Origin of the sequence: Yoonia sp. (genome assembly GCF_030731595.1) — a bacterium.
Classification (GTDB): domain Bacteria; phylum Pseudomonadota; class Alphaproteobacteria; order Rhodobacterales; family Rhodobacteraceae; genus Yoonia.
Genome location: NZ_JANQTS010000085.1, coordinates 1 through 41,214, shown reverse-complemented (window position 1 = coordinate 41,214; position 41,214 = coordinate 1). Strand labels below are relative to the sequence as shown.

Below are 41,214 nucleotides of genomic sequence, written 5' to 3'. Positions count from 1 at the left end.
TGGATCAAGCTGACCGGCCATCTGGGCAACTTTATCGGCCAGATGACGGACGAGCCGATCAAGGCGATCAACATCCTGTTCGACGGCGAAGCCAGCGAGATGAACCTCAAGGCACTGACGGCAGCCACAATCGCAGGCATCATGACCAAGGCGAACCCTGACACCAATATGGTCAGCGCGCCGGTGATCGCCAAGGAACGCGGAATCCAGATCTCCACCACCAAGCAGGACCAGTCCGGTGCTTTCGAGGGTTATGTGAAAGTCACCGTTGTGACCGACAAGCGCGAGCGTTCGGTGGCAGGCACGGTCTTTAGTGATGGCAAGCCGCGCTTTATCCAGATCAAAGGGATCAATGTCGATGCCGAAATCGGCGCGCATATGCTCTATACCACGAACCAAGACGTGCCCGGCATCATCGGTAAACTGGGGACCATTCTGGGACAGAATGACGTGAACATCGCGAACTTTACCCTTGGCCGCTCCGAAGCCAAAGGCGAGGCGATTGCGCTGTTGTACGTCGACGAACCGGTCCCAGCAAAAGCGATTGAAGCCCTGCAGTCCAGCGGCGTGTTCCAGCAGGTCAAACCGCTGGCCTTTGCGGTCTGATCGGCGCGGCTCATGACACCCGTCTACGCCATCGGCGACATTCACGGCCAAAAAGAGATGCTGGATCGCGCGCTTGCGCTGATTGCAGCGGACGGCGGCCCTGATGCGCAGATCGTGTTCTTGGGCGACTACACAGATCGCGGCCCCGACAGTCGGGCCGTGATCGACACGCTGATTGCGGGGCGGGATGCAGGGCGCAATTGGACCTTTATCAAAGGCAATCATGATCGGCTGTTCACCCGTTTTGTCCGCAACGGCACAGAGCATGACGCGCGGGTGAAATCCGGCATCAGTTGGCTCAACCCGCGTCTTGGGGGTGCTGCGACCCTGTCCTCTTACGGAGTAGCCGGTGCCATGCATTTCGCACCCGAACGGATCAATGGGCGGGAATGTCTGGCACAGTTTGACGGACCAGACGGGCCAGTCGACAAGAACGCGCTGCAAGGTTTGGCGCAGGAAGCCGTCCCCAAAGGGCATCTGGATTTTCTCGATGCGCTGCCACTCTGGCATGAAACGGACGCGCTTTTGTTTGTGCACGCAGGCCTGCGTCCGGGTTTGGCGGTTGACCAACAAGACCCCGAAGACCTGATCTGGATCAGGGAGGGTTTCTTGGACAACGGCCACGACTTTGGAAAACTGGTCGTGCACGGGCATACAGCACTCGATTACCCGCAACACTTTGGCAATCGGGTCGATCTGGACGGCGGGGCCGGATATTTTCGCCCGCTGGTGCCGGCTGTCTTTGAAGGGCGCCAGTGCTGGGTCTTGACCGGCAGGGGGCGGGTGCCGCTGACCCCGTGACCATGCCACGCAAACCATGATCCCCCTTTTGCCCGCTGATCAACTGGCGTAGAGGGCAAGGATGGCCCAGAACTTCACCAGCCTTCACGCCATCCTTAACCACGGTTTTGATACCGTGATCGACGTCCGCTCGCCTGCGGAGTTCGCAGAGGACCACATTCCGGGGGCCATCAACCTTCCCGCGTTGGACAATGCGCAACGGGCCGAAATCGGAACGATTTACAAGCAGGTCAGCGCCTTTGACGCGCGCAAGAAAGGCGCTGGCATGGTGGTGCGCAATGTGGCGGACCATGTTGACGGTCCCCTGCGCGACAAGGATGGAAGCTGGCGGCCCTTGGTCTATTGCTGGCGTGGCGGGCAACGCTCTGGCGTGTTTACAACGCTACTGTCCGAAATCGGCTGGCGCGCCGAAAAGGTACAGGGCGGCTATACCTCCTTTCGGCGTCTGGTGAAGACTGCACTTTATGATGATCCTTTGCCCCACCGCTTTGTCCTGCTGGATGGCTACACCGGGACTGCAAAGACCGAGATTCTACCCCGTCTGGCCGCCCGTGGCGTACAAGTGATCGACCTTGAAGGGCTCGCGCAGCATCGTGGGTCATTGCTGGGAGAAATGCCCGGCGGCCAACCTGCGCAAAAGGCGTTCGAGACGGCATTGGCTGCGGTCTTGCACGGGCTTGACCCCTCTCGTCCCGTGATCGTGGAAGCTGAAAGCAGCAAGATCGGGCGGATTATCCTGCCCTCCGGGGTTTGGGCAAATATGCTGGCTGCGCCGCGCATCATGCTACAGGCGCCGCTGCAAGCCCGCGCCCGGTATCTGGCCCGAGCATACCGCGATGTGATCATCGACCCTGCTGTTGTTGCGGCCAAACTGGACCCATTGCGCAGGGTCCGAGGCCATGCTGTGGTCGATCGCTGGATTGACCTGTCGCGCCAAGGTGCTTTGGTAGATCTGTCGCATGCGCTGATGGTCGATCACTATGACCCGTCCTATTCCAAATCACGGCGCATTGATGCGCGTGACGTCTTGGCGGACATCAGCGTTCAGACGCTGGATGATAGCGGGCAAGAGTATGCAGCTGATGCAATCGCGGCCGCGCTTAGTCGGTTGTGATCGCAAGCTCTTGGGTGATTTCGCCGATGATGGCTGCCTGATAGCCAGCCTTTTGTAGCGCTTTCAACACCCCTGCCGCCGACCGAGATGCGACAGCAGCCAAAAGACCGCCTGCGGTCTGCGGATCAAACAGCAGATCAAAAGATGCCCCTTTGATCGGACCGGCACCCAGCCGGTTATCTTCATATAGTGTGGACCGAATGCCCTTTTCAGACAGCCGCGCTGCCCCTTGCATCACAGGGATATCGGCAAGCCGCAAGGCCGCCCCGACACCCGACGCATCACAGATCCCGCGCAAATGTCCCGCCAACCCAAAGCCTGTGACATCGGTCATCGCATGGGCTTCGCCAAGAATTTGCGACGCTTTCGCCTGATCCTGCACCATCAACTCCAGACAGGCGATCACATCGGCCCCTTTGGCCTTTCCCGCCATTTCCGCGGCCATGATCGTGCCACTGCCGATGGGTTTGGTCAGGATGATCTTGTCACCCGGCTTGGCCCCCGCCAGCGTGATGGGAGATTTCGTCAGGCCAGTGACGGTGAACCCGATGGTCAGTTCAGCCCCCAAGGACGAATGGCCACCGATGATTTTGCCGCCCGCTTGCGCAAAGACCGCCGCCGCCGTTGTCATGATTTCAGACATTGTGCGCTCTTGCAGTGCCGCCGACATGCGCGGAAGGATCAGGCTGGCGGTTGCAGCCTGCGGGGCGGCCCCCATCGCCCAGATATCGCCCAGCGCGTGGATCGCGGCAATGCGGGTCATAAACACGGGATCAAGCGTCAAGGCGCGCAAATGGTCGGTGCTCATCACCTGACCGGGCTGCACGGTGGCTGCATCATCGCCGAATTGATCAACCAGCACATGCTGCAATGCCGCGCGGCCCACCTTGGCTCCGCAACCGCCGCACATCGGCTTGTCACCCAGTGCCTCTTTGAGGCCAAGGGCAGTGGTGCGGGGCAGTTTCGGGGGCTCCATGACGGGCAGGCTGTCGAACTGGGTCATGAACTTGCGGTCGATATAGTCTTTGAGCTTCCACAAGAGCGGGCCTTGCCGCGCGGTGCCGAATTTCTCTGCCAAGGCGGATTTGCCGCCCAAGGACACCAGTTTAAGATAATCGCGCTGCGGCTTATAAGGGCGGAGTGCGCCGCCCGACAGGACCGCCCGCAGATTGTCAAACAGCACAGGGGCCTCGCGTACGGCATAGACACCGGCCTTGGGCCGTGGATCATGGCTCAGGTGCGCGCAGTCACCCACCGCAAAGACATCCGACGTGCTGGATTGCAGGTTTGCATCCACGGTGATGAAACCTTCATGCAAGGCAAGCCCGGTTTCGGCGATCCAGTCGTGCGGCTTGGCCCCTGCGGCACCGGTCGTGAAATCGCTGCGGATGGTGCGACCGTCGCGCAAAACCACACCTTGGGCGAAAATCTCGGTGACTTCGGCGTTTTCGACGATCTCGACCTCGGCAGATGTCAAAGCGGCCAACATCATCTGGCGGGCCTTGTAACCCAAAGCCATCAACACGCGGCTGCGGTCGATCAGTTTCACGGTCGGCTTTTTGAAGCGCAAGGCATGGGCCATGGCCATCGCCAGTTCAGCCCCCGCCACACCTCCGCCGATGATCGCTATCTGTGGCTCTTCCGCACTGTTCCGGAATGCATCCCAGCGAGAGGCGAAGGCCCCCAAAGGCTTGGCCGGGACCCCATGCGCGGTAAAGCCGGGAAGCTGCGGCATCGCCGAAGTGATCCCCACGTCTACCGCTGCCACATCATAAGCGATGGGTGGTCTACCTGCGACTGTGATCGTCTTTGCCGCGATATCAATGCCTGTCGCATAACCATTGATCATGCGCGCCCCTGCAAAACGGGCCAGTTTCACCAGATCAATGTCCAGCTCGTCGCGCGTATAATGCCCGGCGACAAACCCCGGCAGCATGCCCGAATAGGGCGCCGTTGGTCCGGGATTGATTACGGTCACCCGCACGCCCGGCAGCGGGTTCATCCCCCAACTCCGCAGGACCAGCGCATGGGTATGACCGCCCCCGATAAGGACAAGATCACGGGTGAGAGGCAAACTGTTCATAGATGCCTTGTAGCGGGCGTCAGCCTAAGGGGAAAGCCACTGCCCGTGCCAATGACCCAGACGTGAGAAACGGATACGCCGATGGTCTGTCCCGAGGTGGACCGCGTCAATATGGGTCACGCGACACTCAAGAATGGCGAATGTCTCTGGATCAGGGTCTTTTTTGTAGGCAAGTGCTGCGTCAATCGGTGTGCCCGGCGGTGGCGTGACGCCATAGGACTGTTGCGCGTGATCGGGGATTTTGTCCCACAGGGCGCGGGTTTGCGGACCTGACAGAATCGCGACCTCGGCCTGCAACCTGATTTGCAGGTCTTGCTTGGCGTCCCAGATATGCAATGCCGCGCGCGGGGTCGCGCGCAGGCTTTCGATCTTGTCGGAAAAGAGATCTGTGTGGACTGTCACCTGTGCGCTGTCAGGGTCAGCACTGCGCAAGACAACTGTGCGCGCTTCGGGCCATCCGTCGGGTGATACAGTGGCAAAGGTCGGTCTGCGTGCGGGGTGCTTGGCGTCGGCGACACCACGACCCAGCGTGCTCCAGACCTTGGTCCATATGCCTTGGGATGTTTCGAACCAGTTATTCATAGCCTGTCATCTCCAGATACCCGATGCCCGCATGGCTGCCCGTCACGGTCACGGGCCCTTCCCAATAGGGTACGCTTGTCGTCATCCATGCGTTATCGTTGATCGCGGCGACGGTCACATCAAGGCCACGCGCGGGCAATTCAACCCGCCAGCGCACAGGAACATCATCTGCATTTGTCGCCAAGGGCGTCGCGGTCAAAGCCCCGTCTGCGTAGGCCGTGGTGGTACCGTCAGGCATGATCCAAGTGGCCGAGGTGAAGTTTTCCCCATCGGTCTGCTGCAAACGAAACCCCATCAGTTTGGCCCCGTCATCAAAGGACAATGAGAACCAGTCCCAGCCCGTTTGATTATCCGCCAGAGGTTGCGACGACCATTCCCGGTCAAGCCATGCGTTTCCGGTGACGGCAATATCCCCTTCGGGTAGTTGCAGCGTGCCTGTGATGGCGAAGAACGGTTGGGAATAGTAATAAGACGCTTGCCCGGCCGCAGATTTGACCGAATACCCCCCTTCTCCATGAAACACGAGCGGCCCTTTGGCGGTCAAAGCCATGTCATAGGCGAAATCGGGGGCGCTGGCGGTCATCTGCATGGTTTGCCAGTCGCCTTGCAGCACCCAGTCGTCGATCCAGGCCTCAAAGGGTTCAGCGGTCACGCCAGCCTGACCGATCCCACCCCGTGCCAGCCGTTCGCTGACATAGTGGTTGTCCGGCGTTGTCACTGCCGCGTGGCCCATCCAAAGCTGTGGCGCGCTCCAGCCTGCGCCTGTCTCTGGTGCAAGGGCCGACCGGAACAAGGTCCATTGTAGCCCGTAAGGCGTGCCATCTGCGGCCGTCAGGTTGGCTGTGAGATACCACCATTCGATCCGGTATTCAGGATGCGCACCATGATCTGAAGGGAAATGAAAGGTTGGATTTGGCTGCGGGACCGAAAACCCGTCAACCTCGGTGCCAAGGCCAGCAAAGCCTTGGGCGGTTGCAACACACGGCATCCAGCAAAGAAGCAGCAAGGCTTTAACGTTCATTGGAAAACACCTTCAGCAAATCAGCAGGCGGTGTGCGCGCAAGCCGCAGCGCGGGCCACAATGCGGCCAAAGCCGCAGCTAGCAAAGCGAACACCCCAAGCCGGGCATAGTCTGCGGGGAAAAGATACATCGGCAATTGCCACCCGAATGCGGCCACATTGACCACTGCAAGCAAGGCCCATGCCAGCGCCAGCCCCAAGGGCAAAGCCACAAGCGCCGTCAGCAAGGCCAGCATCACGGCGCGCAGCAGTTCCAGCCAGCCAATCTGGCGGCGTGTCATCCCCATCGCCCAAGCGGGCGCCAATTGCGGGACGCGCATGCTGGCAAGGGTCAGCAGACTCATGAGGATCGCAAAGCCTGCCACAGCCAGCGTCAGGATGTTCAGGGCGGTTGTGACTGTAAAGGTCCGCTCGAAGATCGCGAGCGAGATCGATTTGATCCCTGCCTGATTGATTGTCTGTGTCGCGGGAATACCTGTCGCGGCTTCAAGCCCTGCAACGAAATCGGGCACGTCTTCTGGCGGCATGCGCAGCCCGTAATTTCGCGGCGCAACGTCGGGGTAGAGCATGCCAAAGATTGCCTCACCCAGCACCGCCTGTCCGATGGGGTTGCCATAGTCACCATAGACGCCCGCGATCTGAAAGTCCCTGTCCTGCAGGGTCATCGTATCGCCCACATCCAGCCCCGCGCGGCGCGAAAGCTGTTCGTTGATCAAAACGGTCCGGCCCGCAAAGGTCGTGCCCCAGGCATCATCTGTACTTTGCAGAAACACCCAGAAATCGCGGTAGGTGGCGTGGTCGCGCGCGCCGAAAACTTCGGTGGGTTGGCCTGCCACAGTGGTCTGTGTGCTTTGGATGGGCAGGATCGCATCGACCCGATCCTTGGCAAACCCGATCAGCCCAGCTGCCTGTGCCGCATCATCGGTGCGCACGTAAAGCTCTGAGGCGAGGCGTTGATCGAGAAAGTCCGTAAATGTCAGCCGGAAGCTTGAGACCATCGTCGACACGCCCACATTTGCAGCCATCGCCAACAAGAGCGCCATCAGTGCCAAGGACAGACCGGGAAGTTGCTGGCGCGTATCCGCCCAGAACCATTGGGCTGTCACCGATTTGGCAGCCTTGCTCATCAGGTTAAGGCATGCGTCGAGCAAGAGCGGCAGCGCCAGTGCGGCACCGATCAGCAAGCCCGCGAGCAACCCAAAACCACCGATCAGCCCTTCGGCGGTGACCATAAGGATCGCCGAGAGGACAAGCAGAACGAGCGCAGCATACCCCTGCAGTCTGGCCCGTCGTCCTGCGGCCATGGCCAGTGCACGGGGCTGCGCTGCGGCCAACAGCGGCATCCGGGCCAGTTGAGAAAGCGCGCCACTCGCGGCCAATGCGGTCCCACCCAGCGCGATGGCCAAGCCCGACAGCCACCAAGACGGACGCAATTGCAATGTGCCAGACACATCCGCCCCGTAAAGGCCCCGCAATGTTGCCGCGACATCCGGCAGCAAAAGGGCCGCAATCACATAGCCCAAAGCCACCCCGATGATCCCGGCGATCAGTGCAAAGATCATCAGCTCTGCCCCCATCAAAAGGATCAAGCGGCGCAAGGGCAGCCCCAAGGCACGCATCGTCCGCACGACAGGGCGGCGCTGTTCGAAGGCCAGACCGATGGCACCGTTGACGATAAAGATGCCGACCGCAAAAGACAGCAACCCAAAAGCAGTCAGGTTCAGGTGAAAACTGTCTGTCAGCCGCCCGATATCACTGCCGCCCTGTGCTGGCTGGCGCGTCAGGTCGGCGGCAATCTCGGCAAGCGGGACGCGGGTTCTGGGTTGTGCTGGCAAGACGATCAGGCTGTCAATCAGATCGGCTTTACCCAAGAGGCGTTGCGCGACTCCGATATCCGTGACAGCCGTGCCCGGCGCGATATCGGGGCTGATGATCACATCAAGATCCGGCAGACGCGCTGCGGTTTCAGCATTGGCAAACAACTGGCCTTCGCCCGTCAGGAAACTGCCGAAATCAGCACCCTCTTGCGGAGCGACGGGACCGATCCCGCCCGGTGCAGTCAGCGGTTCAATACCGACGATCCGCACGCCCTCCAAACGACCCTGCACCACAGGGCTGACCAGCCATCCCGCCCTGCGCAACGCAACATAGGTCGCTTGAGCCATCGGCTGCCCGTCAGGACGCACGAGCCGCTCATACTGCGCCTCGCCCAAGGTGGCGGCGGCTGCGTCATAGCTTGCCCGGGCCTCTGCATTCACGGCCTGCACACCAGACCAAAGCGCCGTGGCCAGCGCCAGACCCGCCAGCAGCGTGAACAATTGCAGCGGATTGCGCCACCAATGCGACAGAAGTGCCAAGAGAGTCGCCTGCGTCATGCCACCTGACCTGCCCGCAGATGCAGCCTGCGCGACAACCGCGCCGCCAACGCCTCGGAGTGGGTGACCATCAAGAGCCCCGCACCGGTTTCGGCCACCAGTTGCAGCATCAGGTCCATCACGACGCCTGCAGTGGCTTCATCAAGATTGCCTGTGGGTTCATCGGCCAGCACAAGCTTTGGCTTTGCCGCCAATGTGCGGGCAATGGCGACCCGCTGTTGCTGGCCGCCTGATAACTGCTCTGGGTATTTGTTCAGATGCGGGGTCAGGCCCATCTTTTCGGCCAAAGTCGCAGCCCAGGCCGGATCATGCTTTCCGGCGAGCCGCGCCTGAAAGGCGATGTTGTCGCCAACCTTCAGGCTGGGGATCAGGTTGAATTGCTGGAAGACGACACCGACCGTCCCGCGGCGCAAGGCAGCCCGCCCTGTATCGTCCAGTGCTGCGATGTCCTGACCTTGCAGCACGATCTGCCCTGCATCCGGCGTATCAAGGCCACCGATCAGATGCAGCAGCGTGCTTTTGCCGCTCCCGGATTCCCCAGTCAGCGCGAGGGTTTCCCCAGCAGCCAGACAGAGGTCGATCCCGCGCAAAACAGCAAACGGGCCATCGGCGGTCTGATAGGTTTTTTGAATATCGGTGACGGTCAGTAGCATCGGTCTTTTTCCTTTGCACATGAGGTAACACGCGCAGAGGTGAAGGAAACGCCCGTTGCGACGATTAGGCCTTGATCAAGGCGATTTGCGTGCCCGCCGGATCTGTCACGATAAGGCGCGGGATATAGGCAATGCGGTCGTCCCTGCTGACCTCATACCCAGCAGCGCTCAGACGTTCGGCGGTCATTTCAAAGTTTGCGATAGGAAAAGATGGCAGTGTTTCAGGATCAAACGGAAAGCTGGGCTGGGTGCCCAGATAGATTTGCCGCGCACCGCTCACTGCCCAGAACCCGTCAATGTCTTTGGGGTAATTTGGCGCGCGCATCTCTGTCAGGCCGAGTTCTTGCAAGTAGAAGGCGCGCAATGCGGGTTCTTCTTGCGGTTCCATCGGGATGAAGACCTGTTGAAACCGCGCATTCTGCTGCGCGGCGTCACGGCCTGCACTGAAAGCCATGTCCGGTCCGCGCCTTTTGCGCTTGGGCCTTGGGTCTTCCTCGTTCAGGTCATTCTCGCGTTGGTGCCAAGTGTACTTGATCCAGATGAAGACCAGCACGAGCAAAATAAGCACGGGAGGGATGTCGAAAGGGAGAAAGGGTAGCTGCATTGTCTGTCGTCTGTGTTCCGCGCGTGAATGTTTTTCTAGGTCCGAATTGGGTCTTATCGAAAGAAGGGCGTGCCGTCACGTTTTGCTGGTTCTTTTGTATGGGTAAAGTAGCAATAACATGACCAAAGACAGGGGGAGGTTCAGATGACAGATATCGTGATTTTGGGTGGCGCGCGTACCGCGATTGGCACTTTTGGCGGATCGCTTGCCGGAACGACACCGATCGACCTTGGCACTGTCGTTGCCAAGGCGGCGCTGGAACGTGCAGGTGTGCAAGGTGCACAGATCGGGCATGTGGCAATGGGTCATGTGATCAATACTGAACCCAAGGACATGTATCTGAGCCGTGTTGCGGCCATGAACGCGGGCGTGCCTGACACAACGCCCGCGATGAACGTGAACCGCTTGTGCGGTTCCGGCGTGCAGGCGATTGTGTCAGTGGTCCAGTCCTTGATGCTGGGTGATGCCGAATTTGGCCTTGCAGGTGGTGCCGAAAACATGAGCCGCTCGCCCTTTATCCTGCCCGACGCCCGTTGGGGTGCCAAGATGGGGGATGTGCGCAGCCTTGATATGATGCTGGGTGCGCTGACCTGCCCTTTTGGAACCGGCCATATGGGTATCACGGCAGAGAATGTCGCAAGCGAGCATGGCATCACGCGTCAGGATCAGGATGCCTTTGCGGTGCTCAGCCAAGACCGCGCCGCAGCTGCCATCGCTGCGGGCCATTTTGACAGCCAGATCGTGCCGGTCCAGATCCAACGCCGCCGCGAGATGGTTGATTTCGAGAAAGATGAACACCCCAAGGCTACAACGCCTGACGCCCTTGCCGGATTGCGCCCAGTTTTCCAGAAAGACGGCACAGTGACCGCAGGCAATGCGTCTGGTCTGAACGACGGGGCGGCTGCGATTGTTCTGGCGACGGCGGATGCGGCCGAAACGGCGGGGCTTACCCCAAAATTCCGTATCCTTGGCTATGCCCATGCGGGTGTGCGACCCGAAGTTATGGGGATTGGCCCCGTGCCTGCGGTCGCAAACCTGCTGTTGAAGACCAGATTGTCTGTGGATGATTTTGACGTGATCGAATCCAACGAGGCCTTTGCGGCCCAAGCGCTTGCGGTCTCCAAAGAGCTTGGTTTTGATCCTGCGCGGGTCAATCCAAATGGCGGTGCGATTGCGCTGGGTCATCCGGTCGGAGCCACAGGTGCGATCATCACCGTCAAGGCGATGTACGCGTTGGAACGGACCCAAGGCAAACGCGCTTTGATCACGATGTGCATCGGTGGCGGTCAGGGGATCGCACTGGCGATCGAGCGCCTCTAGCGAGCCCTAGAACCCGATCTGCTTTTGGCGTTCGGCCAGATCGGCCACCACGCTCATCGCCGCCAAGGCAGAGCTGCGTGGGTTTTCGGGCAGGCCGTGGCCGGAAATCGTAAAGTGGAAAGACCCGAAAGTCCCTTCGGCCATGATCTCGTGGATGTTGGTGTGCGCATTTGGGTCTGCGATCAATTCCACCTGCGTGTCATCAAAACCGATGCCTGCCAAGGCCACGGCTGCGGCCACATTTGCATTCTTCGGATAAGCCAGTGCCGCCGCGCGCGCCGTGCCTGAAAAATGCACGGTTGCCAAGGTCAAGTTATCGAGATCAAGCACATCTTCGGCAGGCGACCCGCGCCATCCTTGCGGCGGTTTGCGGCCTGTATAGGTCACGGCTGTGACCGTGCCTGCGCGTGCACTGCGCAGTGCATCCAAGCCTCCGATCGCACCGCTTGCCAAACACAACCGCGCACTGCCCTTGTCGGCAGCTGCGGCCAGCTTTGCCTGTAAATCTGCATCGGCCAAAGCCCCGAGCGAGACTGTCAGAACATCAATGCCGCGGGCCAAGGCATCTGGACCATAAGCAGCAAGGGCTGCATGCCCGCCGCAATCCACAATCAGGTCAGGGCGCTGGGGCAAATCGGCAAGCTGCGAAATGCAAGGTGGTGCGGTATCGTCACCGAACACCTCTTTGCCGGGCCGGACGATCTGGGCGATTTCTGTGATGCCAAGTGCGGCCAGTTGCCCGCGCACATAGTGTGCGATCGCACCCTGACCGATGATGGCGATCTTCATGCGCCTGCGACGGGGTAGTCACGCAAAAAGACCCATTTGTCACCGTCGGACATATCAGGGTCATAGCTGTAGCCACCGCTTTCGAAACCCTTGATCCCATCCGCCTCTTTCACGCGGTTTTCGATGATGAACCGTGCCATGGCCCCGCGTGCGCGCTTGGCAAAAAAGCTGACGATGCGGGGTTTATCGTCCTTCACTTCCATAAAGACGGGGGTGATCACCCGCAATTTCAGCGCCTTGCGATCCGCCGCGCCAAAGTATTCCTGACTGGCGCAGTTGATGAGCGTGTCGGTCTGGACCGCCTCTGCTTGGGCATTCAGCGCCTTGGCAATCGTATCGCCCCAATAGTCATACAGCGATTTACCGCGGCGTGTTTTCAGGCGGCTTCCCATTTCCAGGCGGTAGGGCTGGATGGCATCCAGCGGACGCAGCAAACCGTAAAGACCGGACAGAATACGCAAGTGATCCTGCGCCCATGCCAGATCATCCTCGGACAAGGTCCGGGCCTCAAGGCCCTGGTAGGTGTCTCCGTTAAATGCCAGTGCTGCTGGCTTTGTCATCGCGGCGTCAGGCGCGGCTGCAAAAGCGGCAAAGCGGTCGCGGTTCAGGCGTGCCAGATCATCCGAAATATCCATCAGGCCTTTGAGGTCTTTGAGCGACAGGTTCTTGGCGGTTTTTGAGAGCCGCACGGCATCTTCCTGAAAATCAGGCGCGGTCGGCTTGATATCAACAGGGTCCATGTCGAGCGATTTTGCGGGGGAAACAACGACAAGCATGCAAAGATCCTTTCTGACTTGCACAGGGATGTAACATGGCCGGCGCCGTTGACCACCCCTTGGCACGCTGCGCGGCATGTGCAAATGAGATTGGCAAGCAAAGGAGCCAGTCATGAAGTTATGCCGGATTGAAACAGACAAGGGGATCGTCCCCGCAGCAGTCGATGGAAACGGTGCGTTGCGCGATCTTTCTGCCCATATCAGCGATATTGATGCGGCACAGATTTCACCTGAAGGATTGGCCAAACTTGCAACCATCGCGTTGGAAGACCAGCCCGAAATCACCGGAACATTCCTGCCGTTTCTCAGCGACGTACGCCGCGTTTTTTGCATTGGCCTGAACTACTATGATCACGCCGAAGAAATGAAAATGGCAATCCCCGCCTATCCGATCCTGTTCATGAAAGCCTGCGACGTCACCGGGCCAACCGATCCGATTGTCGTGCCCAAGGGCGCGCTCAAGACGGACTGGGAGGTGGAGCTTGGCGTCGTCATCGGCAGCCGCGCGCTGCACGTTGATGAAGCAGACGCGCTTGACCATGTCGCGGGCTATTTTGTTGCCAATGATGTGTCTGAACGGCATTTCCAGATGGAGCTTGGCGGGCAATGGGTCAAAGGCAAATCCGCGGATAGCTTTGCACCCATCGGGCCTTACCTTGTCACCAAGGACGAGATTGCCGATCCACAAAACCTTGCCATGTCGCTGGACGTGAGCGGACAGCGGATGCAAACGGGAACAACGGCGACAATGATCTTTTCGGTGACCCAGATCGTCTCACATCTGAGCCAGTATCTCACGCTGCGTCCGGGTGATCTGATCCTGACAGGGACACCTCCGGGTGTCGGGGGCGGGCAAAAGCCACCGCGCTTTTTGCGACCGGGTGATGTTGTGACTGCCGAAATCGCAGGGCTGGGCACGATGCGCCAAGAGGTTGTCGCGTTTGAGAGCTAGTTGAGTTGCGCCTGCAAAGGGTACAGACCATCCTCGAAGGGGCCAAACATCTCTTCCAAGTCAGGATGATCTACGGGTTCGCCGGAATAGTCCGCGACAAGGTTCTGCTCGGAAACGTAGGCCACATAAAAGCTTTGCTCGTTCTCGGCCAAGAGGTGATAAAACGGCTGATCTTTTTTCGGGCGGCTGTCCTCTGGAATGGCATTGTACCATTCGTCCGTGTTCGAAAACATCGCATCCACGTCAAAAATCACCCCTCGGAAAGGATGCTTTCGGTGACGGACGACTTGCCCGAGATGATACTTTGCGCGCGTTTTAAACATGTTCATTCGTCCTAGCTCACCATAAGACCTGCGCAGGGAAAAAGTCCACGCCCTCTGCCAAAAATTAAGGGAAACAGTTTGTGAACCTCGCGCTGACAGTCCTGAATATAACTGCGCCCGTTTTTTTGCTGGCGGCAGTGGGATATATCTGGGTCAAATTTGGTTTTGAGTACCGTGTTGAATTCGTCACACGCATGGCGATGACGCTTTCCGTGCCTTGCCTGATCTTTGCAGCTTTGATGCAGATCGAGGTCGAGCCACAAGCACTTGCCGCACTTTCTGTGGCGTCCTTCGTCGCCTATTGCATCGTCATGCTGGCCTGTTTTGCGCTGGTGAAACTGGCCAAGCTCAATGCTCAGACATTTCTTGCGCCGCTGATTTTTGGAAACACCGGAAACCTTGGCCTGCCGCTTGCGCTCTTTGCGTTTGGCGAGATCGGCTTGGGGTATGCCGTTGTCGTCTTTGCGGTGATGGCGATCCTGTCATTTACGATCGGCATCTGGATCGTTGCGGGGGCCGGATCATTCAAACGTGTTGTTCAGGAACCGCTGGTGGGGGCGACTTTGCTTGGGGCACTGTTTCTTTGGCAAGGCTGGGAGACACCGCAATTCCTGACCAACACAATCGAACTTATCGGCCAAATGGCGATCCCCATGATGCTGATTACTCTTGGCGTTGCCGTCGCCCGGCTTGAGACAAAGGCGATGGGACAAGCTGTTGTGCTCTCTGTCATCAAGGTCGTGATTTGCGGTGCCGCCGGATGGGGGGCCGCGACATGGTTCGCGCTTGACCCTATTGCCGCCGGTGTCTTGATTGTCCAACTGGCAACGCCTGTTGCCGTGACATCCTATCTGTTGGCAGAAAAATATGGTGCGGATCCGCAACCTGTCGCGGGGCTTGTTGTGGCGTCAACCCTGCTTTCCGTGCTCGCTTTGCCGCTGATCCTCGCTTTTGTGATCTAAATCGGTGGCCTTGGGGATTCCCAGATGGCTGCAAACACGCTATGGTTTCACAAAACAATAAATAGCGAGAGGCAGATGAGCAGTATCTTTCGCGCAATGGCATGTGTGCTGTTACTGGGTAGCTGCGGGAGTTCAGGGGAATTCTCTGCACCGCGCAACCTTGATGACGCCTGCAGTATCGTGTCCGAGCGCCCCGAATACCTTCGTGCATTCCGTGCGGTCGAGCGGAAATACGGCGTACCGATCCCGTCGCTGATGGCGATTATCTATCAGGAAAGCAAATTCATAGGCGATAACCGCACCCCGCATCGCTATGCCTTGGGGGTTATTCCCGTTGGTCGCCAGTCTTCTGCCTTTGGCTACAGCCAGGCTCTGGACGGCACGTGGCAAGAATATGTGGACGGCCCCGGTGGCCGCCGCGCCCGCCGTGACGATATCGGCGATGCCACCGACTTCATGGGATGGTACATGACCCAGACCGTCGCAGAGACCGGTGTGCCCATCAATGACACCCGCAACCAGTATCTGGCCTATCATGATGGCCGCAGCGGGTTCATGCGCGGGACTTGGCGATCAAAAAGCTGGCTGGTGCGGATTGCGGGCGAAGTCGAGGCACGCGCAGTGATGTATGATCAACAACTGCGGTCTTGCCGCAAAATCTAATGGCAAGGGGCAGCCCGTCTGGGGCGGCCCCTTGCCACCTTGATCGCGATCAGTTTTGCCGATTGCGCGTTTCTGCCTGAATGTTGAACAAGATGTCACCAAGCGTGCCACCTGCAACCAGATCATTCAGGATAACTGTTGTCTGCGTTCCCAGATCATCGGTCACGACCCATTGGCGCAGTTCGATGGGATTTGCGGTAAACACCATCTGGATACTGCCATAGTTCGGATTGTCGGGGTCCTGTGCGGTCACAGTCGTGGTTGTCCCGTCCGAAACCAGATTTGTCACCATCCGTTCCCGTTCAAAATCCACATTTGGCTGCAGAATGATGCTGAGCGGCGTCTGGTTCAAAGGATAGCGTTCCGGCCCCGTGTTGGAGCGGGCATCGAAAACCGCCAACTGTCCACCGCCTGCCATCACCATCGATTCAGACGGGGCATTGTATTCAAACCTGATCCGCCCCGGGCGCTTGATATAGATCTGGCCCGTATAGAGCGTGCCATCCGAATTGATCTGCGTAAATCCGCCCTGCGCTGTTTGAAGCTGGTTCAGATAGGCCGAGATTTGCGAAAGGCTCAGTTGCTGCGCTGAAGCGGCCCCCGCGGAAAGCGCAATCCCGATGGCGGCGATGATGGATAAAATACGTTTGCTCATGTGTCTTACCTATGTGTCTGGGCGATGGAATGCACCCTTTGGATAAGCGTTACAACAGCATGTGATCGGCTGTTAAGCGATATCACGCCGCGTGTTTATCAATAGCGCTTTGTAAACTGCCGCTGAGTTGAAGATCAGCGTCCAGGATCATGAGGTCGGCGATCGCACGCCCATTGATCTGCGCCAGATCAGGTCTTTCGATCAGGTTTGCAGGAACGGTGATACCCATGCGCAAGGCGGTCTGGAGCGGCTGTCGAACATGAGTCACAAGTCGCGCCAGACCTGCGGCCATGGTTGAATGTGCGCCGGCCAAATTGCCTTCGGCATTGATCAGGCGGCCATTCTGAAGGGTGATGTCTTGGCCGTAAAGCCGGAAGTGGTCAGGCCCGCCGACCGTTGGCATCGCATCCGAAACGAGGAATGATCTGTCAGCCAAAGGCCGCGCGCGCAGTGCAAGTGCAAGCATGTCGTCCGACACATGTACCCCGTCGCAGATCATCCCGACAAACGCATCACTCCCGATCGCCGCACCCGCAAGACCGGGTGCGCGTCCTTCCATCTGTGACATCGCGTTAAACAGATGAGTAACGCAGCGCGCCCCTGCCGCAAAACTTTGGCCTGCCTGTGCCGCAGTGCAGTTGCTGTGCCCCAAAGATACAATGACGCCCATGGCGGCCAGCTTGGTGATCTGATCTGCGGTTGCAGCCTCTGGCGCTAGGGTAATCATCACAGTGATACCGGCCTGCCGCAATCTTTGCAGCGCTTGCACGGTTGTATCGTCCAATGGCCGAATAAACGCGGCAGCATGGGTTCCACGTTTGCGCGGATCAATATGCGGCCCCTCGAGATGCAAGCCCGCAAAATGCGGCATGGCTTTGGCATCAAGTGCAGCCTGAACCGCGGCCTCAATCACGCTGGGGGCATCCGTAATAACCGTTGGCATCAGCGCAACCGTACCAAGCCGGTAATGCGCAGCGGCGATATGCGCGATACCTGCGGCGTTAGGGTCCTGGTTGAACAAGACGCCACCACCGCCATTAACCTGAAGATCCACGAAACCAGGTGTGACAAGTCCTGCGATGGTTAGACTTGTACCTTTTTCGGGCAGGTCTGCGGCGGGCAAGACGTCAGTGACAATGCCATGCTGCACGCGAAGTGCGACACCCTCTTGCAGGTCTTTCCCATCGAACAACCGGGCGGGAACGATCCAGTGCTCAGACATTCCGCGCCTCGCACATGACCGCATGATAGGCCGCACCACGCGCACCGCTTGTGTCTCCGCCTTGCGCAAGCAGAATAGGGGGCATGTCAAATCCTGCAAATTGCACCGCCTGTGCAGCCCGTGTCAGATCCTCTGCAATGCCATGGATTTGCGACAACCCGCCGCCCAGAACAATGCAGTGCGGATCGGTTGTGCGGGTCAGGGTGCGGATCAGGTCAGCGGCCAAAGCGCACCAGATATCCCAGACCTTGCGCGCGCGTTGGTCGTTGGCGCGCTTTTCGATCAGGGCTTCGGGGGACATCTGTTCGCCCATAACCTCCGCCGCAATCCGCATGAGCCCCGCGCCGCTTAGCAAAGTCTCGACGCACCCGATTTGCCCGCAACCACAAGCCACGAGCGGCAGCCCATGTGCTTGCACCAGATGGGCCGGGGCCGCGATATGGCCAAACTCGCCCAGCGTCTGTGTGCAGCCATGTTGCAGAAGACCATTGGCAACCAGCGCACCACTGACGCCCGTTCCCAAAACCAGTGCGAGCATCGTGTCATAGCCACGGCCTGCGCCGAAAACAGCTTCGGACAGCGCCATCGCTTGGCTGTCATTGAGAAATGTCACGGATCTGCCCAGCGCATTTGCGACGTCAGCGGCAAATGGTTTGCCATGGCTGGGCAGGTTCGCTGCGGTCACAGTGCCCGTCTTGGTGTTCACCAATCCGGCACTCCCGATCCCAACAGAAACTTGATGATCGGCAAAACTCTGCGCCCAGTCCACTAAAGCAGTGATGTCATCAATCAGGGCGTCATAGGTCAAAGGCGTCGGCACCCGTCGCGCGTCAAGTGGTGCCCAATCGGCATCAAACACCTGCGCTTCGATCTTTGTTCCGCCAAGGTCGATACCCACCGCGATCATATCACGACCCTTCAGCCAGATGTTCATGGCCCGCAGTGTTGCCGCAAAGCGGCTAAGGCTTCAAGGAGTTGGAGCAGCGAACTCTCGGTTCTAGCGGATCCACACCTCGACACGGGTGTATTCTGACCCCGCGACCTGCCCATCAATGCATGTTGATGGGGCGACATTGCCAAAACCATAGGACGAAACCGTATTGCCGCCAGACGCAATGACATCTGCTGCCACTTCTTGGAATGTAGCCCGCAACGCGGCCGCCGCCGCAGCTGAGGCGGCTATCGCCGCAGCACTGCCTGCCGTGCTTTCGCCAAACCCGACAAAGATGATCTCGCGTCCGGCGTTGGACGGCGCGGCTAACGTATCCAGAAGGTCGATCAAGACAGCGCGATTCCAGCCACCTTCAGGGCCACTTGCCACACCACCGGTGAAAGTTGTCGACAGACGGTTGGCGGAAAACAGAACCTGGAACATCTCTGCGGCAGCCTCTCTTTGCGCGTCGTCTAGCGACGCTGCGAGTAGTCCGCTCAGTCGCGCATTCTTTTCGGCAGGGTCCTGCTGCACCGCGTTGAAGTCGATGAAACCCTCGCTCACGAACAAGCGCTGCGCTACATCTTCAGAGGCGAAATCAAACAAATCGGTCAGCAAACCGGTTTTCGGTCTGGCCGCATAACGCGCCATGATCGGACGTACCAAAGGATAATCGCCCGCGACGATATTAAACGGCGTCGGCGCGACTGCGATACCGCAGGGTCCAGCCACATCCACAACAAATGCGTCATCTGCGTTCGCAGTGCCAACGATGCTGACACTGCCCGGAAACTGAGAGATTGCCGCCGAGATACCAGCCTCATCCGCCATTGTGAGAATATTGCCTGCGATCTGCTTGCCAGAAGGCTCCATCACAAGACGTACCACCTCTTTGTTGACGGCAGAATCGTTCGGCATTTGCAGGGGCAGGATATTCACGTCTGCGCCACCGATCTGAGACCAATTCGTGATTTCCCCCGCGTAAATCCCGGCAAGGTCGTTGAGTGTAATCTCAGAAATTCCAGCGTTCGGTGCCACGATGACAGAAAAGGCCTTCAGACCAAGCATCTGATGGGTCAATTGGGCTCCTGTGGCCCAGTCGGACGGCATGCTGTATTCACCAGGAGCCGCGCCGTTCAAAGACACTGCCTGAACTGTAACGCCGGCTGATTCCATCGATCCGGCAAGTAGCAAGATGGCGGATTGATCCGTCTGGCTATTCTGGATCGATATTTCACCCGAAGGCGTATATTCGACCGCGTTAGATGTCTGACTGGCAACAGCATAGGCACCGGCAAGCGTGCGGTATAGCGTGCCTAGAATTGGTGAATCAAATCCAATCTGAAGCGCATCAGTGCCTGCGATCGGTAGTGGTGCCGCAGCAGGAAGAGGCTCTGAAACTATCCCTTGAAACGCAGATTCCGTCAGTCCGAATGTGTTTGAAGAGACGAGTTTGTTACATTCCACGCCGTAGCATACCACCTCGGAGGCCGGAACGCTGATCACGCCAACCGAGGTACGCACGCGCAACAGGGAACCGTTGAAGCCAACAATCTGTCCCTCCACGCTGATGAAATCATCCGTGGATCGCAGTTCAACCGTCTGCGCCAAAACCGGGGCAGGTGCCAACACACAAAACAAAAACATCGCTATACGAGAGTTCATCTTTTCAAAGCTCCAACAGTCGATCGCCGCAATTTTTCTTGCTTAACGCAATTTTAGAACATCAAAAGCTGGCAAAAATTGGATGATCGGCGCATTTGGTGACAAATTGTGCGACACTGCGCAACAATCTCTCGGTCTTTATTTCTTGGGGTTTGGCCTATCATCTAGCGATACGGCGGAAACGGCCCCTTAAAATTGCCACAATCGCAAATCGCACCGCCAAGAATACACCGGGCAGCCGATTTTTCACAACGCGCCAAGAGAATCCATGATGTCACGGGTTTGTTGGCCCACCCTCGGCAACAGATTGGGTCCCCTCGTCTTTCAAGCCATTTCGTTCCAAACCATGGAAATCGAAAAGCTTGGGGTCGAGAAGATGTGACGGTCTTGCATTCATTAAAGCCCGAAACATGACCTGCCGCCGTCCGGGGCTGTTCTTTTCCCAACCATCCAGAATTTGCTTGACCTGCTGGCGCTGCAACCCGTCCTGCGACCCGCACAGATCGCAAGGAATGATCGGGTAGTTCATCGACTGCGCGAACTTCTCGCAATCCGCTTCGGCGACATGGGCGAGCGGGCGATAAAGAAACAGATCACCCTCTTCATTCACCAGCTTCGGCGGCATCGTCGCCAGCCGCCCGCCGTGGAACAGGTTCATGAAGAACGTTTCGAGGATGTCGTCACGGTGATGGCCCAAAACAACCGCAGAGCAGCCTTCCTCGCGGGCGATACGGTAGAGGTTACCCCGCCGCAACCGCGAACACAGCGCACAGAAGGTCCGACCCGCCGGCACCTTGTCCATCACGATGGAATAGGTATCCTGATATTCGATCCGGTGCGGCACACCCATCTTTTCCAGAAACTCCGGCAGGACCGTGGCCGGAAACCCCGGCTGTCCCTGATCCAGATTGCAGGCAATCAGCTCTACCGGCAGCAAGCCGCGCCACTTCAACTCATGAAGCACGGCAAGCAGGGTGTAGCTGTCCTTGCCCCCCGACAAACACACAAGCCATTTGGCATCACGTTCGATCATGCCGTATTGCTCGATCGCTTCGCGGGTATAGCGTACGATCCGTTTGCGGAGTTTCTTGAACTCCGTCGTAGACGGCGCGCCATAAAACAGAGGGTGAATTTCGGTTTCATCAAGCATGTCAGCGATATGCCAGATCGCTGCGCTGCTGCCTAGTGGCATCCGAAGGGGATCGCGCTACGTAGTACTCCAAGACTGGAGATCAAAATGCGCCTCATCCTTATTACTGCCTTCGCCCTGCTTGCCGCCTGTACAGGCAAACCATCATTTGATGATCCCTCGCTGAGCGATCGCAAGCTGAACCTGGAAGAGTTCTTTGACGGGGAATTGACCGCCTATGGCCAGTTTCAGGATGTCCTCGGCACCGTCCGTCGCAGTTTTGTTGTGACGATTGATGGCGACTGGGACGGCGAGCGCCTGCTGTTGACCGAGGATTTCATCTACGAAGACGGATCGACCGAACAACGGGTCTGGACGCTGACCAAGACGGGACCCGATAGCTGGACCGGAACTGCACCGGGTGTGATCGGTGCGGCAGTCGGCCAAGAACAGGGTGATCGCTTCAACTGGAAATACGAGATTGACCTGCCGGTGCCATCCGCAACGGGCGAAACCGAAACGCTGCGAGTGACTTTTGATGACTGGATGTGGTTGCTGGCCGATGATCGGCTGTTGAACCTCGCTTATGTCAAAAGGTTCGGGCTCGATATCGGCACCGTCACGATTTCATTCGAGAAAGAGAAATAAGAAATTTCGTCGAAATTTCTTGGCCCGCCAAGATTTTTCGCCGAAAAATCTTAGTCGGGGACATTGTCGATCCCTGACCCGCCCCATGGGTGACACCGCAGGATACGGCGCACGGTCAGATAGCTGCCCTTGATCGCCCCATGCTTTTCGAGCGCCTCAAGCGCATAGGCCGAACAGGTCGGGTGATACCGGCAACTCATCCCGACCCAAGGCGACAGCACGAGCCGGTAAGCGCGGACAGGCAGCGAGATAACATAGGCAAAGGGGTTCATCCGTGTACCTTTTTGATGGCGCGTCGCAGATCAGCGACCAGCGTATCAAAAGATAGGGTCGCGGTCAGGTCTTTGCGACCCACAAGCACATAGTCCCACCCATCGCGGCCCAATTCGGGCAGGACGATCCGCGCCACTTCGCGCAGCCGCCGTTTGGCCCGATTGCGCGCGACAGCATTGCCAACTTTCTTGGAACAGGTGAATCCGACCCTGATGCCCAAGGCTTCGCCTTCAGCGCGTTTGCGGCCTTGCAGGTGGATACCGGGGGTCCCTTGGCGGCGGGCATTGGACGCACGCACAAAGTCGGCGCGTTTTGTCAGTACGCAAACGGAAACCGCCGGAGTGCCATCATCTGGCCCAACCGGCGGTTTCAAATCGGTCAAAGCGGCGTTTGCGCTTACGCGCTCAGCTTCGCACGGCCTTTGGCGCGGCGATTGTTCAGGATCTTGCGACCGGCCTTTGTGGCCATACGTGCGCGAAATCCGTGGCGGTTCTTGCGAACCCGGTTAGATGGTTGGAACGTACGCTTCATCGCGTGTCCTCCGGTTGATGGCCAAATCCGCATGACGGATTCGAAGCCGAACTACAATTCAGACCCGTCCTTTAGAGGGGGGCAAGCACCATGTCAACGCAAGGTGCGGGGTGAAACTGCAACAATTGACAGATTTCCCTCCCTGCAAATGTTTCAATCATCACGAATAAACCACGCAAAACTGAAACATGATGGCCTGTTTGCATCAATGGGCTGTGATGTGGGTATTCCTTTGCCCCGCTTTTGTCCATGTAACAGGCAACCGAAGCGCCACCCACAGGACCGGAAAGATGACCGAAGTGACTCATGCAACGCCCAACCCGCTACTGAAAAAGCTCCCGATGATCGTGATCGTCTTGGTGGCTATTCTGGGCGCATATTTTCTGCGCGACTACCTGACCTTCGAGGCCTTGGCCGAGAACCGGGAAGCGCTGATCGCCTTTCGGGACAGCAACTATGTCTTGACGGTTGTGATGTTTATCTTGGCCTACGTGATCATCGTCGCCTTCTCGCTGCCCGGCGCGACAATCGCAACGCTCACCGGCGGCTTCCTTTTTGCCACCTTCCCAGGCGTTTTGTTCAACGTCACAGGGGCGACCATTGGCGCGACAGCGATCTTTCTGGCTGCCCGTTGGGGATTTGGCGAAAGCCTGGGCAAAAAGCTGGAAGGCGCGGACGGGATGGTGAAAAAGATCAAGACGGGTATTGATGAAAACCAGTGGTCCATGCTGTTTCTGATCCGTCTGGTGCCTGCGGTGCCGTTTTTTCTGGCCAACCTGATTCCCTCTTTCCTTGCTGTCCCGCTGCATCGCTTCGTGATTTCGACTTTCATCGGAATCATTCCCGGTGGTCTTGTCTATACATCCGTCGGCGCCGGTCTGGGCGAGGTCTTTGCACGCGGAGAAACACCGAATCTTGGCATCATTTTTGAACCGCAGATCATACTTCCTATCATCGGCCTTTGTGTGCTGGCCGCGCTACCCATCGCCATCAACGCCATTCGCGGCAGGAAAGGTCTATAACCCATGAACAGGATCAAGACAGACATCTGCATCATTGGTGGCGGTTCTGGCGGTTTGTCAATTGCCGCGGGTGCCGTGCAGATGGGGGCCAAGGTGGTTCTGATCGAAGGCCACAAGATGGGCGGTGATTGCTTGAACTATGGCTGTGTGCCGTCCAAAGCGCTTATCGCATCGGCCAAGCAGGCCCATGCCATGTCCCATGGCGCAAAATATGGTGTGGCCGACGTGGAGCCACAGGTCGATTATGCCGCAGCCAAAGACCATGTGGCTGACGTGATCGCGACAATCGCGCCCGTAGATAGCGTTGAACGCTTCGAGGGGCTTGGTGTCCATGTCATTCAGGAATTCGGGCGGTTTATCTCCAAAACCGAAGTGCAGGCAGGGGATACGATCATTGAGGCGCGGCGGTTCGTGGTTGCAACTGGCTCTGGCCCCTTTGTTCCGCCAATTCCGGGCATTGAGACTGTCACATATTACACCAACGAGAATATCTTTGATCTGCGCGAAAAGCCTAAACACCTGATCATCATTGGTGGCGGGCCCATCGGCATGGAAATGGCGCAGGCGCACCGCCGCCTTGGCTGCAATGTGACCGTGATCGAAGGCGCAAAGGCGTTCGGCAAAGATGATCCCGAAATGGCCGAGATCGTTTTGGAGAACCTGCGCGCCGAAGGCGTCAACATCGTGGAAGAGGCCCAAGCCGAAAAGATCAGCAGCGATGGCGAAAAGGTCACCGTTCACACGCCCAAAGGCGATTTCACCGGCTCGCATTTGCTGATGGCGGTCGGCCGCAAGGTGAATACCGACAAACTTGATCTGGAGGCTGGTGGTATCGCCTATGACCGTGCGGGGCTGAAGGTTGGTCCAGACCTGCGGTCGGTGACCAACAAAAAAGTCTATGCAGCGGGCGACGTGGCGGGCGGGCTGCAATTTACCCATGTGGCGGGTTATCATGCGGGTGTGCTGATCCGGTCGATGCTGTTCGGGCTGCCCTCCAAGCAGCGCACCGATCACATCCCCTGGGCCACCTATACCGATCCGGAGCTGGCGCAGGTCGGCCTGACCGAAGCACAAGCGAAAAAGAAATTCGGACCCAGCTTGGAAGTGGTGCGGTTTGATTTCCATCACAACGACCGGCTGATCGCGGAAGGCAAAGCCAAAGGGCTGATCAAGGTCATGGTCGTCAAGGGCCGGCCTGTCGGAGCCTCTATTGCGGGGCCTATGGCAGGAGAGTTGATCGGCATGTGGGCGATGGCGCTGGCCAACAAGATGAAGATGTCCGCCATCGCGAACACCGTGTTGCCCTATCCGACGGTCAGTGAGGTTAACAAACGGGCTGCGGGTGCCTATTTCAGCCCAAGACTATTTGAAAACCCTACTGTAAAGAAGGTTGTAGGCTTTGTTCAGCGGTGGCTGCCATAAGTCCCAGCGAGGTAAAATGACCAACTCACTTTCAGGTCGCTTTTTGATCCTCACGGTCATCTTCGTGATGTTGGCCGAGATTTTCATCTTTGTGCCCTCGGTGGCGCGCTTCCGTGAGGACTATCTGCTCGCGCGGCTTGAGCGCGCGCAGATCGCGTCATTGGCGCTAGAGGCGGATGATATGATCAGCCCCGCGCTTGAGGCAGAGCTGCTGCGCAATGCAGAAGTTTACAACGTCGTACTGCGACGCGATGAAATCCGGCAGTTGGCCCTCTCTTCGCCGATCCCTTCTCCGATTGCGGCAACCTATGACATGCGCAACCCCAGCAGCATGACCCTGATCGCAGACGCATTGCGGACCTTGATAGATCCCAATGACAGGATCATTCGGGTGATTGGCAACCCTGTGCGGGATGGCGGTTTGCTGATCGAAGTGACGATGGACGAAATGCCATTGCGTGGTGCCCTTTTGGAATATGGGCGCAATATTCTTTTCCTCTCGGCCTTCATCTCGATCATCACCGCAAGTCTGCTGTTCTTCTCGGTCCAAATCCTGCTGGTGCGTCCGATAAAGGGGGTCGTGACCCACATGCAGGCCTATGCCAAATCGCCGGAGGATGCGCGCCAGATCATCACACCCTCCGCGAGCGTCAGCGAACTGCGTGATGCAGAAGAGGCGCTGCAAATGATGCAGACGCAGTTGACAGGGGCTCTCAAGCAGAAAGAGCGTCTGGCGCAACTCGGCGGGGCCGTCGCGAAGGTTAGCCATGACTTGCGCAATATCCTGACCTCGGCGCAGCTCTTTGTTGACAGGATCGAATCCTCTGATGATCCGCTGGTCAAACGGATGGCACCGAAACTTGTCGGGTCAATCAGCCGCGCGGTGAACCTGTGCGAATCCACTTTGGCCTTTGGTCGTGTTGATGAACCTGCCCCCGCACTTTCACGGGTCAACCTTGCTCAAATCGTGGCCGACGTGATCGACAGTGAACGGCTTGCCGCTGGTGAATATCCGTTGTCATTCTCGGAAGACATTCCCGCTACGATGACGCTGCGCGCAGATGGTGAGCAGCTCTATCGCGTAATTTTCAATCTTGTCCGCAATGCCCGTCAGGCGATCATGGCCACAGGTGATCCCGGTGAAATCGGACTGCGGGCCACGGAGGATGACCAGATTTGGGAACTCAAAGTGACCGACACCGGTCCGGGACTGCCGAAGAAAGCCCAAGACTATCTCTTTCAGCCGTTTCAGGGCGGCGTGCGCAAAGGCGGCTCTGGTTTGGGACTGGTGATCGCGGCAGATCTGATCCGCGGTCACGGCGGGCGGTTGGAACTGCAACGCACCGATGCGACAGGCACAACCTTTGTCATCCAACTCCCCAAAGCCGACCTCGCGCTCGCGCCAGCAGCCGAATAATAAAGAATCCGAATTGGGCCTTGCATCGCAGGACGTCCACGGCTAAATCCCCCGATACGCGGATTGGTAGCTCAGTTGGATAGAGTACTTGACTACGAATCAAGGGGTCGGGGGTTCGAATCCTCCCCAGTCCGCCATTAATTCCACCTTGCAAAGCTTCGCGGGCCGCAATTCGGCTTTATACCAAGGTGTCAGGTTGTCTGCTCGGCCATTTGCTGTTCGTGCTTTCGGCGCAGCACAGCGCGCTTTGTCGTGATCGAGGCCGTGATGGTCCCTATTGTCACGATGGCGATCATGATGGTCGAGAGCGCGTTGATCTCGGGGCTGACCCCAAGCCTGATGGAACTGAAGACTTTGATCGGCAACGTCGTGGCCGATGGCCCCGCCACGAAGGATGCGATCACAAGATCGTCCAACGACAGGGTCAATGCCAAGAGCCAGCCTGAAATTACGGCAGGTGCGATGATCGGGAGCGTGACCAGTCGGAAGGCCTCGAACGGGGTACACCCCAGATCAAGAGCGGCCTCCTCGACGGACCTGTCAAAGCTCACCAGCCGCGAACTGACGACGACCGAAACATAGCACATCGAAAACGTCGCATGGGCGAGGATGATCGTGAACATCCCCCGATCAAGGCCAATCGAGATGAAGAGCAGCAAGAGCGATAGGCCCGTAATCACTTCTGGCATGACCAGTGGCGCATACATCATCCCCGAGAACAGCGTGCGCCCGTAAAAACGCCCGCCCCGCACCAGCACATAGGCCCCCATCGTGCCAAGGATCGTTGCGAAAATCGACGAGGCAAAACCGACCTTGAACGTGACCCATGCCGCATCGAGGAAGGCCTCGTTCTGCAAAAGCTCGCCATACCATTTGGTCGAAAAGCCGCCCCAGACTGTTACCAGACGGGATTCGTTGAAGCTGTAGATGATCACGACAAGCATCGGGATGTAGAGGAATGCAAACCCCAGCGTCAGCGATGTCGCGTTGAACCATGTCAGCCGTCTCATTTGTCGGCCTCCATCATCTTTTGCTCGTTGCGCTGATAAAGCACGATCGGAATGATCAGGATCAGCAGCAGGATCACGGCCACAGCGCCCGCCACCGGCCAGTCGCGGTTGGCAAAGAATTCCTCGTAGAGCACTTTGCCGATCATCAGTGTATCCGAACCACCCAAGAGCGACGGGATGACGAATTCGCCCAGCGCTGGGATGAAGACAAGGAAACATCCTGCGATGATCCCAGCCTTGGACAGCGGGATCGTGATCCGCCAAAAGGCTTCGGTACGCGAACAGCCCAAATCTTCTGCCGCTTCCAGCAAAGAGCCATCAAGCTTGATCAGCGTGGCGTAGATCGGCAGGATCATGAAGGGCAGATAGGTATAAACAATCCCGATATAGACCGCGATATTGGTGTTCAGGATCGTCAGCGGTTCGTTGATGATCCCTATCCACATCAGGAACTGGTTCAACATCCCCTCCTGGCTCAGGATACCGATCAACGAGTAGACGCGGATCAGGAAGCTGGTCCAGAACGGCAGGATCACCAAAAGCATCAGCGTCGGCTGCCATTCTTGCGGCGCATTGGCCATGCCATAAGCAATCGGGAAACCAATCAGCAGGCAAATAGTGGTCGATATAAGCGCGATCTGCACGCTCGACAGATAGCTTTTCCAGTAGAGGTCATCCGTGGCCAGAAACCGGAAATTTTCAAAATCGAGTTGCGACAGGAAATCCCTGACCCCGGCCCAGCCTTCGGATAATTCAAGTGTCGGTGTATAGGGCGGGATCGAAAGCGCCACATCCGACAAGGATATCTTCAGTACGATCAGAAACGGGACAAGGAACAGGCACAGCAGCCAGAAATAGGGGACCGAAATCAGGGTAAAGCGCCGGAGATTCATCGCGCGCTCCTACCTGTCCAAAACGATGCCGGCAGTATCAGTCCAAGACAGCCAAACCTCGTCATCCCACGTAAACGGGCGGCTATCCCGCCGGCGCGAATTGGCGGCCTGCGCCTTGATGATCATCCCGCCGGGCAGCTCCACATGATAGGTCGAAACGTTCCCGAGATAGGCGATATCCAATACCCTGCCCTGCACCGCATTGTGGCGGTCAGCAGGCTTGTCAGCGGTGATTGCAATTTTTTCGGGTCGGATCGCGAAACTGACCTTACCGTTCGAGATCGGTTTGGAGGGTGTACCGATGATGTCCGGTTGCCCTTCGGCCCAGACGATCGAGACAGTATTGCCCTGAGCAGTCGCATTCCCTTCGATGATGTTCACTTCGCCAATAAAGTCGGCAACGTAGATACTGTTGGGTGCTTCATAGATCTGGCCCGGCGTATCCACCTGCTTAAGCTTGCCTTGGTCCATGACAGCCACGCGCGAGGCGACTGTCATTGCTTCTTCCTGATCGTGCGTCACGACAACAAAGGTGGTGCCGGTTTTTTCCTGAATATCCATCAATTCAAACTGCGTGTCCTGTCGCAGTTTCTTGTCCAAGGCTGACAATGGCTCATCCAGCAGCAGCAGCTTAGGCGCTTTGGCCAAGGCACGCGCCAAGGCCACGCGCTGCCGCTGTCCCCCCGAAATCTGTTCGGGCTTGCGGCTCCCGAATCTCTCGATCTGGACAAGGCGCAGCATTTCTTTGACACGCGCGTCGATCTGGTCTTTGGGCATATTCGACCGCTTCAGGCCAAAAGCGATGTTGTCGTAGACGGTCAGATGCGGAAACAGCGCGTAGGACTGGAACATCATGTTCACGCTACGCTTGTTGGGGGGAATGGGCGAAATATCCTGCCCATCCAGCCAGATTGTTCCTGATGTCGGTGTTTCGAACCCTGCCAGCATCCGCATCATCGTGGTCTTCCCACATCCAGATGGGCCAAGAAGTGCGAAGAATTCTCTTTCGTAGATGTCGATGCTCAGATCATCGACTGCCGTGAAATCGCCAAAGCGCTTGGTTACATTCTGAAAGCGGATCAAAGGCTTTGCGGCCGGATCGTTCCAAGGCTCAAACACGTTTTGGGGCATAAGGGGTCGTGGCCTCCGGCATGCACATTTACTAAGGGTATCCCCGGCCCGCATCGCAGGCCGGGGAAAGGCTATTATGTACCGGATTTGATGCGTGTCCACATCCTTGTTACGAAACGCTGTGCGCCCGCATCATAGGGCGTGGTGGTATAGAGCGTCGCGAGTGTTGCTTCGTCAGGATAAATCGCCGGATCGTTGATCACATCCTCGACCAGGAACTCCTTGGAAGCTGCGTTGCCGTTCGCATAGTAGACATAGTTGGAAGCGGCGGCCATGTTCTGGGCGTCCAGAATAAAGTTCAGGAACGCATGCGCGCCTTCAGGGTTCGGTGCATCGACAGGGATGGCCATCTGGTCAAACCACATCAAGGCACCCTCTGTTGGAGCGTTATAAGCAATTTCGACCCCGTTTTCAGCCTCAATCGCCCGATCGCGTGATTGCAAGATATCGCCGGACCATCCGAAAGCGACACAGATGTCACCGTTGGCAAGCGCCGAAATGTATTCGGAGCTGTGATACTTCTGCACAAAGGGGCGCACTGCTGCCAAGACAGGCTCGGCCATCGCCAATACGTCCTCGTCCTTGCTGTCAGGATCTTGACCGATGTACTTGAGTGCTGCGGGGATCAGCTCGGTCGGCGCATCAAGGAAATGCACGCCACATTCGGCCAGCTTTTCCATGTTCGCGGGATTAAAAATCAGGTCAAGCGATGCAATCGGCGCATCTTCACCCAAAAGCTCGGTTACTTTGCCGACATTCACGCCAATACCTGTCGTACCCCACATATAATTGATGGAGTAGTTGCCATCGGGATCATAGGTTTCGGTCCGCGCTTGGACGACATCCCAGAGATTTCCGATGTTGCTAAGTTTTGATTTGTCCAGCGGCTGGAATGCACCTGCCGCAATCTGGCGCTGCAGGAAAGTGCCTGTCGGCACAACAACATCATAGCCGGAACCGCCTGCAAGCAGTTTGGTTTCCAAAACTTCGTTGCTGTCAAAGACGTCATAGATCAACTCGAGGCCGGTTTCTTCTTCGAACTTGGCCAACAAGTCCTCATCGATGTAATCGGACCAGTTGTATACGCGCACTTCTTGTGCCCAACCAGCTTGCGCTGTCAGCACGGCTGCCGCAAGAATAGTGCATGTCTTGGAATTCAGCATTTAAACCTCCGTAGGGATTAACAGTCATCCGAGATAGTTTTTATGAAATGCAGAAGCTTTGCAATGGCGATACAAAAATTTGATATGTTTGGATCGCAAGGCACGTCACTCGCTTGCAAAATGCCTTGGACGGAGGCGAATAAATGAACGAATTGGTCACTAAGAAGCCAGAACATGAAACGATCTACCTTCAAGTGAAGGAGATGATTCTTTTTGGCGAGTTCATTCCAGGGCAACCTCTCACGATCCACGGGCTTGCCGAGACAATAGGCACAGGCGTCACCCCCGCCCGCGAGGCGATCCGGAGGCTGACCGCCGAAGGTGCACTCGTCACGCTTGAGAACAGACGAATCGAAGTTCCCGCAATCACGGAACACCGGCTGAAACAGATTGACCTTGTCCGGCTGACCGTAGAGCCGGAGCTGGCGGATCGGGCCGCATTTCATTGCAAACCAAAGGATATAGAGGAACTCGAGCGCCTTGATCAGCTTGTGGATCAATCCATTCAGGTCGGTGATATTCGTGGATATCTCGAAGCAAACTATCAGTTTCATTTCCACCTCTACGGTTTGGCTAACGCACAGATTCTGCGGCGTATCGCCGAAACGCTCTGGCTGCGCATTGGTCCATCCCTGCGGGTTGTTTGTGGGCGCTACGGCACCGCGAACCTGACCGATCACCACCGCGAAGCCTTGGATGCCTTGCGTATTGGCGATGCCGCAAGAACACGCGAAGCCATTGCGCAAGACATTCGCCAAGGCATGGAATTCGTGCGTCAGTCATATGAAAACTAGTCAGCGGGCGCTTTTGCGACGTGCTTTCCCAAACGTCGGTTGACTTGCCCTGAACTTTTGATCAAATTATTGCTGAAGCGATCTTGACGGACGGTTTCGCGCAAGAGCAGTTTGGACGCCATCAACGCTCATCTTCAGGCAGCGCGAATGGAGTGTCTGCTTTCGCCCTGTTTTCTGGTAGCGCCCCTTTGGCATGTCAGCACACTGAGCAAGCACTGCAGGTATAGAGAGAGAACTGTCGCCCCTAAGGATCGCCCTGAGGATGCTATCACCTTCTTTTAGACGTTTAATCAGAGGTCACTATGAACATACTTGCCAACTACCCCCCGACCGATGAGTTGCAGGCGATTGATTCCGCGCATCACCTGCATCCTTTCACTCACAGCAATGGGCTGGCGGAAAAAGGGCCGCGCGTCATCACCTCGGCCAAGGGTGTTTGGCTCAAGGACAGCGAAGGCGAAGAGATCATCGACGGCATGGCGGGTCTGTGGTGCGTCAACATCGGCTATGGCCGCGATGAATTGGCAGAGGCCGCCGCGCGACAGATGCGCGAACTTCCGTTCTACAATACTTTCTTCAAGACAACCCACGTTCCCGCGCTGATGCTGGCCAAGAAACTGGCCGAACTCGCCCCTGGTGACCTGAACAGCGTTTTCTTTGCCAACGGCGGGTCGGATGCCAATGATACAAACATCCGGCTTGTGCGCACCTATTGGGCCGAAAAAGGCCAGCCCGGGCGGGACGTGATCATTTCCCGCTGGAATGCTTATCATGGTTCCACCATCGGCGGCGCATCTCTGGGCGGGATGAAGGGGATGCACGGGCAAGGCGGCCTGCCGATCCCCGGTATCGCATTCATCGACCAGCCAAATTGGTGGTCCGAAGGCGGCGACATGACGCCAGAAGAATTCGGTCTTGAACGCGCCCGGCAACTGGAAGCAAAAATCAAAGAAATCGGTCCTGAAAAAGTTGCTGCATTCATTGCAGAGCCGATCCAAGGTGCGGGTGGCGTCATTGTCCCGCCAGAGACCTACTGGCCGGAAATCCAGCGAATCGTCAAGAAATACGACATCCTGTTGATCGCGGACGAAGTGATTTGCGGGTTTGGCCGGACCGGAAACTGGTTTGGGTCCCAGACCGTGGGCATCGAACCCGACATCATGACCGTCGCAAAGGGGCTCAGCTCTGGCTATATCCCGATCGGGGCATCCATCATTTCGGACAAGGTTGCCGATGTGCTGCGCGCGACAGAATTCAACCATGGCTATACCTACTCGGGGCATCCGGTGGCCTGTGCGGTCGCTCTCGAAAACCTGCGTATTCTGGAAGAAGAGAAGATCATCGAACAGGTCCGCGATGTGACCGCCCCCTACCTGCGCCAGAAATGGGAAGAACTGGCCGACCACCCTCTGGTTGGCGAGGCCAAGATTGTTGGCATGATGGCGTCAATCGCACTGACCCCCGACAAAGCAAGCCGTGCAGCCTTTGCCGCTGAAACCGGAACGGCCGGCTTTGCCTGCCGGGACCGCTGTTTTGCGAACAACATCATCATGCGGAGCGTCGGTGACCGTATGATCATTGCGCCCCCCTTGACGATCACCTGCGACGAGATCGACATTCTGATCGCAAGGGCGCGCAAATCCTTGGACGAATGCCATGCGCAACTGAAGGCCGAGGGCCTGATGGTCGCTGCCTCCTAACCGACGCTCATGGACCTGCTCACAGCAAACGACAGGCAGGGGGAATACCCGCCCTCCTATTATGCCCAGACGGCGGAACACCTTGACCGGTTTCCCGCCGCCAAAGGGGCGCTGGAATGTGATGTCTGTGTGGTTGGCGGTGGTTTTACCGGGCTCTCGACCGCCTACCATCTGGCGCAACGCGGCTATGACGTCATTGTCGTTGAGGCCCAGCGCGTAGGCTTTGGTGCATCGGGGCGCAATGGCGGTCAGGTCAGCATGGGGCAAAGACGCGACCAGGAAGATCTCGAAGCGATGGTGGGCGATACCCATGCCCGCCAGTTGTGGGACATCGGAGCGCAAGCGGTCGATCTGGTCCGCAGCTTGTGCAAGACCGACGAAGTCCGCACGACTTTCCATGATGGTATCGTCCATACTGTCCACCGCAAACGCGATCACAGGCACAACAGCGTCTATGTCGATCACATGCGCAGCAAGTACGGTTATGAGAAAATCAGCCTGCTCAGTCCCGACGCCTGCCGCGAGATCGTCAATTCGCCTGCCTATCATGGCGGCACGCTGGATTTGGGCGCGGGGCATGTGAACCCTTTGGAACTGGTGCTGGGTCTGGCGCGGCTGGCGGCAAAATCTGGTGCGCGCATCTTCGAGCAATCAAAGGTCATCGGCATTGATGAAGGCGAACCCGCCTATGTCAAAACTGACGCGGCGAAGATCAAGGCACGCTATCTGGTCTTGGGCTGCAACGGATATCTGGGCACCATGCACGGCCATGTGGCGGCACGGGTCATGCCCATCAACAACTTCATTGTCTCGACCGCGCCGATGTCGCCAGACGCGCAAGAAGCGATCATTCGCAACAATTATGCAGTGGCCGACAGTAAGTTCGTGGTGAACTATTTTCGGTTTTCCGAAGACCACAGGCTGCTGTTTGGTGGCACGGAAAGCTATGGCTATAGGTTCCCGAAAGATATCGCCAAGGCAGTCCGCAAACCGCTGATCGAGATTTTTCCCCAGCTCAAGGACGTGACGATCGATCACGCATGGGGTGGCACACTCGGGATCACGATGAACCGCATGCCGCACTACGAACGGATGGGCGGCAATATACTGACACTTTCGGGGTTTTCGGGCGCGGGCGTAGCATTGGCTACGCTTTCGGGCCAGATCGCGGCCGAAACCATCGCTGGCCAAGCGGAACGGTTCGACATCATGGCGAAAGTTCCCACACTTCCTTTCCCTGGCGGTCCTGCGCTGCGCTCGCCACTTCTTGTGCTGGCGATGCTTTGGTACAGCCTGCGCGACAAGCTGTGACGATGAAGAGCATTTTGACAAAATACAGTTTTGGAGACGCGCCCGACGTTCGGTTCGTCTGGAGGGAAAGTCATGAAGCATTAACCGGAATCAAAGATGTTACTTGCATCAACGCGCTAGGCGCGGTTCAACCTGTTTCGTCAGCAATAAGGGTGTGCAGAAGCACATTTTTCTGGCATAGAAACCCTATTAAACGCCGAAAGCCCTAGTTTTGAGAACAGCATCTCACATAACCCGTTCTCTAAATTCAGCCCAAATGCGGCCCTAATTTCACCCTGATGCCGCGTTAGGCAGTTTGCACGTGTGATATGAAAGGTGACATCGTATGAAGAATACCAGCCAGTCCATGAGTCCTCAGGCCGCCGCAGAAGCATTTTATGGTCAAGACGAAGTGGCTTTTGCAGAAATGGTCGAAAGAATCGCAATCAACGATCAGCGTCTTGTTGAACTGTTCAAAAACACGCGGAATCGGTTCATTGAAGGCAAAAACGCCTGACGCGAGCAGCCCCAAAGCCCAAAAAAAGTTGAGTGGAGCGAGGCAGAAGCCTCCTGCGACTCTCACAACTGCTTCAAAGCGTCCGATATACTTGAAAACAGCTTGACCTTTTGGCCCCCGAGAGGTTGAACGACCCCCAGACTTTTCTAAGAAATATGGGCGGTTTTTAGATGGACGACCAGAACAAGAACCTCATCTTGGCCACGGTGCTGAGCTTTGCCGTGATCGTCACCTGGACGACGTTGTTTCCACCAGAGGATTTGCCGCTCGATCCGGCAACCGAGATAACGCAAACGCTGGATGATCCGACACTCCCAACTGCAGATCCGATGGAACCTGTCGCGACGACGCCGACAGAGGAATCCGAACAGACTGCAGAGGCCCCGCGCGTCGCCATCGAAACCGGTGAATTCAGAGGCTCTTTGTCTTTGCTGGGTGGACGGATTGATGATCTTGCCCTCACAAACTACCGCGAAACCGTCGACGAAGAATCCGCTATCGTGCGCCTGCTTCGCCCGGTCGGAGAGCGGGGCGCCTACTTCGCTTCTTTCGGCTGGACGGCAACAGAAGGCATCGATGCCGCAGCCGTTCCCGGACCGGACACACTCTGGTCTTTGGAAAGCGGCAGCACTTTAACACCCACCAGCCCTGTCACGATTGTTTGGGACAACGGCGCTGGCCAAGTCTTCCGGACTGAAATTTCAGTCGACGATGCCTTTATGTTTACCTTCGACCAAAGCGTCGAAAATGCAAGCAGCGGTCCTGTCTCTGCGCGGCCCTACGGCTTGATCCGGCGGCATGGGCAGCCTGACGATCTTAAGAACTTCTTCATCCTGCACGAAGGCCTTGTGCGTATGACCGATGGTGAGCTTGAGGAAGCAGGATACGACGATATCACCGAATATGCCGTCGACCCACGCGAGCGGACACAGGCAGAGCGGCTTGACGTCACATCCTCTGGCTGGATCGGCTATACAGATCACTATTGGATGACGACACTCATCCCGGATCAGAACGCCCCATTCAGATCGACGTCAAAGTATTTTGACGGTCGCGATCTGTTTCAGGCCGAAGCTGTGATGCCGATCGAAACACTGGCGGCAGGCGAATCCGTGACGGTAACAACCCGCCTTTTTGCTGGTGCGAAAGAGTGGGAAACCATCCGCAATTACGAGAACAACGAGGGTGTTTCAGGCTTTCTCGACAGCATTGACTGGGGTTGGTTCTTCTTCCTGACCAAACCGATTTTTGCGCTTCTACACTACCTCAATATCTACATCGGCAATATGGGTTGGTCGATTCTGATGCTCACCGTGATCTTGAAGATCCTCGTGCTGCCGCTGGCCTATAAATCCTACGTGTCGATGGCCCGTATGAAAGAGCTCCAGCCCGAGATGGAGAAGCTGAAAGAGCGCGCAGGCGACGACAAGCAGGCGATGCAGCAAGGCATGATGAAGCTTTACAAGGATAACAAGGTGAACCCCGCCGCGGGATGTTTGCCGATCCTGTTGCAGATCCCGATCTTCTTTTCGCTCTACAAGGTGATCTTTGTCACGATCGAACTGCGGCACGCTCCGTGGATTGGCTGGATCAAGGACCTTAGCGCGCCTGACCCTTCCTCGCTTTTGAACCTGTTTGGGTTGCTGCCCTTCGACAGCCCAGAGCCCGGGTCGATCCTGGCGCTGATCTTTATCGGTATCCTGCCAATCCTGCTGGGTATATCCATGTGGTTGCAGCAGAAGCTGAACCCGGCCCCAACCGACCCCACGCAGCAAATGATTTTCGCGTGGATGCCTTGGGTCTTCATGTTCATGCTGGGCCACTTTGCATCCGGTCTGGTGCTGTACTGGATTGCCAACAACATCATCACCTTTACCCAGCAATACGCGATCATGCGCAGCCATGGGGCAAAGCCGGATGTGTTCGGCAACATAAAGGCCAGCGTCAAAAAGAGAGCCGCTGCGGCCGACGCCGAAAAGAAAGAAGGCAAGTAGCGGCCTGATGCCGCTGCATGGCGGCGGCATCGCCACAAAAACGACGGTTGCGAAACGCTGGTCGCAGGGCGAAAACTGCGGCACACTCATCACGGGGCGTCCACGTCCATCACAATGATACGGTCAAGGTAGTCCAAGATGGAAATGCGTTTCCCCCAAGCAGAAATGCCGGACCACGCTGCGCTTGAAAAAGGGCGGCTTTTATTTGCGGGCGAGACCGAGTTCGTCAAAGGCGTTGTTGCCATGGATGGGCTGCCGCCAGCCGACAGGGTAGAGGTCTGCTTTGCGGGGCGCTCCAATGTGGGCAAGTCATCCTTGATCAACGCACTGACAGGGCGCAAGGGCCTCGCACGCGCGTCAAACACCCCGGGACGCACCCAAGAGATCAACTTTTTCACCGCAGGCGATATCTATGTCGTCGACCTGCCCGGTTATGGCTTTGCCAATGCGCCTGTGGCGGTCGTTGAAAAATGGCAGCGGCTATTGAAGAAATATCTGTCCGGGCGCCAGACCCTTCGCCGCGTTTTCGTGCTGATTGATGCCCGTCACGGTGCCAAAGCCGTCGACGAAGAGATCATGTCACTTCTCGACAGCTCTGCCGTGACCTTTCAGGTCGTGATGACAAAAGTTGACAAGCTCAAGGGTGATGCCTTGCAGGCGTCATTGGACAAGACACGCGCGGCACTGGCCAAACACCCCGCCGCGTTCCCTGAACTCCTCCTGACCTCCTCGGAAAAGGGCGATGGCATCCCGACACTGCGGGCCATCATCGCAGGCATCGCATGAAGACAAGGACACAAGACATGAACCGTGATTGGATCGCCACCGCCAGCACCCTGAGCCAAGCCCTGCCCTATATGCAGCGCTATGCCGGTGCGACCGTCGTGATCAAGCTGGGCGGCCACGCCATGGGCAGCGACGAGGCGATGCGCAGCTTTGCACGCGATGTCGTGCTGATGCGTCAGGTCGGGCTCAACCCCGTCGTGGTGCATGGCGGCGGGCCGATGATCAACGAAATGCTGGCAAAGCTCGACATCAAGTCAGAGTTCGTGAACGGAAAGCGCGTGACGGATCAGGCGACAATGGATGTGGTCGAGATGGTCCTGTCCGGCAAGGTCAACAACCGGCTGGTGCAAGCGATCAGTGACGAGGGAGGCAAGGCGGTCGGTCTGTCCGGCAAAGACGCCAATCTGATGATCTGCAAGCAGACCCACCCTGATCTGGGGTTTGTGGGTACACCTGTTGCCCTTGATCCTACAATCATCCGCGACCTGCACGCCGCTCATGCAATCCCGGTGATTGCTCCTTTGGGGATGGGTCGCGAAGGCGAAACCTTCAACGTCAATGGGGACACGGCTGCGGGTGCCATCGCCGGTGCACTAAAGGCGGATCGCCTGCTGCTGCTTACCGATGTCTCTGGCGTCAAAGACAAGGCTGGCAATGTGCTCACCGAAATCGCGCCCGCAATGATTACCGAGTTGATCGCGGATGGCACGATTTCAGGCGGCATGATCCCCAAGACGGAAACAGCCCTTGATGCGATCAATGATGGTGTGCGCGCGGTGGTCATACTTGACGGGCGGGCGCCCAATGCCTGCCTGCTGGAACTGTTCACGGACCATGGTGCAGGATCGCTGATCCGCCGACCGCGACTGTGAATATAGGCTGGCGGGGCAAAGTGTGCTATTGCCTTCTGATTTACCAAAAGGAAAGATCATGAAAGCACTTCCTTATCTGGCCTTCGGATTGGTTGTTGGCGCGTCCTCGGCCCACGCTATCGACGCTTGTATGGTCGGTGTCTGGGAAGCTGACGGCAACGACATCGCACATGTCATGGCAGAGCAGATGGGCGGCACTGCTGCATATCTCAGTGGCACGGTCAGCCTTGAGATCACCGAATTCGGCAACATGACCTTATTGGCCGACGATCTGGTGATTGAAGTCAAAGTTCCTGATACCCCCGCCATCCAAGTCTCGGTCGTGGGCTACTCTCAAGGGGCGATGAACGCAGACGATGGTACCAATTACGTGGCCAATGCTCCGGAGTATGCACTTGCGGGGTCTGCAAATGTAATGGGAATGCGCATGGATATCCCTGTGACATCGGCAGACGGCGGTGTGTGGGGGCAATCAACCGGAACCTATGGATGTACCGCAGATGGTCTTGCTTTCGAAGCGACAGCTCTTGGATCAATTCCACGTTCCTGGAGGCGCGTGCGCTAGTTCCGCGCAGGCCTTTAGGACGTAGTTGGTTTGGTAGCGATGAAGACAGATGCGTTGAGCAAGGCGCTCTACCCCCATGGTTTGCAAAAGCTGGGAGACTGTCCTGACGGGGCTGAAACCATCACTTTGATCGGACCCGATGAACCCCGCTTCTGGCCAATTTTCTGCGATAGCCCGGAATACCGTGATGGCGCGCCGCACCCGCTTGATCGCTGGTCATTGCGTGTGCTGACAGGAGTCGCCAAAACACTGGGCGGATCACCTGTCTTTCCGTTTGGTGGTCCACCATTTGAACCTTTCTTTACATGGGCCAAACAATCCGGCCGGTTCTGGGCATCACCCATTGATTTCCTCGTGCACGAGCAGGCGGGGCTCTTTGTTTCCTTCCGTGGGGCCATACGCTGGCAGGCACCTCCAGAGGTCGGCACCGAACCGCAGCCCTGCCTGACCTGTGCCGGACAACCCTGCGCCTCTGCCTGCCCTGTGGGTGCCTTTGACGGCGGTTATGACGTTGCGGCCTGCAAGGCCCACGTCAACTCTGACGCAGGCCTAGACTGCCGCAGCGCCGGGTGCCTTGCACGCCGCGCCTGCCCCGTCGGTCAAGGCAACCGCCTGCCCGCCCAAGCTGCATTCCATATGGAGGCTTTCCTGTGACCCTGCGCCTGATCCTGATCCGCCACGCGAAATCCTCTTGGGATGATCCGTTTTCTGATGACCATGCGCGCGTGCTGAACAAGCGCGGTCACACATCGGCCAAAGCGATAGGGGCGTGGCTGGCCGTGCAGGACTATGTGCCAGAGGTCCTGCTTTGCTCTGACGCCACACGCACGCAGGAAACGGCGGAACACATCCTCGCGTCCATGACTCCAAGCCCGCAGCTGCGACTGTCGAAAATGCTGTATCATGCCGCCCCAAACACCATCTTGGATATCATCCGCAAAGAGACCGCCAAGACAATCAGCGTGATCGGTCATAATCCGGGGATCGGGATGCTGGCCAATATGTTGGTCGCGAAAGCACCGGCGCACAACCGGTTCAGCGACTATCCGACCTGCGCCACCACGATAATCGACTTTGAAGCAGAGGCATGGTCAGATGTCGAACGCGGCGCGGGGACCTGCAAAGCCTTTGTTGTGCCACGCGATCTGATCGGCACAACCGGGCAGGACATGGACTAGAAAAAAGCCCCGGCGCTGACCGGGGCTTTTTGATTTAGTGACCCAAAATCTGGCTCAGGAACAGCTGCGTCCGTTCCGAGCGGGGGTTGTTAAAGAACTCTTCAGGCTCGTTCTGCTCTACGATCTGACCTTGGTCCATAAAGATCACGCGGTTTGCCACCTGACGGGCAAAGCCCATCTCGTGGGTGACGCAGATCATGGTCATGCCTTCCTCGGCCAGCTCGATCATCGTATCGAGAACTTCCTTGATCATCTCGGGGTCAAGCGCCGATGTCGGTTCGTCAAACAGCATGATACGCGGCTTCATGCAAAGCGAGCGGGCGATTGCCACACGCTGCTGCTGACCACCGGACAACTGGCCCGGGTATTTGGCAGCCTGTTCCGGGATTTTGACCTTTTCCAGGAAATGCATTGCGATTTCTTCGGCTTCCTTCTTGGGCGTTTTGCGTACCCAGATCGGGGCCAGCGTGCAGTTTTCAAGGATCGTCAGATGCGGGAACAAGTTGAAATGCTGGAAGCACATGCCAACCTCGGACCGGATCTTGTCGATGTTCTTGAGGTCCGAAGACAATTCGGTGCCATCAACGATGATCTGCCCGGCCTGATGTTCCTCAAGCCGGTTGATGCAGCGGATCAGTGTCGATTTTCCCGACCCCGATGGCCCGCAGACCACGATCCGCTCGCCGCGTTGAACGGTGAGGTTGATATCGCGTAGCACATGAAACGCGCCATACCACTTGTTCATGTTGTTGATTTCAATCGCAACCTCGTCAGAGACCTTCA

The 41,214-nt window shown here is 57.4% G+C and carries 43 protein-coding genes and 1 tRNA gene; 22 read left to right on the top strand and 22 right to left on the bottom strand.

Features of this window, described 5'->3' with window-relative positions:
* The 3 genes from NWQ23_RS09980 to mnmH all read left to right on the top strand — a co-directional run.
* A partial coding sequence (locus tag NWQ23_RS09980) for an ACT domain-containing protein (RefSeq protein ID WP_306166153.1) occupies positions 1-606 on the top strand: 606 nt, incomplete at its 5' end.
* 12 nt (positions 607-618) lie between these two features.
* Entirely contained in the window at positions 619-1,407 is a 789-nt protein-coding gene (locus tag NWQ23_RS09975) for a metallophosphoesterase (RefSeq protein ID WP_306166152.1), read from the top strand.
* 61 nt (positions 1,408-1,468) lie between these two features.
* Positions 1,469-2,521: a tRNA 2-selenouridine(34) synthase MnmH gene (gene mnmH, locus NWQ23_RS09970; RefSeq protein ID WP_306166151.1), complete on the top strand. Its 1,053-nt coding sequence runs from the start codon at positions 1,469-1,471 to the stop codon at positions 2,519-2,521.
* Here the strand turns inward: mnmH and selD are convergent.
* From selD to NWQ23_RS09940, 6 genes are all read right to left on the bottom strand, one after another.
* Positions 2,508-4,604, bottom strand: coding sequence for a selenide, water dikinase SelD (gene selD, locus NWQ23_RS09965; protein WP_306166150.1), 2,097 nt, complete (start codon positions 4,602-4,604; stop codon positions 2,508-2,510). The genes mnmH and selD overlap by 14 nt on opposite strands.
* Before the next feature lie 24 nt (positions 4,605-4,628).
* Complete coding sequence (locus NWQ23_RS09960; RefSeq protein ID WP_306166149.1) at positions 4,629-5,186, bottom strand: pyridoxamine 5'-phosphate oxidase family protein; 558 nt, start codon at positions 5,184-5,186, stop codon at positions 4,629-4,631.
* Complete coding sequence (locus NWQ23_RS09955; RefSeq protein WP_306166148.1) at positions 5,179-6,207, bottom strand: lipocalin-like domain-containing protein; 1,029 nt, start codon at positions 6,205-6,207, stop codon at positions 5,179-5,181. Before NWQ23_RS09955 ends, NWQ23_RS09960 begins: the two co-directional genes overlap by 8 nt.
* Entirely contained in the window at positions 6,197-8,581 is a 2,385-nt protein-coding gene (locus NWQ23_RS09950; protein WP_306166147.1) for an FtsX-like permease family protein, read from the bottom strand. The genes NWQ23_RS09955 and NWQ23_RS09950 overlap by 11 nt, the downstream gene beginning before the upstream one ends.
* Positions 8,578-9,234, bottom strand: coding sequence for an ABC transporter ATP-binding protein (locus tag NWQ23_RS09945; RefSeq protein ID WP_306166146.1), 657 nt, complete (start codon positions 9,232-9,234; stop codon positions 8,578-8,580). Before NWQ23_RS09945 ends, NWQ23_RS09950 begins: the two co-directional genes overlap by 4 nt.
* Before the next feature lie 64 nt (positions 9,235-9,298).
* Positions 9,299-9,802 (bottom strand): hypothetical protein, encoded by a 504-nt coding sequence (locus tag NWQ23_RS09940; RefSeq protein WP_306166145.1) that lies wholly within the window; start codon positions 9,800-9,802, stop codon positions 9,299-9,301.
* 180 nt (positions 9,803-9,982) lie between these two features.
* On the opposite strand from NWQ23_RS09940, the gene NWQ23_RS09935 reads away from it, so the two are divergent.
* Complete coding sequence (locus tag NWQ23_RS09935; protein WP_306166144.1) at positions 9,983-11,158, top strand: acetyl-CoA C-acyltransferase family protein; 1,176 nt, start codon at positions 9,983-9,985, stop codon at positions 11,156-11,158.
* Positions 11,159-11,164: 6 nt separating this feature from the next.
* On the opposite strand, the gene NWQ23_RS09930 is transcribed toward NWQ23_RS09935, so the two are convergent.
* Positions 11,165-11,947 (bottom strand): aspartate dehydrogenase, encoded by a 783-nt coding sequence (locus NWQ23_RS09930; protein ID WP_306166143.1) that lies wholly within the window; start codon positions 11,945-11,947, stop codon positions 11,165-11,167.
* The gene (gene yaaA, locus NWQ23_RS09925; RefSeq protein ID WP_306166142.1) at positions 11,944-12,723 is read right to left on the bottom strand and encodes a peroxide stress protein YaaA; all 780 of its coding nucleotides are present in this window, start codon (positions 12,721-12,723) and stop codon (positions 11,944-11,946) included. Before yaaA ends, NWQ23_RS09930 begins: the two co-directional genes overlap by 4 nt.
* A gap of 112 nt (positions 12,724-12,835) precedes the next feature.
* Between yaaA and NWQ23_RS09920 the strand changes: the two genes are divergently transcribed.
* Positions 12,836-13,675, top strand: coding sequence for a fumarylacetoacetate hydrolase family protein (locus NWQ23_RS09920; RefSeq protein ID WP_306166141.1), 840 nt, complete (start codon positions 12,836-12,838; stop codon positions 13,673-13,675).
* Here NWQ23_RS09920 and hspQ read toward each other — a convergent pair.
* A complete protein-coding gene (gene hspQ, locus NWQ23_RS09915) occupies positions 13,672-13,998 on the bottom strand; it encodes a heat shock protein HspQ (RefSeq protein ID WP_306166140.1) in 327 nt (108 codons plus the stop codon). The genes NWQ23_RS09920 and hspQ overlap by 4 nt on opposite strands.
* Positions 13,999-14,078: 80 nt before the next feature.
* Here hspQ and NWQ23_RS09910 point away from each other — a divergent pair, with 80 nt between their 5' ends.
* On the top strand, positions 14,079-14,960 hold the full coding sequence (locus tag NWQ23_RS09910; protein WP_306166139.1) for an AEC family transporter: 882 nt from the start codon (positions 14,079-14,081) through the stop codon (positions 14,958-14,960).
* 75 nt (positions 14,961-15,035) lie between these two features.
* On the top strand, positions 15,036-15,623 hold the full coding sequence (locus NWQ23_RS09905; protein WP_306166138.1) for a lytic transglycosylase: 588 nt from the start codon (positions 15,036-15,038) through the stop codon (positions 15,621-15,623).
* A gap of 49 nt (positions 15,624-15,672) precedes the next feature.
* On the opposite strand, the gene NWQ23_RS09900 is transcribed toward NWQ23_RS09905, so the two are convergent.
* The 5 genes from NWQ23_RS09900 to ttcA all read right to left on the bottom strand — a co-directional run bounded on the left by NWQ23_RS09900 (position 15,673) and on the right by ttcA (position 21,246).
* Positions 15,673-16,278: an outer membrane lipoprotein carrier protein LolA gene (locus NWQ23_RS09900; RefSeq protein WP_306166137.1), complete on the bottom strand. Its 606-nt coding sequence runs from the start codon at positions 16,276-16,278 to the stop codon at positions 15,673-15,675.
* A gap of 82 nt (positions 16,279-16,360) precedes the next feature.
* Positions 16,361-17,500, bottom strand: a complete 1,140-nt coding sequence (locus NWQ23_RS09895) for an N-acetylglucosamine-6-phosphate deacetylase (RefSeq protein ID WP_306166136.1) — start codon at positions 17,498-17,500, stop codon at positions 16,361-16,363.
* On the bottom strand, positions 17,493-18,434 hold the full coding sequence (locus tag NWQ23_RS09890; protein WP_306166135.1) for an ROK family protein: 942 nt from the start codon (positions 18,432-18,434) through the stop codon (positions 17,493-17,495). The genes NWQ23_RS09895 and NWQ23_RS09890 overlap by 8 nt, the downstream gene beginning before the upstream one ends.
* Before the next feature lie 63 nt (positions 18,435-18,497).
* On the bottom strand, positions 18,498-20,078 hold the full coding sequence (locus tag NWQ23_RS09885) for a PstS family phosphate ABC transporter substrate-binding protein (RefSeq protein WP_306166134.1): 1,581 nt from the start codon (positions 20,076-20,078) through the stop codon (positions 18,498-18,500).
* Between the two features lie 292 nt (positions 20,079-20,370).
* Positions 20,371-21,246, bottom strand: a complete 876-nt coding sequence (gene ttcA / locus NWQ23_RS09880) for a tRNA 2-thiocytidine(32) synthetase TtcA (RefSeq protein WP_306166154.1) — start codon at positions 21,244-21,246, stop codon at positions 20,371-20,373.
* Positions 21,247-21,333: 87 nt separating this feature from the next.
* Between ttcA and NWQ23_RS09875 the strand changes: the two genes are divergently transcribed.
* On the top strand, positions 21,334-21,873 hold the full coding sequence (locus tag NWQ23_RS09875; protein WP_306166133.1) for a DUF3833 domain-containing protein: 540 nt from the start codon (positions 21,334-21,336) through the stop codon (positions 21,871-21,873).
* Between the two features lie 50 nt (positions 21,874-21,923).
* On the opposite strand, the gene yidD is transcribed toward NWQ23_RS09875, so the two are convergent.
* From yidD to rpmH, 3 genes are read right to left on the bottom strand one after another with little or no spacing between them, the layout of a single operon-like run.
* Entirely contained in the window at positions 21,924-22,145 is a 222-nt protein-coding gene (yidD, locus tag NWQ23_RS09870; RefSeq protein WP_306166132.1) for a membrane protein insertion efficiency factor YidD, read from the bottom strand.
* Positions 22,142-22,528 (bottom strand): ribonuclease P protein component, encoded by a 387-nt coding sequence (gene rnpA / locus NWQ23_RS09865; protein ID WP_306166131.1) that lies wholly within the window; start codon positions 22,526-22,528, stop codon positions 22,142-22,144. Before rnpA ends, yidD begins: the two co-directional genes overlap by 4 nt.
* Positions 22,529-22,542: 14 nt before the next feature.
* Positions 22,543-22,677, bottom strand: coding sequence for a 50S ribosomal protein L34 (gene rpmH / locus NWQ23_RS09860; protein WP_008231458.1), 135 nt, complete (start codon positions 22,675-22,677; stop codon positions 22,543-22,545).
* Between the two features lie 290 nt (positions 22,678-22,967).
* Here rpmH and NWQ23_RS09855 point away from each other — a divergent pair, with 290 nt between their 5' ends.
* From NWQ23_RS09855 to NWQ23_RS09840, 4 genes are all read left to right on the top strand, one after another.
* Positions 22,968-23,699, top strand: a complete 732-nt coding sequence (locus NWQ23_RS09855; RefSeq protein ID WP_306166130.1) for a TVP38/TMEM64 family protein — start codon at positions 22,968-22,970, stop codon at positions 23,697-23,699.
* Between the two features lie 3 nt (positions 23,700-23,702).
* Entirely contained in the window at positions 23,703-25,121 is a 1,419-nt protein-coding gene (locus tag NWQ23_RS09850; RefSeq protein ID WP_306166129.1) for an NAD(P)/FAD-dependent oxidoreductase, read from the top strand.
* Between the two features lie 16 nt (positions 25,122-25,137).
* Positions 25,138-26,538 carry a HAMP domain-containing sensor histidine kinase gene (locus NWQ23_RS09845; protein ID WP_306166128.1) on the top strand — a complete coding sequence of 467 codons (1,401 nt, stop codon included), beginning with the start codon at positions 25,138-25,140 and terminating at the stop codon, positions 26,536-26,538.
* 60 nt (positions 26,539-26,598) lie between these two features.
* A tRNA-Arg gene (locus NWQ23_RS09840) sits at positions 26,599-26,675 on the top strand.
* A 54-nt stretch (positions 26,676-26,729) separates the two neighbouring features.
* Here the strand turns inward: NWQ23_RS09840 and NWQ23_RS09835 are convergent.
* The 4 genes from NWQ23_RS09835 to NWQ23_RS09820 all read right to left on the bottom strand — a co-directional run bounded on the left by NWQ23_RS09835 (position 26,730) and on the right by NWQ23_RS09820 (position 30,735).
* Positions 26,730-27,548, bottom strand: coding sequence for an ABC transporter permease (locus tag NWQ23_RS09835; protein WP_306166127.1), 819 nt, complete (start codon positions 27,546-27,548; stop codon positions 26,730-26,732).
* Complete coding sequence (locus NWQ23_RS09830; RefSeq protein WP_306166126.1) at positions 27,545-28,441, bottom strand: ABC transporter permease subunit; 897 nt, start codon at positions 28,439-28,441, stop codon at positions 27,545-27,547. Before NWQ23_RS09830 ends, NWQ23_RS09835 begins: the two co-directional genes overlap by 4 nt.
* Positions 28,442-28,450: 9 nt before the next feature.
* On the bottom strand, positions 28,451-29,572 hold the full coding sequence (locus NWQ23_RS09825; RefSeq protein WP_306166125.1) for an ABC transporter ATP-binding protein: 1,122 nt from the start codon (positions 29,570-29,572) through the stop codon (positions 28,451-28,453).
* 74 nt (positions 29,573-29,646) lie between these two features.
* Complete coding sequence (locus NWQ23_RS09820) at positions 29,647-30,735, bottom strand: polyamine ABC transporter substrate-binding protein (RefSeq protein WP_306166124.1); 1,089 nt, start codon at positions 30,733-30,735, stop codon at positions 29,647-29,649.
* A gap of 143 nt (positions 30,736-30,878) precedes the next feature.
* Here NWQ23_RS09820 and NWQ23_RS09815 point away from each other — a divergent pair, with 143 nt between their 5' ends.
* The 10 genes from NWQ23_RS09815 to NWQ23_RS09770 all read left to right on the top strand — a co-directional run bounded on the left by NWQ23_RS09815 (position 30,879) and on the right by NWQ23_RS09770 (position 40,431).
* Positions 30,879-31,529: a GntR family transcriptional regulator gene (locus NWQ23_RS09815; protein ID WP_306166123.1), complete on the top strand. Its 651-nt coding sequence runs from the start codon at positions 30,879-30,881 to the stop codon at positions 31,527-31,529.
* A 302-nt stretch (positions 31,530-31,831) separates the two neighbouring features.
* Positions 31,832-33,229, top strand: a complete 1,398-nt coding sequence (locus NWQ23_RS09810; protein ID WP_306166122.1) for an aspartate aminotransferase family protein — start codon at positions 31,832-31,834, stop codon at positions 33,227-33,229.
* A gap of 9 nt (positions 33,230-33,238) precedes the next feature.
* Positions 33,239-34,540 carry an FAD-binding oxidoreductase gene (locus NWQ23_RS09805; protein ID WP_306166121.1) on the top strand — a complete coding sequence of 434 codons (1,302 nt, stop codon included), beginning with the start codon at positions 33,239-33,241 and terminating at the stop codon, positions 34,538-34,540.
* Between the two features lie 325 nt (positions 34,541-34,865).
* Positions 34,866-35,036 (top strand): hypothetical protein, encoded by a 171-nt coding sequence (locus NWQ23_RS09800; protein WP_306166120.1) that lies wholly within the window; start codon positions 34,866-34,868, stop codon positions 35,034-35,036.
* 170 nt (positions 35,037-35,206) lie between these two features.
* Positions 35,207-37,030 (top strand): membrane protein insertase YidC, encoded by a 1,824-nt coding sequence (gene yidC, locus NWQ23_RS09795; protein WP_306166119.1) that lies wholly within the window; start codon positions 35,207-35,209, stop codon positions 37,028-37,030.
* Between the two features lie 138 nt (positions 37,031-37,168).
* Positions 37,169-37,816: a ribosome biogenesis GTP-binding protein YihA/YsxC gene (gene yihA / locus NWQ23_RS09790; RefSeq protein WP_306166118.1), complete on the top strand. Its 648-nt coding sequence runs from the start codon at positions 37,169-37,171 to the stop codon at positions 37,814-37,816.
* 17 nt (positions 37,817-37,833) lie between these two features.
* Positions 37,834-38,688, top strand: a complete 855-nt coding sequence (argB, locus tag NWQ23_RS09785) for an acetylglutamate kinase (RefSeq protein ID WP_372340121.1) — start codon at positions 37,834-37,836, stop codon at positions 38,686-38,688.
* Positions 38,689-38,746: 58 nt separating this feature from the next.
* Positions 38,747-39,253 (top strand): hypothetical protein, encoded by a 507-nt coding sequence (locus NWQ23_RS09780; RefSeq protein WP_306166115.1) that lies wholly within the window; start codon positions 38,747-38,749, stop codon positions 39,251-39,253.
* Between the two features lie 39 nt (positions 39,254-39,292).
* Entirely contained in the window at positions 39,293-39,907 is a 615-nt protein-coding gene (locus tag NWQ23_RS09775; protein ID WP_306166114.1) for a ferredoxin, read from the top strand.
* Positions 39,904-40,431: a histidine phosphatase family protein gene (locus NWQ23_RS09770; RefSeq protein WP_306166112.1), complete on the top strand. Its 528-nt coding sequence runs from the start codon at positions 39,904-39,906 to the stop codon at positions 40,429-40,431. Before NWQ23_RS09775 ends, NWQ23_RS09770 begins: the two co-directional genes overlap by 4 nt.
* Before the next feature lie 34 nt (positions 40,432-40,465).
* On the opposite strand, the gene NWQ23_RS09765 is transcribed toward NWQ23_RS09770, so the two are convergent.
* Positions 40,466-41,214: amino acid ABC transporter ATP-binding protein (locus NWQ23_RS09765; RefSeq protein ID WP_306166110.1), on the bottom strand; the 749-nt coding region annotated here is incomplete at its 5' end.

Bases quoted from the DNA above. Each gene is read 5' to 3' on its own strand.
- NWQ23_RS09975 (WP_306166152.1), top strand. From the start codon at position 619: ATGACACCCGTCTACGCCATCGGCGACATTCACGGCCAAAAAGAGATG.
- mnmH (WP_306166151.1), top strand. From the start codon at position 1,469: ATGGCCCAGAACTTCACCAGCCTTCACGCCATCCTTAACCACGGTTTT.
- selD (WP_306166150.1), bottom strand. From the start codon at position 4,604: ATGAACAGTTTGCCTCTCACCCGTGATCTTGTCCTTATCGGGGGCGGT.
- NWQ23_RS09960 (WP_306166149.1), bottom strand. From the start codon at position 5,186: ATGAATAACTGGTTCGAAACATCCCAAGGCATATGGACCAAGGTCTGG.
- NWQ23_RS09955 (WP_306166148.1), bottom strand. From the start codon at position 6,207: ATGAACGTTAAAGCCTTGCTGCTTCTTTGCTGGATGCCGTGTGTTGCA.
- NWQ23_RS09950 (WP_306166147.1), bottom strand. From the start codon at position 8,581: ATGACGCAGGCGACTCTCTTGGCACTTCTGTCGCATTGGTGGCGCAAT.
- NWQ23_RS09945 (WP_306166146.1), bottom strand. From the start codon at position 9,234: ATGCTACTGACCGTCACCGATATTCAAAAAACCTATCAGACCGCCGAT.
- NWQ23_RS09935 (WP_306166144.1), top strand. From the start codon at position 9,983: ATGACAGATATCGTGATTTTGGGTGGCGCGCGTACCGCGATTGGCACT.
- NWQ23_RS09930 (WP_306166143.1), bottom strand. From the start codon at position 11,947: ATGAAGATCGCCATCATCGGTCAGGGTGCGATCGCACACTATGTGCGC.
- yaaA (WP_306166142.1), bottom strand. From the start codon at position 12,723: ATGCTTGTCGTTGTTTCCCCCGCAAAATCGCTCGACATGGACCCTGTT.
- NWQ23_RS09920 (WP_306166141.1), top strand. From the start codon at position 12,836: ATGAAGTTATGCCGGATTGAAACAGACAAGGGGATCGTCCCCGCAGCA.
- hspQ (WP_306166140.1), bottom strand. From the start codon at position 13,998: ATGTTTAAAACGCGCGCAAAGTATCATCTCGGGCAAGTCGTCCGTCAC.
- NWQ23_RS09905 (WP_306166138.1), top strand. From the start codon at position 15,036: ATGAGCAGTATCTTTCGCGCAATGGCATGTGTGCTGTTACTGGGTAGC.
- NWQ23_RS09900 (WP_306166137.1), bottom strand. From the start codon at position 16,278: ATGAGCAAACGTATTTTATCCATCATCGCCGCCATCGGGATTGCGCTT.
- NWQ23_RS09895 (WP_306166136.1), bottom strand. From the start codon at position 17,500: ATGTCTGAGCACTGGATCGTTCCCGCCCGGTTGTTCGATGGGAAAGAC.
- NWQ23_RS09890 (WP_306166135.1), bottom strand. From the start codon at position 18,434: ATGAACATCTGGCTGAAGGGTCGTGATATGATCGCGGTGGGTATCGAC.
- NWQ23_RS09885 (WP_306166134.1), bottom strand. From the start codon at position 20,078: ATGTTTTTGTTTTGTGTGTTGGCACCTGCCCCGGTTTTGGCGCAGACG.
- ttcA (WP_306166154.1), bottom strand. From the start codon at position 21,246: ATGCTTGATGAAACCGAAATTCACCCTCTGTTTTATGGCGCGCCGTCT.
- NWQ23_RS09875 (WP_306166133.1), top strand. From the start codon at position 21,334: ATGCGCCTCATCCTTATTACTGCCTTCGCCCTGCTTGCCGCCTGTACA.
- yidD (WP_306166132.1), bottom strand. From the start codon at position 22,145: ATGAACCCCTTTGCCTATGTTATCTCGCTGCCTGTCCGCGCTTACCGG.
- rpmH (WP_008231458.1), bottom strand. From the start codon at position 22,677: ATGAAGCGTACGTTCCAACCATCTAACCGGGTTCGCAAGAACCGCCAC.
- NWQ23_RS09855 (WP_306166130.1), top strand. From the start codon at position 22,968: ATGACCGAAGTGACTCATGCAACGCCCAACCCGCTACTGAAAAAGCTC.
- NWQ23_RS09850 (WP_306166129.1), top strand. From the start codon at position 23,703: ATGAACAGGATCAAGACAGACATCTGCATCATTGGTGGCGGTTCTGGC.
- NWQ23_RS09845 (WP_306166128.1), top strand. From the start codon at position 25,138: ATGACCAACTCACTTTCAGGTCGCTTTTTGATCCTCACGGTCATCTTC.
- NWQ23_RS09835 (WP_306166127.1), bottom strand. From the start codon at position 27,548: ATGAGACGGCTGACATGGTTCAACGCGACATCGCTGACGCTGGGGTTT.
- NWQ23_RS09830 (WP_306166126.1), bottom strand. From the start codon at position 28,441: ATGAATCTCCGGCGCTTTACCCTGATTTCGGTCCCCTATTTCTGGCTG.
- NWQ23_RS09825 (WP_306166125.1), bottom strand. From the start codon at position 29,572: ATGCCCCAAAACGTGTTTGAGCCTTGGAACGATCCGGCCGCAAAGCCT.
- NWQ23_RS09820 (WP_306166124.1), bottom strand. From the start codon at position 30,735: ATGCTGAATTCCAAGACATGCACTATTCTTGCGGCAGCCGTGCTGACA.
- NWQ23_RS09815 (WP_306166123.1), top strand. From the start codon at position 30,879: ATGAACGAATTGGTCACTAAGAAGCCAGAACATGAAACGATCTACCTT.
- NWQ23_RS09810 (WP_306166122.1), top strand. From the start codon at position 31,832: ATGAACATACTTGCCAACTACCCCCCGACCGATGAGTTGCAGGCGATT.
- NWQ23_RS09805 (WP_306166121.1), top strand. From the start codon at position 33,239: ATGGACCTGCTCACAGCAAACGACAGGCAGGGGGAATACCCGCCCTCC.
- NWQ23_RS09800 (WP_306166120.1), top strand. From the start codon at position 34,866: ATGAAGAATACCAGCCAGTCCATGAGTCCTCAGGCCGCCGCAGAAGCA.
- yidC (WP_306166119.1), top strand. From the start codon at position 35,207: ATGGACGACCAGAACAAGAACCTCATCTTGGCCACGGTGCTGAGCTTT.
- yihA (WP_306166118.1), top strand. From the start codon at position 37,169: ATGGAAATGCGTTTCCCCCAAGCAGAAATGCCGGACCACGCTGCGCTT.
- argB (WP_372340121.1), top strand. From the start codon at position 37,834: ATGAACCGTGATTGGATCGCCACCGCCAGCACCCTGAGCCAAGCCCTG.
- NWQ23_RS09780 (WP_306166115.1), top strand. From the start codon at position 38,747: ATGAAAGCACTTCCTTATCTGGCCTTCGGATTGGTTGTTGGCGCGTCC.
- NWQ23_RS09775 (WP_306166114.1), top strand. From the start codon at position 39,293: ATGAAGACAGATGCGTTGAGCAAGGCGCTCTACCCCCATGGTTTGCAA.